Annotated in this window: 51 protein-coding genes and 1 riboswitch (2 of these 52 running past the window's edge); of the genes, 31 read left to right on the forward strand and 20 right to left on the reverse strand. The window is 64.3% G+C overall.

Annotated elements, in window-relative coordinates:
* From OGR47_RS01095 to OGR47_RS01120, 6 genes are all read left to right on the forward strand, one after another.
* A protein-coding gene (locus OGR47_RS01095; RefSeq protein WP_267270095.1) for a hypothetical protein crosses the window boundary here: on the forward strand, positions 1 to 741 show its 3' end. 1,455 nt of this gene lie to the left of the window's left edge; 741 of the gene's 2,196 nt are visible here — the last part of the coding sequence; the start codon falls outside the window, past its left edge; it ends in the stop codon at positions 739 to 741.
* Position 742: 1 nt separating this feature from the next.
* Positions 743 to 1,888, forward strand: coding sequence for a cellulose biosynthesis protein BcsN (bcsN, locus tag OGR47_RS01100; RefSeq protein WP_165054914.1), 1,146 nt, complete (start codon positions 743 to 745; stop codon positions 1,886 to 1,888).
* A gap of 194 nt (positions 1,889 to 2,082) precedes the next feature.
* Positions 2,083 to 3,246, forward strand: a complete 1,164-nt coding sequence (metX, locus tag OGR47_RS01105; protein WP_165054964.1) for a homoserine O-acetyltransferase MetX — start codon at positions 2,083 to 2,085, stop codon at positions 3,244 to 3,246.
* Positions 3,243 to 3,872 (forward strand): methionine biosynthesis protein MetW, encoded by a 630-nt coding sequence (metW, locus tag OGR47_RS01110; protein WP_165054913.1) that lies wholly within the window; start codon positions 3,243 to 3,245, stop codon positions 3,870 to 3,872. The genes metX and metW overlap by 4 nt, the downstream gene beginning before the upstream one ends.
* Positions 3,873 to 4,105: 233 nt before the next feature.
* Positions 4,106 to 4,798: a Crp/Fnr family transcriptional regulator gene (locus OGR47_RS01115; protein ID WP_246729800.1), complete on the forward strand. Its 693-nt coding sequence runs from the start codon at positions 4,106 to 4,108 to the stop codon at positions 4,796 to 4,798.
* Between the two features lie 117 nt (positions 4,799 to 4,915).
* The gene (locus OGR47_RS01120) at positions 4,916 to 5,287 is read left to right on the forward strand and encodes a DUF1636 family protein (protein WP_165054912.1); all 372 of its coding nucleotides are present in this window, start codon (positions 4,916 to 4,918) and stop codon (positions 5,285 to 5,287) included.
* Positions 5,288 to 5,437: 150 nt separating this feature from the next.
* Here the strand turns inward: OGR47_RS01120 and ppa are convergent, their stop codons facing one another.
* The 3 genes from ppa to OGR47_RS01135 form a co-directional block, all read right to left on the reverse strand.
* Positions 5,438 to 5,974 (reverse strand): inorganic diphosphatase, encoded by a 537-nt coding sequence (gene ppa, locus OGR47_RS01125; RefSeq protein WP_165054910.1) that lies wholly within the window; start codon positions 5,972 to 5,974, stop codon positions 5,438 to 5,440.
* Between the two features lie 126 nt (positions 5,975 to 6,100).
* Positions 6,101 to 6,988: an anti-sigma factor family protein gene (locus tag OGR47_RS01130; protein WP_165054909.1), complete on the reverse strand. Its 888-nt coding sequence runs from the start codon at positions 6,986 to 6,988 to the stop codon at positions 6,101 to 6,103.
* Positions 6,989 to 6,995: 7 nt separating this feature from the next.
* The gene (locus OGR47_RS01135) at positions 6,996 to 7,496 is read right to left on the reverse strand and encodes a sigma factor-like helix-turn-helix DNA-binding protein (protein ID WP_165054908.1); all 501 of its coding nucleotides are present in this window, start codon (positions 7,494 to 7,496) and stop codon (positions 6,996 to 6,998) included.
* 198 nt (positions 7,497 to 7,694) lie between these two features.
* Here OGR47_RS01135 and fabI point away from each other — a divergent pair, with 198 nt between their 5' ends.
* Positions 7,695 to 8,552, forward strand: coding sequence for an enoyl-ACP reductase FabI (fabI, locus tag OGR47_RS01140; RefSeq protein ID WP_165054907.1), 858 nt, complete (start codon positions 7,695 to 7,697; stop codon positions 8,550 to 8,552).
* 16 nt (positions 8,553 to 8,568) lie between these two features.
* Here fabI and OGR47_RS01145 read toward each other — a convergent pair whose 3' ends face one another.
* From OGR47_RS01145 to lspA, 5 genes are all read right to left on the reverse strand, one after another.
* The gene (locus tag OGR47_RS01145; RefSeq protein ID WP_165054906.1) at positions 8,569 to 10,017 is read right to left on the reverse strand and encodes a carbohydrate porin; all 1,449 of its coding nucleotides are present in this window, start codon (positions 10,015 to 10,017) and stop codon (positions 8,569 to 8,571) included.
* Between the two features lie 30 nt (positions 10,018 to 10,047).
* Positions 10,048 to 11,331, reverse strand: a complete 1,284-nt coding sequence (locus tag OGR47_RS01150; protein ID WP_165054905.1) for a M16 family metallopeptidase — start codon at positions 11,329 to 11,331, stop codon at positions 10,048 to 10,050.
* A gap of 54 nt (positions 11,332 to 11,385) precedes the next feature.
* Positions 11,386 to 12,735 (reverse strand): M16 family metallopeptidase, encoded by a 1,350-nt coding sequence (locus OGR47_RS01155; RefSeq protein WP_165054904.1) that lies wholly within the window; start codon positions 12,733 to 12,735, stop codon positions 11,386 to 11,388.
* An 84-nt stretch (positions 12,736 to 12,819) separates the two neighbouring features.
* On the reverse strand, positions 12,820 to 13,446 hold the full coding sequence (locus OGR47_RS01160) for a hypothetical protein (RefSeq protein ID WP_206527478.1): 627 nt from the start codon (positions 13,444 to 13,446) through the stop codon (positions 12,820 to 12,822).
* An 80-nt stretch (positions 13,447 to 13,526) separates the two neighbouring features.
* Complete coding sequence (gene lspA / locus OGR47_RS01165; protein ID WP_165054903.1) at positions 13,527 to 14,060, reverse strand: signal peptidase II; 534 nt, start codon at positions 14,058 to 14,060, stop codon at positions 13,527 to 13,529.
* Between the two features lie 306 nt (positions 14,061 to 14,366).
* Here lspA and groES point away from each other — a divergent pair, with 306 nt between their 5' ends.
* The 6 genes from groES to OGR47_RS01195 all read left to right on the forward strand — a co-directional run bounded on the left by groES (position 14,367) and on the right by OGR47_RS01195 (position 19,868).
* Positions 14,367 to 14,654, forward strand: coding sequence for a co-chaperone GroES (groES, locus tag OGR47_RS01170; protein ID WP_016919950.1), 288 nt, complete (start codon positions 14,367 to 14,369; stop codon positions 14,652 to 14,654).
* Positions 14,655 to 14,699: 45 nt separating this feature from the next.
* Positions 14,700 to 16,334 (forward strand): chaperonin GroEL, encoded by a 1,635-nt coding sequence (gene groL / locus OGR47_RS01175; protein WP_165054902.1) that lies wholly within the window; start codon positions 14,700 to 14,702, stop codon positions 16,332 to 16,334.
* Positions 16,335 to 16,627: 293 nt separating this feature from the next.
* Positions 16,628 to 16,774, forward strand: coding sequence for an aa3-type cytochrome c oxidase subunit IV (locus tag OGR47_RS01180; RefSeq protein ID WP_165054901.1), 147 nt, complete (start codon positions 16,628 to 16,630; stop codon positions 16,772 to 16,774).
* Positions 16,775 to 16,849: 75 nt separating this feature from the next.
* Positions 16,850 to 17,983, forward strand: coding sequence for a Re/Si-specific NAD(P)(+) transhydrogenase subunit alpha (locus OGR47_RS01185; RefSeq protein WP_165054900.1), 1,134 nt, complete (start codon positions 16,850 to 16,852; stop codon positions 17,981 to 17,983).
* A gap of 32 nt (positions 17,984 to 18,015) precedes the next feature.
* Complete coding sequence (locus tag OGR47_RS01190; RefSeq protein ID WP_165054899.1) at positions 18,016 to 18,465, forward strand: NAD(P) transhydrogenase subunit alpha; 450 nt, start codon at positions 18,016 to 18,018, stop codon at positions 18,463 to 18,465.
* 5 nt (positions 18,466 to 18,470) lie between these two features.
* Entirely contained in the window at positions 18,471 to 19,868 is a 1,398-nt protein-coding gene (locus tag OGR47_RS01195) for an NAD(P)(+) transhydrogenase (Re/Si-specific) subunit beta (RefSeq protein WP_165054898.1), read from the forward strand.
* A gap of 174 nt (positions 19,869 to 20,042) precedes the next feature.
* Here the strand turns inward: OGR47_RS01195 and OGR47_RS01200 are convergent, their stop codons facing one another.
* On the reverse strand, positions 20,043 to 22,676 hold the full coding sequence (locus tag OGR47_RS01200; protein ID WP_165054896.1) for a TonB-dependent receptor: 2,634 nt from the start codon (positions 22,674 to 22,676) through the stop codon (positions 20,043 to 20,045).
* A gap of 81 nt (positions 22,677 to 22,757) precedes the next feature.
* Positions 22,758 to 23,126 carry a hypothetical protein gene (locus OGR47_RS01205; RefSeq protein WP_165054895.1) on the reverse strand — a complete coding sequence of 123 codons (369 nt, stop codon included), beginning with the start codon at positions 23,124 to 23,126 and terminating at the stop codon, positions 22,758 to 22,760.
* Positions 23,127 to 23,310: 184 nt separating this feature from the next.
* Between OGR47_RS01205 and OGR47_RS01210 the strand changes: the two genes are divergently transcribed.
* The 7 genes from OGR47_RS01210 (at position 23,311) to OGR47_RS01240 (ending at position 28,111) form a co-directional block, all read left to right on the forward strand.
* Complete coding sequence (locus tag OGR47_RS01210) at positions 23,311 to 23,733, forward strand: hypothetical protein (protein ID WP_165054894.1); 423 nt, start codon at positions 23,311 to 23,313, stop codon at positions 23,731 to 23,733.
* 151 nt (positions 23,734 to 23,884) lie between these two features.
* Entirely contained in the window at positions 23,885 to 24,526 is a 642-nt protein-coding gene (locus OGR47_RS01215) for a MotA/TolQ/ExbB proton channel family protein (protein ID WP_165054892.1), read from the forward strand.
* A complete protein-coding gene (locus tag OGR47_RS01220; RefSeq protein WP_165054891.1) occupies positions 24,527 to 25,015 on the forward strand; it encodes an ExbD/TolR family protein in 489 nt (162 codons plus the stop codon).
* The gene (locus OGR47_RS01225; protein ID WP_165054890.1) at positions 25,012 to 25,725 is read left to right on the forward strand and encodes an energy transducer TonB; all 714 of its coding nucleotides are present in this window, start codon (positions 25,012 to 25,014) and stop codon (positions 25,723 to 25,725) included. The genes OGR47_RS01220 and OGR47_RS01225 overlap by 4 nt, the downstream gene beginning before the upstream one ends.
* 236 nt (positions 25,726 to 25,961) lie before the next feature.
* Positions 25,962 to 26,216 carry an energy transducer TonB gene (locus OGR47_RS01230; protein WP_246729798.1) on the forward strand — a complete coding sequence of 85 codons (255 nt, stop codon included), beginning with the start codon at positions 25,962 to 25,964 and terminating at the stop codon, positions 26,214 to 26,216.
* 30 nt (positions 26,217 to 26,246) lie between these two features.
* On the forward strand, positions 26,247 to 27,497 hold the full coding sequence (locus tag OGR47_RS01235; RefSeq protein WP_246729796.1) for a sialidase family protein: 1,251 nt from the start codon (positions 26,247 to 26,249) through the stop codon (positions 27,495 to 27,497).
* Positions 27,494 to 28,111, forward strand: coding sequence for a TlpA family protein disulfide reductase (locus OGR47_RS01240; RefSeq protein ID WP_246729795.1), 618 nt, complete (start codon positions 27,494 to 27,496; stop codon positions 28,109 to 28,111). Before OGR47_RS01235 ends, OGR47_RS01240 begins: the two co-directional genes overlap by 4 nt.
* Positions 28,112 to 28,386: 275 nt before the next feature.
* Here OGR47_RS01240 and OGR47_RS01245 read toward each other — a convergent pair whose 3' ends face one another.
* The 3 genes from OGR47_RS01245 to OGR47_RS01255 all read right to left on the reverse strand — a co-directional run bounded on the left by OGR47_RS01245 (position 28,387) and on the right by OGR47_RS01255 (position 31,846).
* A complete protein-coding gene (locus OGR47_RS01245; RefSeq protein WP_165054885.1) occupies positions 28,387 to 28,794 on the reverse strand; it encodes a bacteriohemerythrin in 408 nt (135 codons plus the stop codon).
* A gap of 191 nt (positions 28,795 to 28,985) precedes the next feature.
* On the reverse strand, positions 28,986 to 30,014 hold the full coding sequence (locus OGR47_RS01250) for an AMP-binding protein (RefSeq protein ID WP_165054884.1): 1,029 nt from the start codon (positions 30,012 to 30,014) through the stop codon (positions 28,986 to 28,988).
* The gene (locus tag OGR47_RS01255) at positions 30,011 to 31,846 is read right to left on the reverse strand and encodes an extracellular solute-binding protein (protein ID WP_165054883.1); all 1,836 of its coding nucleotides are present in this window, start codon (positions 31,844 to 31,846) and stop codon (positions 30,011 to 30,013) included. The genes OGR47_RS01250 and OGR47_RS01255 overlap by 4 nt, the downstream gene beginning before the upstream one ends.
* A 328-nt stretch (positions 31,847 to 32,174) precedes the next feature.
* Here OGR47_RS01255 and OGR47_RS01260 point away from each other — a divergent pair, with 328 nt between their 5' ends.
* Entirely contained in the window at positions 32,175 to 32,897 is a 723-nt protein-coding gene (locus OGR47_RS01260; RefSeq protein WP_165054881.1) for an invasion associated locus B family protein, read from the forward strand.
* 245 nt (positions 32,898 to 33,142) lie between these two features.
* Here the strand turns inward: OGR47_RS01260 and hspQ are convergent, their stop codons facing one another.
* The 3 genes from hspQ to gap all read right to left on the reverse strand — a co-directional run bounded on the left by hspQ (position 33,143) and on the right by gap (position 35,854).
* On the reverse strand, positions 33,143 to 33,475 hold the full coding sequence (gene hspQ, locus OGR47_RS01265) for a heat shock protein HspQ (protein ID WP_165054880.1): 333 nt from the start codon (positions 33,473 to 33,475) through the stop codon (positions 33,143 to 33,145).
* 102 nt (positions 33,476 to 33,577) lie between these two features.
* Positions 33,578 to 34,771 carry a phosphoglycerate kinase gene (locus OGR47_RS01270; RefSeq protein ID WP_165054879.1) on the reverse strand — a complete coding sequence of 398 codons (1,194 nt, stop codon included), beginning with the start codon at positions 34,769 to 34,771 and terminating at the stop codon, positions 33,578 to 33,580.
* A gap of 75 nt (positions 34,772 to 34,846) precedes the next feature.
* On the reverse strand, positions 34,847 to 35,854 hold the full coding sequence (gene gap, locus OGR47_RS01275; protein ID WP_165054877.1) for a type I glyceraldehyde-3-phosphate dehydrogenase: 1,008 nt from the start codon (positions 35,852 to 35,854) through the stop codon (positions 34,847 to 34,849).
* 261 nt (positions 35,855 to 36,115) lie between these two features.
* On the opposite strand from gap, the gene OGR47_RS01280 reads away from it, so the two are divergent.
* Both OGR47_RS01280 and OGR47_RS01285 read left to right on the forward strand, forming a co-directional pair.
* The gene (locus OGR47_RS01280) at positions 36,116 to 36,436 is read left to right on the forward strand and encodes a DUF4164 family protein (protein WP_165054875.1); all 321 of its coding nucleotides are present in this window, start codon (positions 36,116 to 36,118) and stop codon (positions 36,434 to 36,436) included.
* A 4-nt stretch (positions 36,437 to 36,440) separates the two neighbouring features.
* Positions 36,441 to 36,824, forward strand: a complete 384-nt coding sequence (locus tag OGR47_RS01285) for a cell division protein ZapA (RefSeq protein WP_165054873.1) — start codon at positions 36,441 to 36,443, stop codon at positions 36,822 to 36,824.
* A 205-nt stretch (positions 36,825 to 37,029) separates the two neighbouring features.
* Here the strand turns inward: OGR47_RS01285 and OGR47_RS01290 are convergent, their stop codons facing one another.
* Positions 37,030 to 37,611 carry a hypothetical protein gene (locus tag OGR47_RS01290; RefSeq protein ID WP_165054870.1) on the reverse strand — a complete coding sequence of 194 codons (582 nt, stop codon included), beginning with the start codon at positions 37,609 to 37,611 and terminating at the stop codon, positions 37,030 to 37,032.
* A gap of 163 nt (positions 37,612 to 37,774) precedes the next feature.
* A riboswitch (TPP riboswitch) is annotated at positions 37,775 to 37,931 on the forward strand.
* Between the two features lie 16 nt (positions 37,932 to 37,947).
* Between OGR47_RS01290 and OGR47_RS01295 the strand changes: the two genes are divergently transcribed.
* The 6 genes from OGR47_RS01295 (at position 37,948) to OGR47_RS01325 (ending at position 42,699) form a co-directional block, all read left to right on the forward strand.
* Complete coding sequence (locus OGR47_RS01295) at positions 37,948 to 38,958, forward strand: FAD-dependent oxidoreductase (RefSeq protein ID WP_165054868.1); 1,011 nt, start codon at positions 37,948 to 37,950, stop codon at positions 38,956 to 38,958.
* Positions 38,927 to 39,124 (forward strand): sulfur carrier protein ThiS, encoded by a 198-nt coding sequence (gene thiS / locus OGR47_RS01300; RefSeq protein ID WP_165054866.1) that lies wholly within the window; start codon positions 38,927 to 38,929, stop codon positions 39,122 to 39,124. Before OGR47_RS01295 ends, thiS begins: the two co-directional genes overlap by 32 nt.
* A 14-nt stretch (positions 39,125 to 39,138) precedes the next feature.
* Positions 39,139 to 39,933, forward strand: a complete 795-nt coding sequence (locus OGR47_RS01305; RefSeq protein WP_206527477.1) for a thiazole synthase — start codon at positions 39,139 to 39,141, stop codon at positions 39,931 to 39,933.
* 102 nt (positions 39,934 to 40,035) lie between these two features.
* Entirely contained in the window at positions 40,036 to 41,397 is a 1,362-nt protein-coding gene (locus tag OGR47_RS21770; RefSeq protein WP_165054863.1) for a thiamine phosphate synthase, read from the forward strand.
* Positions 41,398 to 41,408: 11 nt separating this feature from the next.
* On the forward strand, positions 41,409 to 42,320 hold the full coding sequence (locus OGR47_RS01320) for an SDR family oxidoreductase (protein ID WP_165054861.1): 912 nt from the start codon (positions 41,409 to 41,411) through the stop codon (positions 42,318 to 42,320).
* Positions 42,310 to 42,699 (forward strand): VOC family protein, encoded by a 390-nt coding sequence (locus tag OGR47_RS01325; protein WP_165054859.1) that lies wholly within the window; start codon positions 42,310 to 42,312, stop codon positions 42,697 to 42,699. The genes OGR47_RS01320 and OGR47_RS01325 overlap by 11 nt, the downstream gene beginning before the upstream one ends.
* Positions 42,700 to 42,714: 15 nt before the next feature.
* On the opposite strand, the gene OGR47_RS01330 is transcribed toward OGR47_RS01325, so the two are convergent.
* On the reverse strand, positions 42,715 to 43,323 hold the full coding sequence (locus OGR47_RS01330) for a PilZ domain-containing protein (protein ID WP_165054857.1): 609 nt from the start codon (positions 43,321 to 43,323) through the stop codon (positions 42,715 to 42,717).
* A gap of 448 nt (positions 43,324 to 43,771) precedes the next feature.
* On the opposite strand from OGR47_RS01330, the gene OGR47_RS01335 reads away from it, so the two are divergent.
* Positions 43,772 to 45,667, forward strand: a complete 1,896-nt coding sequence (locus tag OGR47_RS01335; RefSeq protein ID WP_165054855.1) for an autotransporter assembly complex protein TamA — start codon at positions 43,772 to 43,774, stop codon at positions 45,665 to 45,667.
* 1 nt (position 45,668) lies between these two features.
* Entirely contained in the window at positions 45,669 to 49,529 is a 3,861-nt protein-coding gene (locus OGR47_RS01340) for a translocation/assembly module TamB domain-containing protein (protein WP_165054853.1), read from the forward strand.
* Between the two features lie 21 nt (positions 49,530 to 49,550).
* Here the strand turns inward: OGR47_RS01340 and OGR47_RS01345 are convergent, their stop codons facing one another.
* Both OGR47_RS01345 and OGR47_RS01350 read right to left on the reverse strand, forming a co-directional pair.
* The gene (locus tag OGR47_RS01345) at positions 49,551 to 49,955 is read right to left on the reverse strand and encodes a surface-adhesin E family protein (RefSeq protein ID WP_165054851.1); all 405 of its coding nucleotides are present in this window, start codon (positions 49,953 to 49,955) and stop codon (positions 49,551 to 49,553) included.
* Between the two features lie 38 nt (positions 49,956 to 49,993).
* A protein-coding gene (locus tag OGR47_RS01350) for a beta-galactosidase (RefSeq protein WP_165054849.1) crosses the window boundary here: on the reverse strand, positions 49,994 to 51,449 show its 3' portion. Its footprint extends 512 nt past the window's final position; only the last 1,456 of its 1,968 coding nucleotides appear in the window; the start codon falls outside the window, past its right edge; its stop codon occupies positions 49,994 to 49,996.

Consider the following 51,449-nt stretch of genomic DNA (forward strand, 5'->3'; position numbering starts at 1 on the left):
GGCATGCTTTTCCCGGATGGCGGCTACCATCCGCCGACGCCCTGCGATCAGAAGGGAAACCAAAAGCTCCATGGGGCGGGTCTGCGCACGCCCGGCTTCCCGGCGCCCGGCCCGGCGATGATACCGGGCGCCGCGCCGAATTATGCGCGCCAGGAAATCGAGGCGTCGCCCAGGAACGCCAGCTATCCGGTCGGCTTTTTGTCGGGCCAGGAGGATGCCCGTCTCCAGGGAATAATGAGGGGCCTCAAGGGACGATTCCCGTCGCCCGTCGCGCTCGAAAATCCGCTGCGCTTTCGGCCGCTGCCGTTGCCTTCGCTCGTCGCTCAGCGCCCGCCCGCCATGGGGCTGCCGCCAGCGGCCGACAGCCCATTGCGCAAGGAGCCGGCTGCGCAGCCAGCCCCCCTCGTCGCGCGTCGCGTGCCGGGCGTTGGCCCTATGCCTTACGAGAAATACGGTTTCAACCTGCTTGCCGGCTGGAACGGCCAGGAAACGGCGAGCTGGCCGACCTATTCGCAGCAGATCGCGCCGCCTGGCACGCAATGGGCCGAGCAGGAGGCCGATCCCGCCAAGGCCGGCATTGCGCTCTTCGACGCCCGCAATCCGGCGAACGCCCGGGGACTTCCTCCGGGCGGGCCTCCAGCCGCGACTGGCTACGGCCAAATGCGGCCTCTCGGTTACGCCCTTCCCACACGACCGCCGGCCCCCGCCTACGGCCAATACCCATCGCCCGTGAGCCGCTGAGATGAGCCATTCCTTTCGTCTTCGCCCCCTCTCCGCGGCCCTCTGCGCCGCCTTGGCCTTTGCTCTCGCCGCCTGTGGCCAAAGCCAGCCCGAACGCGGATTCGCGAGCGACCCCAATGCCGCCGTCACGGGCCAATTCGTGGCGGGACAAACGCTGTCGGCGCCGATCAGCGCACGCGACCTCAAGGCGGAGACGGCAAGTTTCTCCGTCCTGGCCATGCCTGCCGAGGCGGTGCGCAATGGGCGCGTGACGGAAAAGCAGTTCATCAACGGCTGGCGCCAGAGCGTATCGCTCGACAAGACACGGGAAGCCGGTGACTGGAACGATCTCTCGATCGATATCCAAACGGCGCCAAGGGGCGGCGGGCGTGGTGAGATCGTGCTGTCCAAGCCGACCCAGGAGGGCGTGCGCCGCGAAATTCTGGCGCGCTTCAACGGCACCCCAATGCGGATCGTCAACCGATCGATGCACAATGCGCTCGGCCCCTATGGTCTCGCCGTCGGCGCGGGCCCCGGGGACATGCGCTGCGCCTTCGCCTGGCAATGGGTCGACAATCTGCAAGCGGCCGCCCGCGGCGAGAAAGGCGTGAGCTTCTTCAATAATGGCGAGATGGCGGCTTCGATTCGCATGCGCCTGTGCCGGCGCGGCGTGACGGCGGACGAGCTTGCCCAATGGTACGATCAGCTCCGCGTCTCCCAGGACAATCTGGCGCGGGTTGCCGACGCCATGCGCCAAAATACGGAGGGGCGGAGCGCGGCCGCCGTCGCCTCAGGCCCGCTCGGCCCTGTGGTGACGGGGCAATCGAGCGGCGGCCAATTGGCGTCGGCGGATCTGCTCGAATCGACGCTCGTCGGTGGCGGGACGGATGCTTCCGCCTCTCGGCGCGCGACGAGCCGCCGCCCCGCCGTTCGCCAGGCGGCTCACCGGATCGCGCCCACGGCGAGAGAAGATCAGGCGCCCGACTCTCTGGTTCCGGCAACGCCTGCAGACGGGCGGCGCTATCTCGGCCCAGTCTCAGAGACGGGCGGCTCGGGCTCTCAATATGCCGCGAGCGTCCCTGCTACTCCCGGGGGCGCGACATTTGAAGGACTGCCGGCCCGGGCCTACCGCGGGCCAACTGCGCCGCGCGCGATCGCGCCGAGATAAGAATCTCGGAGCGCATTCTTCTCGCAGCGGATGGGGTCTAACGCTGCGCGCAGCAGCAAGCGCTCATATTTCAGGCCTTGACAGTCCCGGCCCGCGCCTCGATGTTGCCGAACAATTCGTTCGGCATATCGAACGCGAGGATCGTTTTGAATCAATCTGAGCAGGCGCAAGGCGCTGACGGCGCGCCGCCGGTCTTGTCCCCTTGCGCAAATGGGGCGAACGGCAAGCCGCATGGCAAAAGCGTCGTTTTCCCTCTGGATCAGTCGCTCGTCACCGACGGCGGCCGCAACATTGCGCCGCTCGCCATCGGCTACGAGACCTTTGGCGAATTGAACGCCGACCGCAGCAACGCCATCCTGCTCTGCCATGCGCTCACCGGCGACCAATATGCGGCGGACGTTCATCCCGTAACAGGCAAGCCCGGCTGGTGGGACGCCTTGGTCGGCCCTGGCAAGCCCTTCGACACCGAGCGATATTTCATCATCTGCTCCAATGTGGTCGGCGGCTGCATGGGCACGACGGGGCCTTCCTCGACCAACCCGTCGACCGGCAAGCCCTATGGCCTCGATTTTCCCGTCGTCACCATCCGCGACATGGTCCGCGCCCAGGCGATGCTCGTCGATCATCTCGGCATCGATACGCTGTTCTGCGTGGCGGGCGGCTCGATGGGCGGCATGCAGGTGCTGCAATGGGCGGCGAGCTATCCTGAGCGCGTCTTTTCCGCAATGCCGATCGCGACCGCGGCAAAACATTCCGCGCAAAACATCGGCTTCAACGAGGTCGGCCGCCAGGCCGTGATGGCCGACCCCGATTGGCGCGCCGGCCGTTATCTCGAGCAGGGCGTGCGCCCCGAAAAGGGTCTCGCCGTGGCGCGCATGTCGGCGCATATCACTTATCTTTCGGAAACCGCGTTGCAGCGCAAATTCGGCCGCAAGCTGCAGGACCGCTCGGCGCCGACTTTCTCTTTCGACGCCGATTTCCAGGTCGAAAGCTATCTGCGCTACCAGGGCGTCGCCTTCGTCGAGCGCTTCGACGCCAATTCCTATCTTTTCGTGACGCGCGCCTGCGATTATTTCGATCTCGCGGCCGACTATGGCGGCTCACTGGCAAAAGCCTTCAAAGACACCAGGACGCGTTTCTGCGTCGTCTCTTTCACCTCCGACTGGCTTTATCCGACCTCGGACTCGCGCGCGATCGTTCATGCGCTGAACGCGGGCGGCGCTTCGGTTTCCTTCGTCGAGATCGAATCGGACAAAGGCCATGACGCCTTTTTGCTGCACGAGCCGATGTTCATCGCGACGACGCGCGGCTTCCTCGAATCGGCCGCCGTTGCGCGCGGGCTGAAGGCGCGGCCATGACCCTCGCTCAACATCCTCGCCTCGATCATCTGCTGATCGCTGACATGGTCGAACCGGGCGCCCGCGTGCTCGACGTCGGCTGCGGCGACGGCGCGCTTTTGCAGCTTCTCGCGCGGACGAGGAATATCGACGGGCGCGGCGTCGAACTCTCGCAACGCGGCGTGAACGAATGCGTCGCCAAGGGATTGTCCGTCATTCAGGGCGACGCGGATACGGATCTCGCGGATTACCCCGACGACGGATTCGACTATGTGATTCTGTCGCAGACATTGCAGGCGACGCGCCATCCGCGCGAAGCGCTTCGCAATATGCTGCGCATCGGTCGCCGCGCGATCGTCTCTTTCCCGAACTTCGGCTATTGGCGTGTGCGCGCCCAGCTCGTCCTTCGCGGCCGCATGCCGGTGACCGGCAATTTATCCTATAGCTGGCACGACACGCCAAATATTCATTTGTGTACAATCCGCGACTTCGTGGAGCTTGTTGACAATCTCGGCGCCCATATCGAACGCGGTTTTGCGCTCGATCACGCAGGCGCGCCCATTCGCGTCAATGCGCCGTGGTGGGTTTGGAATCTATTGGGCGAACAAGCGATTTTCCTTTTGGAGCGTGACGCTCCTTTTAAGTAATGCTGCGGTGCAATTCGTTTTTTCACAGTTGTGCGACGGTTTGTCCCGTGCGCTCGGCTCCAAATAGCGTTAGCCTGCCTTTGTCTGATTGGCCCCATTGCATTTGAGCTGGCGGCTCCGGAACAATCTTTGACAAACCGCCGGGACTGATTTTCGCGACGAGGGGAGACGTGGACGTGACAATACACACAGGAGATATTGCACTTGAATTCGCTGAATCCCGCAAGGCTCGCGTGAATCGACGGAATTCACGAGCGACTCTCGCCGAGCCGCCGGCGCTTCGGGATTTGCCGCTCTTTGCTTCCGTCGACAGCGAAACCCTCGCGCGTCTAGCGCTCGAGGCCAAGGTTGAGACCTTCGACGAAGGGGCCGCCATCTTCCGCCAAGGCGATCTCGTGAATGCGGTCGTCATCGTTCTGCACGGTTATGTCAAAGTATTGCGCATTGCTTCTTCCGGCGACGAGACGCTTGTCGGAATCTGCTCGGATGGCGAGACTGTGGGCGAACCGCCTTCGGGCGCGAATGAAACTTACCGCGTCTCGGCGGAAGCCATTGGTCCGACCTCGGTCCTCAAATTTCCTGCAGCGCGTTTCTCACGGCTGATGAAAGAATCGCCGTCTCTTTGCGCGGCTGTCGTGCAGGACGCCAAGGACAAGATCGTGGCGCTTGTCACGGAGATCGAAGCGCTCAAGGCTCAGAACGCCGATCAGCGGCTTGCAAGCTTCATCCTTTCACTCTGTCCGCCGGGCGAGGAACAGTGCCGCTTCCGCTTGCCCTATGACAAAAGGCTCATCGCTGCGCGGTTGGGCGTGAAGCAGGAAACGCTTTCGCGCGCCTTCGCCAAATTGCGCGAACATGGCGTGCGCACGGAGACGCGCGACGTGCTGGTCGAAAGCGTCTCGCGCCTTGCCGAGCAATGCGACTAGCTGGTCTTTCTGTCGCAGCTTCTTTCTGAGCGAGGCGAGCGCGTCTTATGGCGCTTGTCCTTGACCTTTGCGGAGTTCGCTACGAATACTTCTTCCGCCGAGACTGGGAGAAGCAGCGTGCCGATCAATGATGTAACAATTTTCGTCTGCGCGTCTTGCCGCGATAGCAACGATCCCGAGCGACGTCCCGGCGCGGCTTTCATCGACGCCTTGCGGTCCCGGCTGGCTGAGCGCGCGCTCCATTTCCGCGTGGAGCCGGTCGAATGTCTCGCGGTCTGCAAGCGGCCGGCGACAATCGCTCTGGCCAGCGCAAACAAGTGGACCTATGTGATTGGCGACCTCGATGCTGCGAGCAGCATCGACGAGGCTATCGACTCCGCGGCGCGTTTCGCCGAAAGCGAGAATGGCATCGTCGCCTGGAAGGACCGGCCCGCCTGCTTCAAGAAGGGCGTCATCTCGCGCACGCCGCCGCTTTCCAACGCCGAGTAATGCTTCGAAGAAGCTGCGCTGAGCGCTGAGGAGGCCGTGAGGCGATCGGTAAAATCGCCGCCCCGTCATTGCGAGGAGCGTCAACGACGAAGCAATCCAGAGTCGCGATTGCTGCTCTGGATTGCTTCGCTTCGCTCGCAATGATGCGTATTACTTCTTTTCCGCCTTCGCGCGCTCGATCCCCGCGCTGATCAGCGCGCGGGCCTCCGCGGCGTCTCCCCAGCCGGCGACCTTGGCCCATTTGCCGGGCTCGAGATCCTTATAGTGCACGAAGAAGTGCTCGATGCGCCGCCAGGTCATCTCCTGGAGGTCGGTGTAGTTGTGCACGTCGACGTAACGCTGGGTGAGGCGCGGCGACGGCACCGCGACGATCTTCTCGTCGCCGCCGGCTTCGTCGGTCATGCGCAACACGCCGATCGGACGCACGGAAATAACCGCGCCCGGCGCGACGGGACGCGTATTGGCGACAAGCACATCGCAGGGGTCGCCGTCATCGGAGAGCGTATGGGGGATGAAGCCATAGTTCCCCGGATAGCGCATGGCCGTATAGAGGAAGCGGTCGACGAAGAGCGTGCCCGACGCCTTGTCCAGCTCATATTTGATCGGCTCGCCGCCGAGCGGCACTTCGACCACGACATTGACTTCATGCGGGGGGTTCGCGCCGATCGGAATGGCGTCGAGACGCATACTTCTAGCTCCGGTTTTAGAGAATTCCGCTTTGCGCGCATATAGGCGCCCGAGCGATCATGGGAGATGAATCGCGGCTGGACCTAGCATTAATCCGAGGCGGACTCTAGGGCGCCACGCGCCAGGCTAGCGCTTTTCGTCCGGCGCGGCGGCGATCGCGGTGGCGGCGCTCTCCGCGGCGGCCTGCATCTCCTCCTGGGCGAGCGGCCCGACAAGGACGAAGGCGAAGCCCCCGGCGCGCCATTCGATCGCCGTGACCCCCTGCGCCGCGCGTGGCGCGAGCGGGGCGCCCGCCGCCTCGGCGCGCTCGAAATAGAGCCCGAGGCGGGCGCCGTCGGCGCGCTCATAGATCAGCAGGCCCGCGGGCGCGGCCACGCCCGGCGTGACGCGCCCGCCGATGAGGCGCAGGCCGAGCCCGGCGAGATTGGGCGGCCGGGAAAAGCCGACGCGCTCGGCCAGCCAGGCGACAAGCTCGCCTTTCCGGGAAACCTCGATCTCGACCGGGCGGGCGTCCGAGGCATAGGTCGCGTACGTCAGGCTGGCGCGACCGGCGTAGCTCTGCGTGAGAACAGCCGAAACCGGCGGACGCGGCGCCTCGTTGCGCCCGGCGAAGACGAGCGCGGCGAGGCCGGCCACCGCGGCGCCGGCGAGCAGGGTCAAAACAGTGGAGAGCGCCGCCTGCCGTCGGCGGCTGGCGCGGATTTCATCGAGCCGCTGGGAGGGGCGCGAGGCGCCCGGCCGTCCCCAATGGATGGCGCCCGTCTCGATCGGCCCTTGCTGGGGCGCGTTGGTGCGGGTCGCGGCGTCTTTTAGCGAGAGCGGCAGCATCTCCAGCGCCGCCGGCTCGAAGGCCGCGCGCAGTGCCGCGTTCTGGCGTCGCCACCCCTCGACAAGGGCGGCGTCCGCGGGATGCGTGAGGAGGTGGTCCTCGACCTTGCGACGGCGCTCGGCGTCGAGCTCGCCGTCGACCAAAGCGTGGAGGTCAGCCTCGCCAATGATGCTGGAAGCGGGCAAGAGGCGCCTATTTCACGATGCGCAGATGGGAGGCGGCGCGGCGCGCGCCGCTCTCGGCGTCCGCCGGCGGCAGGCCCACGACGCCGAGCGCCGTCCGGGCGCGCATGAGCCCGGAGAGCAGCGCCGCCCGTTGAATGCCGAGAACGCGCGCGGCGGCCTCGTAACCCATCCCTTCGAGAGAGACGAGCAGCAGCGCAGCGCGATCGTCGAGGGAAAGCTCTGCGAGCCCGTGGACGATCGGCGGATGGCGCGGGGTCGGACGCGACGCCTCGGTCAGACGTTTGGCGGCGGAAGCGGTGAGCGCGGCATAGGCTTCGAGCCGCGCCTCCTGGAGATCGGCGGGGCGCAGTTCCCTGGCGCGGATGCGCGCGCCGACGTTTTGCAGGGCGCTTTGCACGAGCTCGTCGGAAAGCGTATGGCCGGCGCCGGCGCAAAGCGCCCGCGAATATCGGCGCAGGGCAGGCGCTATGCCTCCCAGCCTCTCCAGGATCTCGGCTTTCTTCCCCATCCGTGGTCCAGTGTTAGGCTTGACCAGCGCCATTAGTGGCGTTTCCTATGGGATGATAGGTCAACGCGCTACAAATGGCTATGGGCGCATTATAGCATTTTTGCGGACCGAACGGCTGTCGCGCTCAGGGTTTCCTTTGTGGAAAATCCACGCTAAAGGGCGGCTTCACACTATTTGCACCTGAAATGGACGCCCCCGATGACCGACCAAGCCGCGCCCGCCCCTTTCGCTGGAATTCTCGCCGGAAAGAAAGGCCTTATCCTGGGCGTCGCCAATAATCGCTCGATCGCCTGGGGCATCGCCAAGGCCTGCGCGCAGGCCGGCGCCGAGCTCGCGCTGACCTTTCAGGTGGAAGCGTTGGAGAAGCGCGTGCGTCCGCTCGCCGCCGAGCTTGGCGCGCATGTCGTCGGACGCTGCGACGTCTCCGAGCCCGAGACCATCGACGCGATCTTCGCCGAGGTCGAGAAGCTGTGGGGCAAGATCGATTTCGTCGTCCACTGCCTCGCCTATTCCGACAAGGACCAGCTCGACGGCCGCTATGTCGACACCACGCTCGACAACTTCCTGATGTCGATGAACATCTCCTGCTACAGCTTCACGGCCATCGCCCAGCGCGCCGAAAAGCTGATGCCGGAAGGCGGCTCGCTGCTCACGCTTTCCTATTACGGCGCCGAGAAATGGATGCCGCATTACAATGTGATGGGCGTCGCCAAGGCGGGGCTGGAAGCGTCGGTGCGCTATCTCGCCGCCGATCTCGGCGCCAAGAACATCCGCGTCAACGCCATCTCCGCCGGCCCGATCAAGACCATGGCGGCCTCGGGCATCGGCGACTTCCGCTACATTCTGCGCTGGAACGAATATAACTCGCCGCTGCGCCGCGTCGTGACGATCGAGGAAGTCGGCGAGAGCGCGGTTTATCTGCTGTCGCCGATGTCGCGTGGCGTCTCCGGTGAAATCCTGCATGTCGACGCTGGCTATCATGTCGTAGGCATGATGAATCCCGCTGCCGCGCCGAAGATGGCGGATTTGTTGGCGCTGCTGCCGCAGGAGAAATGAGGCGGCGCGCCGCCTCTCAGAATTTCAGAATGGTGCGCGCGCCCATCACAAGCGCATTATGGATCGGCGTGAGCCCCGTGATGTCGCGCGGATTGGGCACGTGCCCTCCCGGATTCCAAATATATTGGATGTCCGGCTGTATCGACCATTTCTCCTGCAGCGCCCATTGATAGGTCGCTTCGAGCGTCGCTTCGAAGCGACGCGTCGGCGCGCGCGTTCCATTGTAGAAGTTTGCATCCCTGTCGTAGGCGATGGCGTTCGGTGAGACGCGGGTGAAGGCGAGCGCCAGGCCGGCGGTATCCTCTGGACGAGACGCAAAAGCCCCTTTGATCGTTAGACCGCCGTCCAAATAAAGATCGAGCGGATTTCGGTTGCTCGGCGCAAACATGGTGCGCGCAAATATGTTCAAGCCGCAGTTCTTGCAGGCGGCGAAGCGCCAAAGGCGCTGATCGACGACGGCGTAAACCCCGTAATCGCCATGATGCCGCATCGGCGGCGCGCCGGAGTAAGCTTGCGGCGCGCCGTTCCAATCGAGTCGTTCGTTGGAAAATGCGCCCGCATGCGCCCAGGCGCCGACCTTGATCCGCCCGGGCAGAGGTCCCGAACCCGGCTCTGCCCAGACGCGCGCGCCCGTTCCCTCTTGTAACGGCTGTTCTATTTCAGCGCCGTCCTCGCCATGGGCGTATCCAATCTCCGTCATGAACAGCGGCGGGTCCCGCAGCCGAAACGCGAGACCATGCGGATCGCGATAGACCGGGTTGCCGAGGCCCGGCCCGGCGGGATCGCCGTTGAAGACGGCGGCGAGCAGGGTGAGCGTTTCAAAAGGCTTGAGGAGCAGACGCGCGCCAGGCGTCGCCTCCGGATAGGAGGGGCCACCGCTGGGAAGATCTTGCGAGAGCAAAGCGGGCCAGCCGAATGTATTGTTCACGAACAGGCTGGCGTTCTCGCTGACAAGGAATTCCTGGGCGGCCGAAAACTGTCCCACACGCAGATTTGCGTTCTTGCCGAGCCGTTGCTCGATCCAGAGGTTGAAAAGCCGGAACGACGACGGCGCCTCCATCGCGCTGACCGTCATCAGATTGCCGAGGTTCGTCGCACCATATTGGGAGCCGTGAACGGCGTGAATGCTGGCGTGAACAACCGCGCCTTTCAGGCTCAGGAGCTTCTCGAGATCGCCGTCGATGATCGTGCCCTGGCGCGCGTCATAGCCCGGCCCTTTCCTTATGCCGCCGACAGGGTTCGAAAAACCGTCCCCATAATAGGTGAAGATGAAGGTCAAACCGGCGTCGGCCAGCATTTGCCGCAGCGAGACGGGCGTATCTGCGTGCTTATCGACCTTGGCGACAGCAACCGCATGGCGGCGGTCTTTCGGCGACGGCGGCGCGGCGTTGTCGCCCGCCGTAGCCAGGATCGGGTAAAACAGGAGAGCGGCGAAAGCGATCCAAATCTGCCGGGCGGCGCGCATCTTTCACCCCAACAGCCGGTCGGCCGGGCGTTATATTCCCTCCGGCCGCCCCACCATCGCCACCAGCAGCCCGCCGTCGCCAAAGAGCTGCTTCGCCGCGCGCTTGCACTCCTCCATCCCTACGGCGGCGATCTTGCCATTGCGCTCGTCGAGATAGCTCGGCTCGAAACCGTCCATCTGCAGATGCACGAGCTGGCTTGCGATCTTCGTCGAGGTGTCGAAGCGTAGCGCATAGGAGCCGATGAGGTATTTCTTCGCCTTGTCGAGCTCTTCCTCGGTCGGGCCCTCTTCCGCGAAACGGCGCACCTCCTCCTCGATGATCCGCAAAGCTTCGCCGGCGCGCTCGTTCTTGGTGGCCGCGGCGCCGATCAACATGGGGCAGCGGTCATATTCGTTGAGCTGGGAATAGACGCTATAGGCCATGCCGCGCTTCTCGCGCACTTCGCGGAAGAGCCGCGCGGTGAACGAGCCGCCGCCGAGGATGTGGTTCGCGACCACCGCAGCGAAATAATCGGGATCGTGCTTCGAGACGCCCGGCCGGCCGAAGCGGATCGTGGTTTGGGGAATGTCGAGCGTCACGACATGGCGCGCGCCGACGCCGGCGAGCGTGATCGGCGCGACTTCCGAGAGATCATTGTCGGTCGCCAGGGCGCCGAAGGTCGCGTCGAGATGCTCCGAGAGCGTCTGGGCGTCGATCGCGCCGACGACCGCGATCTTGAGATCCTTCTTCGCAAATAGCCTCTGCCGCAAGGCGAGAAGGTCCGGCCGCGACAGTGTTTCGATCGAGGAAAGCTCGCCGCGCGCCGGGCGGCCATAGGGATGCCCAGGAAAGGCCGCCTCGCGAAAGGCCTTGGCCGCCATAGAGTCCGGCTCATTGGCGTCGCGCTTCAACTCGGCGACAACCTGGCTTCGCACGCGCGCAACGTCGGCGTCGGCGAGATGCGCGTCGATGAGGGCCAGCTTGAAGAGCGCGAAAGCCTTGTCGGTATTCTTCGCGAGCGTCTGCAGATGGCCCGAGATCGAGTCGCGGTCAGCGCCGAAGCCCATGTGAATGGCGAGCTCGTCCACGGCGCGGTGGAAGCCGCGCGCGTCATAGGGGCCCGCGCCTTCGTCGAGCAGGCCCGAGAGCAATGTCGCGAGACCCGGCTTGTCGGCGGGGTCCTGGGCGGCTCCGCCGCGCAGTGAAAATTCCAAGGCGACGAGCGGAACGGCGTAGCTTTCGACGAGCCAGGCGGTGACGCCGCCGGGCGTGACGATGCGCTGCACATGCTCGGCGCGCGAGGCCATGGAGACGGCGGGGGCGTGGGCGGTCATGCGGAATCCTAAGATAAAGAGAACGGCCGGCGCCGGGCGCCGGCCTGAATGGGCTCAGGCGGCAGCTTCGCCTTCTTCCGCCGGCAGCAGGAAGCCCGTGACGGCGCGGCGCTTGTCGAGCCATTTCTTCGCTGCGGCGGTGACGTCGGCGGCGGTGACAGCCTCCATGCGATCCGGCCAGGCGGCGACGTCCTCGATCGTCAGCCCGGTGGCCAGCGCCTCGCCATACCAGCGGGCGAGCGAGGCCTGGCTGTCCTGCGCATAGATGGCGTCCGCGATGAGCCGCGTCTTGGCGCGGCGCAGATGTGCTTCGTCGATCGGCTTCTCGGTGAAGCGCTTGATCACCCGGTCGATCGCCTCGTCGAGCTCCTCGAGCGAAACGCCCGGCGCCGGCGTGGCGTAGACCCAAAGCCGCGTGTCGTCGACGGCCGAGCCGAGATAATAGGCGCCCGCACCGACCGCATATTTATCGTCGACGACGAGGGTCTCGTAGAGCGCGCTGGTGGCGCCGCCGCCGAGCATATGGGCGAGCGTCTCGATCGCCTCCGCTTCGCCGGGCCCGGCGGTCTTGTAGGAGGGCACGAGGAAGACGCGCTCATGCGTGGGCTGCTCGACCTTCTCGTCGGCGAGCGACACGAGACGGTGAGCGCGATGCGGCGGCTCCTTGGTGCGGTTGCGACGCGGCGGCTCGGCGCGGGCTGGAACCTTCCCGTAGGTTGCGGTTGCGAGCCGCGAGACCTCCTGCGCCTCTACGTCGCCTGCGACGATCAGGATGGCGTTCTCGGGCGTGTAGAAGCGGGTGTAATAGGCGAGCGCATCCTCGCGGTTCAGGCTCTCGATCTCGTGATTCCAGCCGATGATCGGCGTGCCGTAGGGGTGATGTGCGTAAAGCGCCGCCTGCACGGCCTCGTCGAGCTGGGAGGAGGGGTCGTTGTCGGTGCGCATGCGGCGCTCTTCCAGCACGACGTCGCGCTCAGGCGTCACCACCTCGTCGGTCAGGACGAGATTGCACATGCGGTCCGCCTCGAAGGCCATCAGCGCACCGAGGTGCTCCTTGCCGATGCGCTGGAAATAAGCGGTGTAATCATAGCTGGTGAAGGCGTTCTCCTGGCCGCCGAGCTCGGCGACGAGATCGGAGAACTCGCCCTGCGGATGGTTCTTGGTGCCCTTGAACATCAGATGTTCGAGGAAATGGGCGATGCCGGATTTGCCGAGCGGATCGTCGGCGGAGCCGTTCTTGTACCAGATCATGTGCGTCACGACGGGAGTGCGCACATCCGGAATGACGACGACCTCGAGACCATTATCGAGCTTGAAATTCGAAATATTGGAGCCGGCATGCGCCGAGTCGCCGGCCGCGCCCGGGGTGAGCGATGCGGTCGACGACGCAGAGGAAGACGACATCGAAGGGCCTTTCTGGCGGCGTGTGGCCGCCCGAAGCTGGAGAACATTCTCTCCTATATAGGCCCAAACGACCCTCGCCGGAACTCAATCCTTGGCGCCGACCTCCTTCGAGATGAACGGCAGGTAGAAATGGTGCTGGGATTGGGCTTGCTGTTGTTGTTGGCCAGGAGCGCCCTTTGCCGCCGGGGCGTTGTCTCCGCCGAAGTAAGACATCGGGTTCCACCAGGAGCCCTTCGTGGCCTCCGGGTCCGAGATCTGGCTCAAATCCTTGGTCGGGCGGCGGTAGCCGGAGGGCGGCTCGGTCAGCATGCGGCGCCCGGGCTCATCCTGCACGGGGGCGCTGGAGGTTTTGCCTGCGGAAAGGGCGCGTTCGAGCAAACCGGGCTGGCGCTCTTCGGGCTCTGCATTGTGGACCTTGGCGTAGCGGTCGGTGTTGCGCAGGCGCGCAGTGGCCGTGTCGACCGGCCAGCCGCCAGGGCGGCCGGCGTTCTCGCGCGGCGCCGGCAGATCGCCGGCGCGGGGCGGCAAGACGAGCTTGGGGCGCTCGCTATAGTCGATCTTGCTGGCGCTGGGGTCCGAGGAAACCCCGACGAGCTCCATGACCGCGCTGACGGTGGATTTATCGTCCGCGGCCTGGGCAGGCGCGCCATAGGCCGCTGCAAGACCAGCGAGCGCGAGGAGGGCGCGGCGCCGAAATCGTGCAAGCTTCATGATACCAACTCCTTGCCCGGAACGAAAAGCGCATGAAAAAACGCGCAATCCGCTAACAATACGCTCGCCTTATTGGCGAATTAGTGGCGCCCGCGCAAGTCGGTCGCGTCCTGGGCCGACGGCGCCGGCGCAAAAATGTTCTCGAAGAGAAGCAGCGCGACCCCCGCCGAAATGGCGACGTCGGCGACGTTGAAGACGTAATTGGCGAGCGGCCCCACCGGCAGCGTCGTATGGAAGTAGAAGAAATCAGCGACCGCGCCGCGCGTGAGGCGATCGACGGCGTTGCCCAGCGCCCCGCCGACGACAAGGCCGACCGCGAGCGTTGTCAGCCGGCTTTGCGAGCGCCACAGCCACCAGAGGAGGCCCGCGACGATGACGCTTTGCCCGGCAAGGAGCAGGGCGCGTCCAACGCCCTCATGCGTCTGAAAGAGCGAGTAGGAGACGCCGTAGTTCCAGGAAAGGACGACGTCGAGGAAGGGCGCGAGCGTAATCGGCTGTCGCGCTTGGATGCCGAAGATATCGAGCATCCAATATTTGTGGGCCTGATCGGCGAGCGCGGCCGCGAGGGCGGCGGCGAGGCCGAGGACGCGGGGGGGCGTGAGAAAGGGCGGCACTGCGACTCTGCGGATTCCGGGGACGCCGCTTGGCGACCGGCCTATCGATTTTGTCTTGATATCGTCCCGGCGCCGTGGCGGCTAGTCGTTATCCGTTCGACATCCTGATTTGTGAGACAGGGCCGACGCGCAGCGCGGCTCCCGGCGCCGGTTTGGTTGCGGCGCCGCAAAACCTTGACATCGGAGCGGCCCGATCTTATCTCCACGCGCGTTGGCACTCGTCGTAAGAGAGTGCCAATAATTTCGCTTATGGCTTGCGACGGGCGGACTTTCCTGCCCGACGCGCAGAATAAGGAAGACATTACAATGGCGTTCCGTCCCCTGCACGACCGCATCGTGGTCAAGCGCATCGAAGGCGAAGAGAAGACCAAAGGCGGCATCATTATTCCCGACACCGCCAAGGAGAAGCCCCAGGAAGGCAAGGTGGTTTCAGTTGGCCCGGGCGCCCGCGACGAGAGCGGCAAGCTCGTTCCCCTCGACGTGAAGGCTGGCGATCGCGTGCTGTTCGGCAAGTGGTCCGGCACCGAGGTCAAGATCGACGGCGACGACCTGTTGATCATGAAGGAAAGCGACATCCTGGGCATCGTCGAATAACTCGGCAAGGCCCGAACCGCTTCCAACCCATTCAGGAGTTTTAAAATGGCTGCCAAAGACGTCCGTTTCTCCACCGACGCGCGCGACCGCATTCTGCGCGGCGTCGACATTCTCGCCAACGCTGTCAAGGTCACGCTGGGCCCCAAGGGCCGCAACGTCGTGATCGAAAAGTCCTTCGGCGCGCCGCGCATCACCAAGGACGGCGTGACCGTCGCCAAGGAGATCGAGCTTTCTGACAAGTTCGAGAATCTCGGCGCTCAGCTCGTTCGTGAAGTCGCCTCCAAGCAGAACGACATTGCCGGCGACGGCACCACCACCGCCACCGTGCTCGCCGCTTCGATCGCCAAGGAAGGCGTCAAGGCCGTGGCCGCTGGCCTCAACCCGATGGATCTGAAGCGCGGCATCGACCTCGCGGTCGAAGCCATTGTCGGCGACCTCAAGAAGAACTCGAAGAAGGTCACCTCCAACGACGAGATCGCCCAGGTCGGCACCATTTCGGCGAACGGCGACCGCTTCATCGGCGAGGAAATCGCCAAGGCCATGCAGAAGGTCGGCAATGAAGGCGTGATCACGGTCGAGGAGGCCAAGAGCCTCGAGACCGAGACCGACATCGTCGAGGGCATGCAGTTCGACCGCGGCTATCTCTCGCCGTATTTCATCACTAACGCCGAGAAGATGATCGCCGAGCTCGACGACGCTTACATTCTCATCCACGAGAAGAAGCTGTCGACGCTGCAGCCGCTGCTGCCGATCCTCGAATCCGTCGTCCAGACCGGCAAGCCGCTCGTCATCGTCGCCGAGGACATCGAGGGCGAGGCGCTCGCCACGCTCGTCGTCAACAAGCTGCGCGGCGGCCTGAAGATTGCGGCCGTCAAGGCTCCGGGCTTCGGCGATCGCCGCAAGGCCATGCTCGAAGACATCGCCATCCTCACGGGCGGCCAGATGATCGCCGAGGACCTCGGCATCAAGCTCGAGAACGTGACGCTCCCCATGCTCGGCCGCGCCAAGCGCGTGCGCATCGAGAAGGAGAACACCACGATCATCGACGGCGCCGGCGAGAAGGCCGACATCGAGGCCCGCATCGGCCAGATCAAGGGCCAGATCGAGGAGACCAGCTCCGACTACGACCGTGAGAAGCTCCAGGAGCGTCTCGCCAAGCTCGCGGGCGGCGTCGCGGTGATCCGCGTCGGCGGCGCGACGGAAGTCGAGGTCAAGGAGAAGAAGGACCGCGTCGACGACGCCCTCAACGCGACCCGCGCGGCCGTCGAAGAAGGCGTCTCGCCTGGCGGCGGCGTCGCCCTGCTGCGCGCCATCAAGGCGCTCGACGGCGTGGCCACGGCCAACGGCGACCAGAAGACCGGCGTCGAGATCGTGCGCAAGGCCATCCAGGCCCCGGCGCGCCAGATCGTCGACAACGCCGGCGGCGACGGCGCCGTCGTGGTCGGCAAGCTGCTCGAGTCGGCCGACTACGCCTTCGGCTTCGACGCCCAGAAGGGCGAGTACGGCGATCTCGTGAAGCTCGGCATCATCGACCCGACCAAGGTCGTGCGCACCGCGCTGCAGGATGCCGCGTCGATCGCCGGCCTGATCATCACCACCGAGGCGACGATCACCGAGCAGCCGAAGAAGGAAACCGCGCCGGCGATGCCGGGCGGCGGCATGGGCGGCATGGACTTCTAAGTCCGGTCGGTCAGAGAGATTGGAGAGCCCCGGGGGAAACCTCGGGGCTTTTTCTTTTGGAACGATCTCCGCGCGTCAACGCGAGCGAAGCGAAGCAATCCAGAGCCACGGCGCCGCCCTGGATTGCTTCGTCGCAGCGCTCCTCGCAATGACGGCCAATCTGAGACGCCTGTGCGCCAGCGACGAAAGCGCGCGGCGGTGAGACGTTGCGGGATCGTCGAGGCTCGGTTAGCATCGCCTTCATGCGCGGCGGCTCTGTTCGCGCGGCAAACTTAAAATTTGGGAGCATTCTGATGGCGAGCAATCGCGGCTCGGCGTCCACCGACGCGGACTGGGCTGAACACGCAAAGACCTACAATGGTTTCCTTTGGCTGCTGAAATTTTCCGCGGCCGGATCGGCGATAACCCTCGTCCTTCTCTACGTGCTCTTCGCGCGATAAGATAAGCCCAAGCCCCTCGCGCCAGCCGTCAGGGGCCACCATGACGGCGACGGTTCGCAACAGCCGGAGGTCGTCATGCGCATTGCCGTATTGGCCGAGTCGGACAAAGCTGAGCCGCGCGTTGCGGCGACGCCCGAAACCGTCAAGAAATTCATCTCACTCGGCGCCGAGGTCGCGGTTCAGTCCGGGGCCGGCGCCGGGGCGGGCGTCTCCGACGCCGAATACGCCGCCGCAGGCGCCAAGATCGGCGCCGATCGGGCGACGACCCTCGCAGGCGCGGACATTGCGCTGCGCGTGCGACGTTCCTCGGCGGCCGAGCTTGCCGGCGCCAAGCAAAATCTCGCCCTCATCTGCATCATGGACCCGTTCGGGAACGAGGCGGCGCTGGCCGATCTCGCAAAGACGGGCGTGATCGCTTTCGCCATGGAGTTCATGCCGCGCATCACCCGCGCGCAATCCATGGATGTGCTGTCCTCACAGGCAAATCTCGCAGGCTATCGCGCGGTCATCGAGGCGGCGGCCGAATATGGCCGTTCCTTTCCAATGATGATGACGGCCGCCGGCACGGTGCCAGCCGCCAAGGTCTTCATCATGGGCGTCGGCGTCGCGGGGCTGCAGGCCATCGCCACCGCGCGCCGCCTCGGCGCCATTGTGACGGCGACGGACGTGCGGCCGGCGACGAAAGAGCAGGTCGAATCGCTCGGCGCCAAATTTCTGGCGGTCGAGAACGAGGAATTCCAGCAGGCGCAGACGGCCGGCGGCTACGCCAAGGAGATGTCGAAGGAATATCAGGCCGCGCAGGCGGAGCTCACCGCGAGCCACATCGCCAAGCAGGATGTGGTCATTACGACCGCGCTCGTCCCTGGCCGCCCGGCGCCGAAGCTTGTTTCGGCCGAAATGGTGCGGTCCATGCGCACAGGCTCGGTCATCGTCGATCTCGCCGCCGAGCGCGGGGGCAATTGCGAATTGACCAAGCCCGGCCAGACGACCGTGGAGAATGGCGTGAAGATCGTCGGCGCGCTCAATCTCGCGGGGCACATGGCTCCGACCGCCTCCAGCCTCTACGCAAAAAATCTGCTCGCCTTCGTCGAGACGCTGATCTCGAAGGAGACGAAGCAGCTCGCGATCAATTGGGACGACGAACTCGTGAAAGCCACCGCGCTCACGCGCGACGGCGCCGTCGTCGACACAAGATTCAAACAGGCCTGAACGCAGCATCCTTCCAACAAGGAGCGCAAATAATGACGGACTCAACGCAGCAATTGCTCGAAAAGGCGCGTGCGGCGGCAGAAGCCGCGCGTCAACTCGCGGATCAGGCGCAGCACTATTCCGACCAGCTGTCGCAAACGGCGGCGGCGATCAGCGCGCATGGGCTGGGAGGGGGCGCGGTCGATCCGGTCGTTTTCCGCCTCGCCATCTTCGTTATGGCGGTGTTCGTCGGCTACTACGTGGTCTGGTCGGTGACGCCCGCCTTGCATACGCCGCTGATGTCAGTGACAAACGCCATCTCCTCAGTGATCGTCGTCGGCGCGCTGCTCTCGGTCGGCGTCGAGCAGTCGGGTGCGAGCGACGACGGCTCCGGCGTCGCAAGATGGTTCGGCTTCATCGCGCTCATGCTCGCGAGCGTGAACATATTCGGCGGCTTCCTCGTCACCGAACGCATGCTCTCCATGTATAAAAAGAAGGGCTGACGCAAATGAGCGCCAATCTCTCAGCCCTTCTCTATCTCGCCGCCGGCGTGCTTTTCATTCTGGCGTTGCGGGGGCTTTCCTCGCCAGCGACGTCGCGCCAAGGCAATCGCTACGGCATGATCGGCATGGCGGTCGCGGTTGCGACGACATTGCTTTTCCATTTGCCGCCCCTCTTCGGCTTGGTGCTGATCGTCGTCGGCGCAGCGGCCGGTGGCGGCGTGGGCGCCTATGTGGCGCAACGCATCCCGATGACGGCGATGCCGGAGCTTGTCGCCTTCTTCCATTCGCTCGTCGGACTTGCCGCCGTGCTGGTCGCCGGCAGCGCCTTTTTCGCGCCGCAGGCGTTCGGCATCGGCCAGCCAGGGCATATCGAAGGCGGCAGCCTGTTTGAGATGTCGCTCGGCGCGGCGATCGGCGCGGTTACTTTCACCGGCTCTATCATAGCCTTTTTGAAGCTTTCCGAGCGCATGAGCGGTAAGCCCATCCTGCTGCCCGAGCGTCACACGATCAATATTATGCTGGGCGCGGCGCTGGCGGCGCTGATCCTGCTTTTCGTGACGACAGAGTCGGGCCTCTGGTTCTTTCTGCTGATCCTCGTCTCGCTAGCGCTGGGCGTCACGCTCATCATTCCGATCGGCGGCGCCGATATGCCGGTCGTCGTCTCCATGCTCAACTCCTATTCGGGATGGGCGGCGGCGGGCATCGGCTTCACGCTCGGCAATCTCGCGCTCATCGTCACGGGCGCGCTCGTCGGCTCGTCGGGCGCCATCCTCTCCTACATCATGTGCAAGGGGATGAACCGCAGCTTCATCTCGGTGATTCTCGGCGGCTTTGGCGGCGAGACGGCGGGGCCGAGCGGCGCCAAGGAGACGCGCAACGTCAAGCAGGGCTCGCCCGAGGACGCCGCCTATATCATGCAGAACTCCGGAAAGATCATCATCGTGCCGGGCTACGGCATGGCGGTGGCGCAGGCCCAGCATGCGCTGCGCGAGATGGCGGATTTGCTGAAGAAGGAAGGTGTGGACATCAGCTACGCTATCCATCCCGTCGCAGGCCGCATGCCGGGCCATATGAATGTGCTGCTTGCGGAAGCCAATGTGCCTTACGACGAAGTCTTCGAGCTCGACGACATCAACTCACAATTCGCCCAGGCGGACGTCGCATTCGTGATCGGCGCCAATGACGTGACGAACCCTGCGGCGAAGACGGACAAAACCTCGCCCATCTATGGGATGCCGATCCTCGACGTCGAACGGGCGAAGACGGTGCTGTTCCTGAAGCGCGGTATGGGCTCGGGCTATGCGGGGGTGGAGAACGAGCTGTTCTTCCGGCCCAATACGATGATGCTGTTCGGGGACGCGAAAAAGACCGTGGAGGCCATCGTCAAGGCGCTGGCGCATTAAGACAGAAGCGTCATTCCCGACGCTCGCGAAGCGAGCGATCAGGAATCCAGAGTCTCAGGCGCGTGCGTTTGCTCTGGATTCCCGGTCAGGCCTTTGGCCTGCCGGGAATGACAGGTTTTGCGTCGCAGGGATTAAAAACGAAAACGCCGGGGAGCGATCCCCGGCGTTTCCGCATCAATTGATCGAGAAGGTCGCTGGCTGGAACCAGTTCGTCATATCCGGCAACCCGCCCTCGTTGTCGACATAGAAAACGCCGCGCTCGGGATGCTTATCCGCGCCGTAGTCATATTTGGCGGAGACATAGAAAGTCCGCTGCGGGAAGGGATGATAGAGGTAATATTTGTAGTTGCCGACATTGTCGATGCCGAAGTCGAACGACCAGCGGTTGTTCCATTTGTAGTTGATCTTTGTATCGACAATGAAGAAGCGGTCGAAGGCTCCGAAGACGCCATGCGCAATGTCGTTGTTGGAGAGCGTCGACCACATGCGGTCCTGCCAGCGTGCGGCGACAGTGAAGGCCCAATTGTCGTCTGGGCGATAGGTCGCCACGCCCGTCCAACGCCATTTGGGCACATAGGGAACATTCTTGCCGGCGACCGACAGAATGGCGTTGTCGAGATTGTTGCCGCCTGACGGCGACCAGTTTGGATCGGAGATGATGCGCGAATTGACGTAGGTGACGCTGCCCATCAGCTCGAGACCCTTGATGAGCACATTGTCCTTGCTCGCCGCCAATTCGACGCCGCTGTTTCGAATGCGCGAGACATTTACATTGCTCGAGGTCAGCGTCGCCAGCGGCCCCTGCGTCACATAGATGCTCTGGGAAATGATCGCGTCGCGCACTTCTTCGTCGAAGAGCGACACGCGCGCCGTTCCATCCGGGCCGATCTTGCGTTCCACCGTGAGCTCCTTGGTGAGAGCGACCTCAGGGCGCAAATTCGGGTTCGGATTGGCGGCCAGGGCGGAGCCTGTGAGCGAGGTGATGTTGTAGAGTTCCTTGGCCGTCGGGAAGCGGTTCGCCATGCCGACGGACGCCGTCACGGTCCATTTGTCGTCAGGAGTCCACTGGAACGAACCCTTGGGCGAGAAGCGGGTGGAGTAAAGGTTGGGTTGGTAGAGTGGCAGCTGGCTCGCGAAGCTGGCCGTGGAGCCGAGGCCGACCGCATTTATGTTGTTGAGCTGCTGATTATAGCCATTCGAAGCGACCCAGTGCTCGCCGCGCAGGCCCACGGTGAATTTGTAATTGTCGGTGATCTTCCAGGCGTCCTGCACCCACAGAGCCTGCGTGCGGGTGGTGCCGTTGCCGATCGAGGCGACCGCCCCCAAGGACGACGCCGTGCCAGCGGTCCAATTGGTCGTGAGCCAGGTCGGGTTGTTGAGATGGAACTGGTCGCCATGCAGGCCGAAGCTAATGTCGTGGCCGGCGAGGGCGCCCTCCGGGCGAAGAATGCCCTTCATATCGAAGAGCGTCCAATAGGTGCCCGTATAGACGGCGTTTTTGCCGGTCTGCGTGTAGCCGCCGAAGGGAACCGCCGCGCTATAGGGCGCGACCTGATCCGATTGCAGATAGGTGAAGTTGGACGCGGAGATTTCCCAGTCGAAAAGGCCGCCGGTGTTGCTCCGCACCGCCGCGGCGTTGGTCAGGATCTTCTCCTGAACCCGGTAGTAGCCGGCGCCGAAGCTCTGCAGAACCGCGTTTGTGAGCGCTAGCGGGCTGGTTTTGCTCTGCACCCCGCCGCCGAAGTAGGGCCCGTATCCGGAAACGAGATAATTCTCTGGGGTCGACGTCCCGTCATTGGACCAGAAGCCCAGAGTATAGGTCGCACGGATGGTCGGCGAGAAGTCGTAGGCGAGTTTGAGCTTGGCGTTGACTTGGTCGTTTGCGAGATTTCCGGCGGTGCCGAGCACGGCCGCCGGCGCGCCGAATTTGGTCGTCGCGAAATAGGTTCCTGGGTAATTATAGAAATTCGCCGCTACGCCGGGCGCCTGGGTGATGTAGGTCAGCGGCTGCTGCGAGCCGCGCTGCCAATTGCCGGACAGCGACCAGGAGAGGTCGCCGATTTTATCGCCCATGAAGGCGCTGGTGACATTGTTGACGAAGCCCTTCGACGTCCCGTACTGCGAGAAATCCTGAACGGCGAGCGTGTCCTTGATCGACACTTCCAGCTTCTCGGGCATCCGCGTCGTGATCTTCAGCACGCCGCCCATCGAGTTGCCGGGATATTGCGCCGAATAGGGGCCATAGAGGAAGTCGACGCGTTCGATCTCTTCGGGCGCGACGAGGCCCCAGCGCGGCGCGCCGATCGTGTTGTCGTTGCCAACCAGCGCCGTGAGCAGAAGATCGTCGGCGTAAACCAGGCTACGGGCGGAAGAATTAATGCCCCAGGTGCGGGTCTGCAGCACGGCCTGCGTGTCGCCGTTATTGCGTTTGCGCACGAAAAGGCCCGGCATGTATTTCACCGCGTCTTCCGTGTCGACGATGTTTACCTGCCGTTCGATCTGTTTGCGCGTGACGCTCGCGACCGTGTTCGGCAATTGCCATTTTTCGACGAAGGCGGGACGGCCGTCCGGCAGGGTCGGCGACCAGCGCGAGACGATCGGCGACGGCGCGGGGGCTGGCGCGCTCACGACGCCGGGCCGCACGGCGACTGGTCCGGCGGCGCGAGCAGGCGCGGAGCTCCGCGCGGGCGCATGATGCTGGCCGCTGACGTCGATAGTCGGGAGCGTGTGGGTTGCCTGCGCAGGCGACAGAGCGGCGAAAGTTAAAGCGCAGGCGGAAACGCCGCGCAGAAGGTGGTGGCGGTACATTGTCGTTGTTCCCTCTTCGCGCCGGACAAAGCGGCGCGTCTGATCCCGGCGCAGCGCGCCGTTACGCGAATTCGGAGCGGATCAGACCCGGGCGGGCGACGCTCGGGCGGGCGCGTTTCGATTGAAGATCTTTCCCAGCGGGGAGGCGGCCGATTCCGCAGCCTCGATCCGCCAGTAGGGCTCGAGACGCCGCGCGGGCAGGGACGGCGCATCGCTGTCGATCGCCGTGAGGCCAAGCTGGCAGAGAGAGCAGGAGGCGTGGTCATGCGGCGTCGGAGCGCCGAAAGGAGCGCCCCTGCCGCCACGCGCGTCGGTTGCCGCGACGATCGCCGCCTGCCTATGACAACCGGCATAGCCTTCGCGCGCCGCGGCGGCGCCCCATAGGGACGCGCCGAGCTGTGTCAGCAATGCGACACAGACGATCAGCGATGCGAGTAGCCTTTGACGCATGGGCCGCCGGTTGGTTGTTCGAAACCATGCGGCGATTGCGAAAGAGGCGCCCCACGGCGTCATCGCAATTTTGATTGGTGACGTTAACCTTGATTGCGCGACGCGGGAAACTCTGCCGTTGCTCGCGAGGCATTCCAAGATTGCTTGCGTTGTCAGAAATCAAAAAATCCATTAAGAGACTTTTATGTCACACATGCGCGACATGGGCGAAAGAATACGCGTGGCGATAGTAATCGCCGCGGTATGGGCGTTGATGTTCGGCGTGTCCGCGTCAGGCGCGGCGGCTGCAAGCGCCGCTGACATCATCTTAAAAAACAATGATAAGGCGGGCGTCGGCCTTTTCGCTTGCTTCAAGCGTCATATGACGCAGCGCGCCGACGCCGCGAGCGACAAGGCGCCCGGGACCGATCACGCCGGCAAGCATCTTTGCCCGTGTTGTCTTGCGGCGAGCGTGGCGGCGGCCGTCCTGCCAGAGCGGCTCGCGCCGGTTTTGCGGCCGCTGCAGGCGCAGACGCCGGTTTCCTATTGCTTGGTCGCGCCATCCGCCCCGGACGGTTACTCCTCGCCGTCCATCAACGGGGCCCGAGCGCCACCTTCTGTAATTTAGAAACTTTCCGATCGGCGGACCGTAGCGCTGGCTCATGCGCTGCATGCGGGTAAGATCGCCGATCACAGACGCTTCACGCGTCCAGATCACAATAAAACAATGTCAGACGCCGCTGCTGCTTCGCGCACGCCGTCGAGAATGAGTGAGTTCTATGGATCATACCTCGCTTTCCCCGCTCGCCATGTTTCTCAACGCCGGCCCCGTCGGCAAGGTCGTCATGGCGGCTCTGCTTCTCGCCTCTGTCTGGACCTGGGTCCTGATCGTCGAAGGCGCCGTAGCGGTCGTCCGCATCGCCAAGGCGACCAAGGAGGCGCGTGCGGGCGGGCCGGTCGGCCTTCTCGAGCCGATCGCCGCCGCTGGCCGCGAAGCTTTCGCGCTCGATCTTCCCGATGAGACGACCGGCGACAAACGTGAGCGAATTGCTGAAAATATGAGCCGCGCCGCTCGCGAATTCCTCACCAAAGCCGAGGGCGGCCTGCCCAATCTCGCCGTGATCTCCTCGGTCGCGCCCTTCGTCGGCCTCTTCGGCACGGTTTGGGGCATTATGACGAGCTTCGCCGGCATTGCGCAGTCTCAGGACACCAGCCTCGCGGTCGTCGCGCCCGGCATCGCGGAAGCGCTCGCCGCCACCGCCTATGGCCTCGCGGCCGCCATTCCGGCTTCGGTCGGCTATAACCGGATCGGCTCCTCCTTCTCGCGCCTCGGCCAGCAGGTCGCGCATTACATCGAAGACGAGGCGCTGCGCATGACCAGCGCGCCGAACGCCCGCCGTTCGCAGAAGGAGGCCGCATAAATGGCGCTCCCGACCCGCTTCAAGAACAACAACGATCTTTATCAGCCGCTTGCCGACATCAATGTCACGCCGCTCGTCGACGTGATGCTGGTGCTGCTCATCATCTTCATGGTGACCGCGCCGCTGCTCGCCAAGGGCGTGAAGGTCAATCTGCCTCAGGCCAGCGCCGCGCAGCCGATCAATCAGAAAGACCCGATCGTGGTCACGGTCGGCAAGGACGGCAAGGTGTCGCTCGGCGCCGATCTCGTGTCCGAGGACGCGCTCATCGACGGCATCCGCGCGATGATGGGCGACGACGCCACCCGCGTGGTGCATGTGCGCGGCGATACCGAGGCGGTCTACGGCGAAGTTGTCGCGGTGATGGACAGGCTCGCGACGAATGGCATCACGCATATCGCCATCATGACGAATTCGCGCAGCAAGACCGGCGGGGCCGCAAAAGCCGCGGCGCCAGCAGCGCCGGCGCCGGCGGGAGGGGCGGCGAAATGACCGACTTCGCCCTCAGCCCCGATTACGCGGGCGAGCCCGACGAGCCGCAAGGCGCGCCGCCGGTCAACCCGCCCTGGCTGCGCCCCGTCGCCGTCACGGCGATCGTGGCCGCGCATCTCGCCGTCTTCGCCGCCTTCCTGTTCGCGCCGGCGCCCAAGACGATCTCGCTCGACTCGCTCAGCATGGATCTCGTCCAGGAAGGCGACTTTATCGAGCAGCAGGAAGTGAGCGCTGCGGAAGACACGCCTCCGCCAGTCGCCGTCGAGCAGCCGGAGCTCGCTTTGCCGCCGCCGGTGGTGATGGCGCCGGACGCCATCCCGCTCGCGATGAAGAAGGACGACGCCGAGAAGCTGGAGAAAAAGCAGGAGGAGCGCAAGGAAATCGAGCGCGCCGAGCAGCGCCGCGAGGCGCAGGCCCGCCGTCACGCCGGCGCCCCGAACGGTGGCGCCGCCGCTAGCGGCGCGTCGCAGGCGAGCTGCCTTGCCCATGTGGCCGCTTCGCTGCGCCAGCATACTCCGGGGGCCACCAGCCTCGGTTCCGGCACGGCCCAGGTGACTTTCCATGTGAATGTCGGCGGCGGCATTTCGGGCGTCTCGGCGTCGGGCTCGACCCCGGCGCATGCGGCGCTGGCGCGGCGGATCGTGGCCTCTGCGCGGGGCCCGGGCAGCTGCGCCTCCGCTTTTGTGAGCCAGGCTTTCGCCTTCCATTGACGTTTGTCGGCGGACTCGCAAGGGCCCGCCGCTTCTCTTATTGGAAGCTTGCCATGAACGTACTCCTCAGCGGGCGCGTCGCATTTTTATGCGCGCTCGCCCTTGCCAGCGCGGCGCGGGCAGAGGCGCCCAAGCCGTCCCCCACCCCAGCTCCCGCCACCGCGCCAAAACCAGTCGCGCCTGCGCCGGCCGCTCCTAAGCCGGCGCCCCAAACGGCGCCGGCATCCGCGTCGGGCATGTCGGAAAGCAAATATCTCAGTCTGCTCTACGCCGAGATCGCCAAGCATACGCCGGAAGAAAACGCCGCCGGGCCGGGCGAGGTGACGGCCAGCTTCATCGTCGGGGCCTCGGGCAAGATCGAGAAGGTGACGATCGACAAGACGACGAGCCCGGCCCACGCCGAGGTCGTGAAAAAAATACTGGCGACGGTCGTCGCGCCTCCGCCACCGGGCGGCGCAATGGATGTCGGCCAGACGTTCAAGTTCCGCTGACGAATTAATTCGAGCGAAGGGATGGAGCCGATGGCCATTTTGCGCCTCATGATCGTATCGGCGGCCGCGTTCGCCTTGACTGGCGCCGCCGCCGCCGAGCAAGCCGCGCCACCGCCGCCCGCCGCCGCGGGTCATCAACATGTCGCCTGCGCCGAGCCGAAGCCTCATTGCGCCATGACGGTCAATCCGGCGTTCGACGCCAAAGGGAGGCTCTGGGTCGCTTACGCGGTCGGAAAGACGGTCTATGTCGCCTCGTCCGCGGATGGGGCCAAAAGCTTTTCGGCGCCTGTCGAGATCGCATCGGCCGTCGACGGCGTCATCGACGCCCATGGCGACGCGCGGCCGAAGATTGTCGCCCTCGACGATGGATCGCTGCTCGCGAGCTATACCACGCGGCCCGACAAGCAGATGATCGGCACGATCTTCACGGCGCATTCGACCGATGGCGGCAAAAGCTTCTCGACGCCGCAGGCGATGCTCACAGCCGGCGGGCAGCGTTTCGAGACTTTCGTCGTCACGCCCAAAGGGCGGATCTATGCCGGCTGGCTCGACAAGACCAACGCTCTGAAGGCCAAGGCCGAGGGCAAGGAATTCGAGGGCAGCGGCGTCGCCTTCGCCTGGTCGGACGATAAAGGCCAGACCTTCGCCGGCAAGAAAATCCTGATGGATCACGCCTGCGAATGTTGCCGCATGTCCGCGGCGCTCGATCGCGACGGCCTGCCGGTGTTTCTGTGGCGGCAGGTTTTCGACGGCAATATTCGCGACCACTACGCCGCGAAGCTCTCCGCCGATGGCGCGTCTCTCTCGGGTGGTCGCGTTTCCGACGATAATTGGGCGATCAATTCCTGCCCGCATCACGGCCCTGGCCTTGCCGTCGACGCCCGTGGCGGATGGCATGCGGTCTGGTTCACCAAGGGGCAGAACCGGCAGGGGCTTTTCTACGGGCGTAGCGACGACGGCGGAAAGAGCTTCTCCAGTCCGGAGAAGTTCGGCGACGACGCCAAGGCGCCGGGCCATCCGGTCGTGCTCGCGGCGAAAGACCGTCTCTACCGGGTCTGGAAGGAGTTCGACGGGACGACGACAACTCTCCCGATGCAGCTCTCGCGAGATGGCGGCAGGAGCTGGAGCGTGCCAAAGATACTCGCGCAGACGGACGACGCTTCGGACCACCCGGAGCTCGTCGCTTACAAGGGGGCGGCTTATCTCTCTTGGGTCACCCATAAGGAAGGCTACCGCTTGCTGCCGCTTCCCCGCGACGAGAAGAGCGCAGCAGTGCGATGAGAATGATGTTCGTCACTTTGCTTGCAGCCTGTCATTCCCGACGCGCGCAACGCGATCGGGAATCTAGGAGCGACTTTCGCGTCGCTGCTCTCGATTCCCGGTCGAGCCTTCGGCTCGGCGGGAATGACAGACGAAATAATCTCGCAGTTCGCCTGTCCATCTCGGCCTTCATCGCGTTCGCCGCTCCGAGCGCCCTCGCGCTCGACTTCAAGCCCTATGGCCGCGGCGCCTTTTCGCAGATCGCCAAGGCGCATGCCGGGCGGCCGCTAATGATTCACTTCTGGTCCGTCACTTGCCCCCCTTGCCTCGCCGAGCTGGCGCAGTGGGCGAAGATCGAGGCCGAGCGCAAAGATGTCGACATCGTCTTCGTCAATGTCGATAGCGAGGAGGATCGCGCGCGGGCGGCGACGCGCGCCGAAAAAGCTGGGCTCGGCAAGGCGGTTCATTATGGTTTTGCCGATGATTTCGTCGAGAAGCTCTATTTCGAGGCCGAAACAACATGGCGCGGGGAACTGCCTTTTACCGCGTTGGTGGCGCCCGGTGGCGGCGTCGTCGCGGTGACGGGCGCCATTGACGATCCACTCGTTCTACAGTGGCTGGAAAAACATAGATAAGCGCTGCCAGAAAATCCGGCGTCGGCGAAAGCAAACCTTTCCCGCGTAATCGGGCCAGACTTCTGACAAAGTAGCGGTGACGCCCCTCGTGCTTCGAGACGCCTGCTGCGCAGGCTCCTCAGCATGAGGAGCTTCTGTAAATTCGTAAAACGCTTAGGCCTCATCCTGAGGAGCGAGCGAAGCTCGCGTCTCGAAGGACGAGGCCGCCTGGGAGGTTCGTCAACCAACTGACCTTTCCCGCCTAAGCGGGAAAGGCGCTCTTTAGTATGGGCCTTTCAGGCGACGCCCTTTGCGTTCAGATAAGGGCCGTAAAGCTTGTCGATGTTCGGGATGTGGTCCGTTAGCCAACCGACCACGAAGGCGGCCGTCTCTCCGGTTACTTCAGTTTCGCCTGCATGAAATTTCTTCTGCAGATCCGCGCATGTTTCGACCAGCTTGTCATGTTCGGCTTTGTGGCCGGCGGCCGCCGGGTAGCCATATTGCGCAAAATTCGCTTCCTCCGCAGCGAAATGCTTCACAACGTAATCGATGAGCGCATCGAGCTCCTTGCCGATCGCCGTTCTGTCGCCGCTGGCGACGGCGTCGCCCAGCACATTGACTAGCCTGAATATTTCTTGATGCTCCGCATCATGCGCGCTGACGTTGGTCGCAAACTGTTCCTTAGTCCAGGTGATAAGCGACATGCAGTTTCCTCCACACCAACGCCCCTTGCGCCCCTGTTTCTCGACGAGCGCGCTTTAGTGAAAGCTGCATGCGCAATCTCGTCGCGCGCGCACTTTGACGCGATGAGACGAGGCTGTAATTGACGGGCGTCAATACGAGACAATGTGACGCGCCATGCGCACTCGTCTCGAAGAAAATCCACGAACCGCTGTCAGATTCTGCGCATAACAAGCGTGCTGCCTTCGGCGCGCAGCTCGATAATTGGACAGCGTTCCTGCGGGTCGATGACGCAGGCGGCGCCCGCACCCAAGGCGATGACGGCGGTGATCGCGCCATTGTCGAGCAGTCTGGCGCGCGCGAGATCGCCAAGGACGGAGACCGGCGCGATCAACCGCGCCGGCCCGAGCGCATCGAGCGTTTCGAGAAAATGCGCGGCCGTGAAAGGCGCAAGAAAATGTAGCGGCGCGCCTGATAGCAACGCCGCGAGCGGGCCCGCGATAAGAGCGGAGAGCGAGCTTGGCGCATAGAGCGAAAGAATAGGAGCCTCTCCCGCCGCGCGAGTCGCGCGCACGAGATCGAGCGCCGCGCCGAGCAGCGCGCTTTGTGAGACGAAGTGAACATTCCCGCCCTCGTCGAGCGCGCCGATATCGTGGCGTTCGTCGTCGCTCCAATCATCGGAGAGCGGCACGCGCGGCGAAATTTGAGCGGCGAGCGCTTGCGCCGAAAAATCGGCGGCGCCGTCCAGCGCGCCGTGAAGCGCGCCGATGACGCACAACGAGGGCGTATCAGCGGCGATCTCGAGCAGCGCCTCTTCGAAATCGAGGCCGCAAATTTGCGCCGGCGCGAAAAGCGCTCCGATCTGCAATGTCTTCGCCGCGCGAGCAATGGCGCTAAGCGAGTGGGGGAGAGGCATGGGCGCGAGGGTCGGCGCGAGACCCGCTGCGAGCGCGCCGACGAGCGCCACAAAGGCCTGGGAGCCGGGCGGACAGCAGATAAGAATCTTCTCGCCGCGCGCTAGATCGAGACTACGCAGCTTCGAGAGGCAGGCGCCGACGCGCTGGTATAGATCGGCGTAGGTCACATCGTCTCTGACGCCCTCTATATGATCCAGAAAAGCAAGCCCGCCGGGACGCGGCCTTGCGGCGCCGGCGACGAGCGCGTCGAAGCCGAACTGCGTCAACGGATGGGCGCGTACGAGCGCCGCTTCCTCTTCTTCGGAAACGGCGGCGCGGACGATCATGGGGTTTTCCTCCACCAGCTCTCGAGCGTCGGACCAAAGAGCGGCGCCGCGTAACGCGGCAAGCGCCCGGGACGCGCAATGTCGGTCGAATGTGCGATCCATTGTTCGGAGGCGTGAAACAAAGGCACGACATAAAAGCCCGAGAGCAGCACGCGGTCATAGGCGCGCACCGCCGCGACGAAATCCTCCTGGCTTTGCGCCGAGAGTAGCGCGGCGATCAGCGCGTCGATCGCGGGCGAGGCGGCGCCGGCGAGATTGAAAGAGGATTCCTGCTTCGCGCTTGCCGAGCCCCACCGCATGCGCTGCTCATTGCCGGGCGAGGCGGACGCCAGATACTGCCCGATCATCATGTCGAAATCGAACTTCTGGCGCCGGCGCTGATATTGCACTTCGTCGACGAGCCTGACGCGCGCCTCGACGCCGATGCGCGCGAGAGACGCTGCATAATTGAGCGCGAGACGCTCCTGATTGCGGTCCTTGACCATGATTTCGAAGGAAACGGGCTCGCCATCCTTAGCGAGCTTGTCGCCGTCGACGCGGTAGCCGGCGCTTGCCAGCAATTCGAGTGCGCGCTTGGCCATTTCGCGGTCGCGGCCCGAACCGTCGTTGATCGGCGGACGCCATTTTCCGTCGAGAATATCCGCGCGCACCGCGTCGGGGTAGCGCACCAGAAGAGCGCGCTCTTTCTCGCTCGCCGGACGGCCGGAGGAGGAAAGCTCCGATTCGTCGAAGAAGCTTTTCGTGCGCGTGTAGAGGTTCGAGTAGAGGTTGGCGTTGACCCACTCGAAATCGAACATCATGCCGAGCGCCTCGCGCAACCGGATGTCGGTGAAGATCGGGCGTCGCGTATTGAAGACGAAGCCTTCGAGCCCCTTGGGGTTCTCGTTCTTCAGCGTCTCCGTCGCAACGCGGCCCTCGCGCAGCGCGGGGAAGTCGTAACCGGTGGACCAACGCGTCGTGCTGGTTTCCTCGCGATAGTCGAGCAGGCCGGCCTTGAAGGCCTCGAACAGCGAATTTCCGTCGCGGAAATATTGGATGTCGATCTCGTCGAAATTGTAGAAACCGCGCTGGCTCGGGACGTCCGCGCCCCAATAATTCGGAGCGCGCTTCAAAAGCAGCCGCGCGCCGGCCTGAGCGTCCGCGACGATATAAGGGCCGGAGCCAACAGGCTTGGCGAGCGTCGCGTCGGAGAAGCGCTCGAGGTCGGTCGCATGTTTCGGCAGCACCGGCATGATGGCGAGAATGAGCGGCAGCTCGCGATCGCCGACGCCGGTCAGATCATAAGAGACGGTCTGCGCATCGGGCGCCGTGATGGCTTTGACGAGCCCATAGGCGATGCGCTGCTGCGGGCGGCCCTTCGATTTGAGGAGGTCGAAGGAGAACAGCACGTCTTCCGAGGTGATGGGCTTGCCGTCCGAGAAATGCGCGCGCGGGTCGAGATGGAAGGTCACGCGCGCGCGGGCGGCGTCGATGTCGAGCGATTGGGCGATGAGCGGATAGAGCGTGAAGGGCTCGTCCTGCGACCGCGCCATCATTCCTTGAAAGACATTGCCGACGAGGCCCTGGGCTGTGGAGCCGGATTTCAGATTGAAGGGGTTGAGGCTGTCGAATGTCCCCGCAAGGCCGACGCGCAGCTTGCCGCCCTTCTTCGCCTGTGGGTCGGCGTAAGGGAAATGATCGAAGTCTGGCGGCAGCGCCGGCGCGCCATGCGTCGCCAGGCCGTGCGTAGGTTCGTCCGCGGCGAGCGGACCGATGGCCGCGAAAAGCGCCGCAAGGACGAGGCAGGGGAGGCGGCGCCTCTTCTGGCGGCCGCGAATCGCGGAAGAGATCATGCCTCGACAATAGTCGAACCTATGGCGGCAAGAAGCCAAGAGCAGGCCTCATTCCGCCGCATTTATGAAATTTTAACGTTATCGGCGCGCGTCGGGCTGTCCGCGCGCCCAGGACCCGCTGGAATTTGCCGCGGCGACACGGTAAGAGCTTTGCCGTCGATCCGGCGCGGCGGCTGCGCCGGGGGAGAACCGCGATCGGGGCATGCGTTCCAGGCCGTTCCATCTTTTCGCCCGCGCAGGTGGGCGGCGCCCGCGAGGCGCGGCAACAACAGCTGTTTACGAAGCCGGAAAGGCGCCGGCTGGAGAACAATCGAAAGGGACTTCGGAAATGTCGAACCTCTTCTCGCGGTCCGCCGCGGTCGCGCTGGCAGGCGCTTTCCTGCTCGCTGGCGTTTCGGCGCATGCCCAGCAGGCTCCGGCCGCAGGCGGCGCGCCGGCCGCTGCCGGACAGCAACCTGCCGCTGGCGGCCCCATCACCGCCACGCTGCAGGCGGTGCAGGCCGACTGGACCAAGGTCTGCGGCAACGACCCGACGACCAAGAAGGAAGTCTGCTACACGACCCGCGATTTCGGCGCCGCCGCCAAGGAAGGCGACGCTCCGCAGCCGCTGCTCGCGCTGGCGGTCTACGACCCCAAGGGCGACGACACCAAGATCATCCGCCTGCTCCTGCCGCCGGGCCTCATGCTGAAGCCGGGCTTCCGGTTTGCGATCGACAAGGGGGCCATGGAGGCCGGCGCCTTTGAGATCTGCTTCCCGAACGGCTGCTTTGCCGAGGCGAAGGTCAAGAAGGCCTCGGTCGACAGCATGAAGAAGGCCCAGCAGATGACGGTCATCGTCAAGAACCAGGCCAATACCGAGGTCACTTTCTATTTGCCCCTGAACGACTTCGGCAAAGCCTTCGACGGCCCGGCGATCGATCCCAAGGTGCTTGAGGAGCAGCAGAAGAAGCTGCAGGAAGAGCTGCAGAAGAAGGCCGAGGAAGAGCGCAAGAAGCTCGAAGCCAAGAGCGCCGCGCCGTCTGCGGCTCCTGCGCCGGCTGGGAAGAAGTAAGCGCTTTCTCTCTAACGGATAAAGAAACGCCCGCATCACGCATGCGGGCGTTTTCTTTTGGGGCTGGGGAAGAAGGCCGGGGATTGCGAGAAGTTGATCCTGCGCGCGTCCCGAAGCATGGCGACGGCAGCGTGCGCCGTACCCGTCATTGCGAGGAGCAAAGCGACGAAGCAATCCATACAGCCAGGCGGCTCTGGATTGCTTCGTCGCTTGCGCTCCTCGCAATGTGACGATGGCGGGGAAATTTAGTGCCGCTTCGCCTCGCGTATGCGATAGACGCCGTCTTCATCGCGAGCGAAAGTCTCTTCGACCTGCGGGTGGCGGACGGGCTCGCCGGATGTGTCGGGCATGAGATTCTGCTCCGATACATAGGCGACATATTCGGTTTCGGCGTTTTCCGCGAAGAGGTGGTAGAAAGGCTGGTCCTTGCTCGGACGCAAATCCTCTGGAATCGACAGCCACCATTCCTCGGTGTTGGCGAACACCGGGTCGACGTCATAGATGACGCCCCGGAACGGATAGCGACGGTGTTTCACGACCTGACCGATCGCAAATTTGGCAATGCTCTCTCGCGGCATTCTTACGACGCCTTTAACGCAGATTTTACTGCAGCATTTGGTAGCGCAGCGCCCTCGGCGCCGTCAACGGCGTCGAGAGGGAGCAATCATAGTGATGTTGAATCAGGCCTTTAGTGCGGCGACGCCGGGGAGAGTCTTGCCCTCGAGCCATTCGAGGAAGGCGCCGCCAGCCGTCGACACGTAAGAGAACTCCTGGGCGGCGTGGGCCTGATTGAGCGCCGCGACCGTGTCGCCACCGCCTGCGACCGATAGGAGCTTCCCTTCCACCGTCAGGCGCGCTGCCGTCTGCGCGACGGCGTTGGTGCCCTCCTCGAAGGGCGGCAGTTCGAAGGCGCCGAAGGGGCCGTTCCAGACGAGCGTCTTGCATTGGACAAGAAGAGTTTCGACCTGCGCCACGGATTTGGGGCCAACGTCGAGGATCATATCGTCCGCGCCGACATGGTCCACCGAGACGATATGCGACGGCGCATGGGCCTTGAATTTCTGCGCGACAGTGGCGTCGACTGGCAGAACGATCGTGCAATTGGCTGCTTTCGCCTTTTCGAGAATCTCGCGCGCCGTTTCGGCGAGGTCGTGCTCGCAAAGCGACTTGCCGACCGCCTTGCCCTGCGCGGCGAGAAAGGTATTCGCCATGCCGCCGCCTATGACCAGGAAATCGACCTTATCGACGAGATTGCCGAGCAATTCCAGCTTGGTGGAAACCTTGGCGCCGCCGACGACCGCCATCACCGGCCGCGCCGGATTGGCGAGCGCCGATTCGAGCGCCTCCAGCTCCGCCTGCATGGTGCGTCCCGCGATGGCGGGGAGCTTATGGGCGAGGCCTTCCGTGGTGGCGTGGGCGCGATGCGCGGCGGAGAAGGCGTCATTGACGAAGACGTCGCCGAGCGCCGCGACTTCCTCGACGAAGGCGGGGTCGTTCTTCTCCTCGCCCTTATGAAAGCGGGTGTTTTCGAGGAGGACGACGTCGCCGTCCTTCATCGCCGAAACGACCGCTTCGGCCGCTTCGCCAATGCAGTCTACCGCGAAGGGAATCTGGCGCTTGAGATAATGTTCGAGGGTCGGGAGCACCTGGCGCAGCGAGTCCTCGTCGACGCGCTGGCCCTTCGGGCGGCCGAAATGCGAAAGCAGAATGACCTTGCCGCCCTTGCCGGCGATCTCATTGATCGTCGGCAGAATGCGCTCGATGCGGGTCGCGTCGGTGACGCGCCCCTCCTCCATCGGCACGTTGAGATCGACGCGCAGCAGAACGCGTTTGCCTTTGACGTCGACGCTGTCGAGGGTGCGGAAGGAGGTCATCTTGCGCGGCTCCAATGGTCGTCAGAAAAGAGAACGCGGACCCTCGGGTCCGCGTCACGATGTAATGAACCGAGGTTAGATCAGCTTCCCCATCGCCGCCGCCGTATCCGTCATGCGGCCCGAGAAGCCCCATTCATTGTCGTACCAGCTCAAGATGGAGACAAGGTTTCCGTCCATCACCTTGGTCTGGTCGAGATGGAAGGTCGAGGAGGCCGGGCAATGGTTGAAATCGCAGGAGACGAGCTTCTCCGACGTGTAAGCAAGCACGCCCTTCATCGGACCGTCGGCCGCCGCCTTGATGGCCGCGTGGATTTCGTCCTTGGTCGTCGGCCGCTTGGCGACGAACTTCAGATCCACGGCGGAAACGTTCGGCGTCGGCACGCGGATCGCATAGCCGTCGAGCTTGCCGTTGAGCTCCGGCAGCACGAGACCCACGGCCTTGGCGGCGCCCGTCGAGGTCGGGATCATCGAGAGAGCCGCGGCTCGGGCGCGATAGAGGTCCTTGTGGAAGGTGTCGAGCGTCGGCTGGTCGCCGGTATAGGAGTGGATCGTCGTCATGATCCCCTTCTCGATGCCGATGGCGTCGTTGAGGACCTTGGCGACCGGCGCGAGGCAGTTGGTCGTGCAGGAGGCGTTGGAGACGACCAGATGATCCTTGGTCAGTCTGTCATGATTGACGCCATAGACGACCGTGAGGTCTGCGCCGTCGCCGGGAGCGGAAACGAGCACGCGCTTGGCGCCCGCTTCGAGCAACATCTTCGCCTTGTCGCGCGCGGTGAAGAGGCCGGTGCACTCCATCGCGACGTCAACGCCGAGCGCCTTGTAGGGCAGCTCCGCCGGGTTCTTGATGGCGGTGACCTTGATGGGGCCGCGACCAACGTCGATCGTGTCGCCCTCGACCTTCACCTGATGGGGGAAACGGCCATGGACCGAGTCGTAGCGCAACAGATGGGCGTTGGTTTCGACCGGGCCCAGATCGTTGATGCTCACGACCTCGAGATCGGTGCGGCCAGATTCGACGATGTAGCGAAGGACGTTGCGGCCGATGCGCCCGAAGCCGTTGATGGCCACTCTCACGGTCATTTGGAAAATCTCCTTCTCGCCGCTTGCTTCAAGAGGAAAGCGGCTGTCACCCGGCTGCGTCTCTCGCGCTGCGCGCCGGGCCTGGTGCGAGGCGAGGGTGTGATAGCACCTCGCGCCCCCCTGTCAACGCGTCGCCCCGCCGCGCGGCATGGTTCGTGCTGTCGATTGGCTTTTGCCCGTTTCATGCTACCAACCTGTTACGACGAATCGGCGTAGGCCAGCCGCAACCTTTTCCCCGCAAAAATAGGGCGCCGCCCGGCGATGACGCACTCCGAACAGCCTGCCGAAAAAACCGCCGAAAGGCTCGATCAGGCGCTCGGTCGCCTCGGAGCCGCTCTCGACCGGCTGGAACGAAGCATGGCTGTGAAGCTGGAGGACGATGTTTCCGCTGCGGAGCTGGAGGAGGAGCTGGATATCATGCAGGATGATCGCGGCCGTCTCGCCCTCGAGCTCGACGCGGCGCTTGCGCATGTGAGCGCTCTTGAGAAAGCGCGCGACGAAGTCCTGCGCCGGTTGGATGAGGCCGGGGCCGACGTCGTCGCCGCGCTGGGGCAGGCCAGCGGCGCGCCGGACGGGGAATAGATCGATGGCCGCCGTCATCGTCACCATCGCCGGGCGCACATACCGTCTCTCCTGCGACGACGGCGAGGAGCCGCGCCTCCAGAAACTCGCCCGTTATATCGAGAGCAAGATCCTCTCGATGAAGGACAGTTTTCGTGACGTCGGCGAACAGCGCATCGTGGTGATGGCGGCGCTGAGCGTTGCGGATGAAGCGGCCGATTCGCGCAGCAAGGCTGAGGCCTTGGAAGCGGACGTCGTCGCCCTGCGCGCCGAGCTCGACGCGGTAAGAAAAGCCGCCGCAGCGCTGGAAGAACGCGCGACGGCGGCGGTGGAAGACGCGGCGCAGCGACTGGAACGGCTCGAGGCCGATCTGCGGAAGCCTGCGGTCAGCGACGATTTTCCGTTCTGAGGAAGGACGGCGCGCCGTAAGCGGGAAGGCTTCGCGGGCGTTCCCGATGCTCGCGCAGCGAGCGATCCGGGATTCAGAACAAAAACGTTTCATGCCGTTTGCGAGCGAAGCGAAGCAATCCAGGGCCGCCGTGGCTGCCCCGGATTGCTTCGTCGCTCCGCTCCTCGCAATGACGAGAGAATGGGAGCCGCTTATCAGCAGTCGATCACTTGCCCCAGTTTTCCATGCTCACATCGTGCTTTGCCTGCTCGAGATCGTCGGCATTCTGCGAATACTGGTGATTGAGCTTTTCCGCGGTCATGGCGACCGCGCCGTCCGACATGATGGCGATCTTCATCTGCTCGGTCGCCATGCGGTTCAGTTCGTTGATCCACTGATTGAGATTGAGAAGGAGCTTGTTCTTGCGGTCCTTCTGAATTGCCTGCGAGGCGCTCGAGTCGGTCGCAACGGCGATCTCGGCCTTTGTGTCGTCGATCAGCTTGTCGAGGTCCTTGGCCTTTGCTTCCAGCGCCGCGACCTGGTCCTGCGCGCCGCCCTTGGCCTTTTCCAGCGCGGCTTCCGTCTCTTTCTTCGCCTTCTCCAGATTGTCGAGGCCGTTCTTCAGCCAGCTCGCCTGGATGTTCAGCAGCGCGTCGCGGGCGACGCCGGTAAGGTTGAAGCCGTTCGGAATCGGGAAATAGGGGCCGAGCTTGGCCGCCTCGGCAGGGGCGGCGAGGCCGAGGACGCCGGCGACGAGAATGGCGGCTGCAGCCGCACGGAGACCAGCCGGCATAGAGACGAGGCGCATATGGTTTCACTCCCGATTAAGCGCGCCGAGTTGTTCCTTGACGCGAATTCTTATGCACGGAGCTTGGGCGATCCGAGCCTGTCTTGCAAGCCCGCTTCCTGCCACACAAACGTCATGCGCCGGCGCCGCGCCGCTTGACGTGGATGGCTGTTTTGCGCGAGTCTTCACGCGCCGGGGGAGCCCCGCCCGGCGGCGGAAGGATCGCGCCGCCATGGGGCTGAGAGGCTGCGAAGCGCGTTTATGACGAACGTGGGGCGCGGCGACCCTTTGAACCTGATCCAGTTCAAATGCTGGCGGAGGGATGGTGTACAACTCCCGTAACCTTGCAGGCGCGCTATGCTAGCGCGCGTCATCGGCGCCGGCGTCGCCGGGCTTTGCGCGACCTATGCCTTGGCGCGGGCCGGGGCGCAGGTGGAGCTCGTCGAGCGTCAGACGGCGCCCGGCCAGGGCTGCTCGCGCTTTGCGGGCGGCATGATCGCGCCTTGGTGCGAACTGGAGAGCGCCGAGCCGCTCGTGGCCGAGCTTGGGCAGGAGGCGCTCGCGTTCTGGACCTCGGACATTCCAGTCGCCACGATCGCCGGAACCCTCGTCGTCGCCGCGCCGCGCGAGCGCGCGGAGCTTTTGGATTTCGCCCGGCGCACGGATCATTTCGAGCGGCTCGACGGCGCGGGCGTCGCGGCGTTCGAGCCGGATTTGGCGAATCGTTTCGACGCCGCGCTCTTCTTTGCGCGGGAGGCGCATCTCGATCCGCGCGCCGCCATGCAAGCGCTCGCGGACAGGCTCGCTGCGATGCCCAACGTCGTGCGGCATTATGGCGCGGAGGCGGATGCGCTTGCGACCCATCCCGACTGGACCATCGACTGCCGGGGGTTCGCCGCGCGCGACGCGCTCCCTCGGCTGCGCGGCGTGAAGGGCGAGATGCTGGTTTTGCGCAGCGACGAGATTGTTCTCTCCCGCCCAATTCGCATGCTGCATCCGCGCCGGCCGGTCTATGTCGTGCCGCGCGGGGAGGGTCTATTCATGGTCGGGGCGACCATGATCGAAAATGAGGAGCGCGCGCGGGTGACAGCGCGCTCCGTTGTGGAGCTTGTCAATTCCGCCTTCGCCATTCACCCGGCCTTCGCCGAGGCGGAGATCGTCGAAATGGGCTCGGACGTGCGGCCGGCCTATCCGGATAATCTTCCGCGCCTGACGCAAAGTGGAAAGACGATCTATATCAATGGGCTCTACAGGCACGGTTTCCTGCTTGCCCCCGCGCTCGCGCGCCGCGCTGCCGAGGTTGTTCTCCGCGGCGCCTATTTTCCGGAGGTGATGGATGCAGATTCGGGTGAACGGGCGTCCGCGTGAGGTGGACTCCACCACTTTGGAGGCCCTGCTGCGCGAATTGGGCTACGAGGATCAGAAGGTCGGCACGGCGCTGAACCAGGAATTCGTGCGCGACAGGGACCGTGAAAAGACCATGCTTCATGAGGGCGACGCGGTGGAGATCGTCACGCCGCGGCAGGGCGGATGAGTGCAAAGCGTCCAATGAACGCCGCTGATACGCTCACCTTCTACGACGTTGCGCTACGATCGCGGCTGCTGCTGGGGACGGCGCGCTATCCCTCGCCCGCGATTCTCACCGAGGCCATCCGCGCCTCGGGCTGCGAGATCGTCACGGTTTCGTTGCGGCGGGAGGCAGGCGGCTCGCGCGCGGGCGAGAGCTTTTGGACCCTCGTTCGGGACCTCGGCGCGCGCGTGCTTCCCAATACGGCGGGCTGCCGCACGGCCAAGGAGGCGATTGCGACGGCGCAAATGGCCCGCGAGGTATTCGAGACCGATTGGATCAAGCTCGAAGTGATCGGCGAGGAAGATACGCTGCAGCCCGACGTTTTCGGCCTCGTGGAAGCGGCGAAGGCGCTCGTCGGGGATGGTTTCAAGGTTTTTCCCTATACGACCGACGATCTCGTGGTCGCCGAAAAGCTCCTCGACGCAGGCTGCAAGGTTTTGATGCCCTGGGCGGCGCCGATCGGTTCGGGGCGCGGCGTCAACAATACGTTCGCCTTGCGGGCTTTGCGGGCGCATTTCCCGGGTACGCCGCTCGTCGTCGACGCAGGGCTCGGCGCGCCCTCTCATGCCGCGACCGTGATGGAGATGGGCTATGACGCCGTGCTGCTGAATACGGCGGTCTCGCGGGCGGGCGATCCCGTCGCCATGGCGCGCGCTTTCGGCCTCGCTGTCGAGGCCGGGCGGCTCGCCTTTCTAGCCAAGCCGATGACGCCCCGCGACATGGCCGAGCCCTCGACGCCGGTGATCGGGCGGCCGTTCAAGGACATGCTCTGACAATCTTTTCTTTGCGCGGTCCATTAGAGCGCATCGGCCCGCGCGCCTTCCGGCGCGCAACATCGTCGCAAACAGCTTCGAAAAGATGATAAACCGCCGCCTATGCAGACAGTGAGCCTCGACCCATTTTATCTTATCGTCGATAACGCCGACTGGCTGGCGCGTCTGCTGCCGCTCGGCGTTCGACTCGTGCAATTGCGCGTGAAGGATCGCCTCGAGTCCGAGGTTCGCGATGAAATCCTCCGTGCGCGCGATCTCTGCCGCGCGGCGGGGGCGCAGCTCATCGTCAATGACTACTGGAAGCTCGCGATCGAGGCCGGCTGCGATTTCGTGCATCTGGGACAGGACGATCTCGACGACGCCGATCTCGACGCGCTGCGCCGCCATGAGGTGCGAATCGGCGTTTCTACTCATGACGACGTCGAGCTTGATCGCGCATTGTCGATTTCCCCCGACTATGTGGCGCTCGGGCCCGTATGGCCGACCTTGCTCAAGGAAATGAAATTTGCGCCGCAGGGGCTCGAAAAGCTTGGCGCGTGGAAAAAGCGCATGGGCGATATCCCGCTTGTCGCCATTGGCGGCCTTACGCCATCACGCGCCTGCCTCGCGCTGGCGGCGGGCGCCGACAGCGCCTGCGTCGTCACCGACGTTTTGCGCGCGCCCGACCCGGAATCGCGGACGGTCGAATGGGTTGCGACGACGGCGCCCTGGCGTGATTCCCCCGAGCTAACGCGCGCGTTTTCGCCCGATTTCGCCGGCGCGAAAGTTTTTCCCTCGCCCAACCACGGCCCCCGCGCGCGCGCGATCTCTGCGCTGGTGTTGCATTATACCGGCATGCCGACGGCGGAGAGCGCGCTCGAGCTTCTATGCTCGCCGATCCGGGAGGTCTCGGCGCATTATTTCGTCGAGGAAGACGGCCGCATCCTTCAGCTCGTGCCCGAGACGCGCCGCGCCTGGCACGCGGGCGCCAGCTATTGGGCGGGGGAAACCGACATGAATTCGGCTTCCATCGGCGTCGAGATCGTCCATCCCGGCCACATCGACCCGCATGACTTCCCTTCCGCCCAGATCGAGGCTGTCATCGCTCTGTCGCGGGATATATGCGCGCGTCACAAGATCGCGCCCGAGCGGGTGCTCGCCCATTCCGACATTGCGCCGCGCCGCAAGACGGACCCGGGCGAGTTTTTTCCCTGGGCGCGTCTCGCCGCCGTCGGCGTCGGCCGTTACGTCGAACCCTTGCCGCCCGACGACGGCCCGGCGCTGGAATGTGACTCCGCCGGCGAGGCGGTCGCGCGGCTGCAAAGGCAGCTCGCGGCCTTCGGCTATAAAGTCAATGAGACGGGCGTCTATGATGAAGATACGGCGTCGGCTGTCGTCGCGTTTCAACGGCATTGGCGGCCAGCGCGCGTGGATGGGCGCGCCGACGCCTCGACCATAAACATTTTGACGCGCCTTTTGGCCTGAAGGAGTTTTACGTGACGATTGGAAAACGCGCGATCGTCGTTACCGGCGCTTCGACGGGCATCGGTTTCGCCTGTGTGGAAATTCTTACACAAAAGGGTTTCTTCGTCTTCGGGTCCGTCCGCAAAAGTGTGGACGCCGAGCGCTTGCAAACCCAATTTGGCGATGATTTCGCGCCGCTTCTCTTCGATGTCACGGATGCGGACGCTGTTGCGCTGGCTGCGCAAGAGGTCGAGACCCGGCTCGGCGGCGCGACGCTCGCGGGGCTCGTCAATAATGCAGGCGTCGCGGTGCCCGGCCCGCTGCTGCATCTCTCCATCGCCGATCTACGCCATCAGCTCGAAACAAATCTCATCGGCCAACTGCAGGTAACGCAGGCGTTTGCGCCGCTGCTGGGCGCGCGCAAGCCGCAGGGCGGCGCGCCGGGACGCATTGTCAATATGAGCTCGGTGGCCGGCCGTTTCGCCTCGCCGTTTCTGGGTGCGTACAATGCGTCGAAATTCGCGCTCGAGGGCATGTCCGACGCGCTGCGGCGCGAGCTGATGATCTACGGGATCGATCTCATCGTGATCCAGCCCGGCGTGATCGCGACGCCGATTTGGGACAAGGCTGACAACAGCGATTTCAGCCATTTCGACGCGACCATCTACGGACCCGCGGCGCGGCGCGTGCAGAAATGGGCCGTCGAAGCCGGGCGCGCCGCGCCGGGGCCCGAGCTTGTGGCGAAAGCCGTGCTGAGGGCCCTGACTGCGCCGCGCCCACCGGCTCGTATTCCTGTCATCCCCAACGGGGCCCTCGGTCACACCTTGCCAAGCCTGCTGCCGGCGCGATTTGTAGATTGGCTCGTGGCGCGTCGTTTGGGCTTCATCGAGGCGCGCGATAAGCTCCGCGTCCATCATTCTGACGGAGATGGCAATGGCGAATGAAATGACTGTTCCGCACGGCGTCGTTTGCTGGAGCGAACTCGCCGTCCGCGACGTCGCGCGCGCGCAGAAATTTTACGCCGAGACGCTCGGCTGGCGCTTCGAGGCCATGGCTGCGCCGGACATGACCTATTGGATCGTCTTCTCCGGCGAGGCGCGGGTCGGCGGCATGTTCGAGATGAAGGGCGCGCAATTCGACGGCGTGCCGGAGCATTGGCTCACCTATATCGCTGTCGACGACATAGATGAGCGTTTGAAGAAGGCGGTCGAGGCCGGCGCAAAAATCTACAAGCAGCCCTTCGATATTCCAGACGTTGGCCGCATGGCGGTGCTGTCGGAGCCAGGGGGCGCAGTTGTCGCCTGGATGACGCTAGAGGGATAGACACGCCGCCGCGCCTCAAAGGCGCGTCGTCTCGTCGATCTCCCCTGGACGGAAATGCCTGGCGAATTCGCAGGCGACGCCGTCATCGAGAATACGAACCACTTTTGCCGGCGTATTCCCGACCGCGACCTCGGCGCCGATGGGAATCACGCGATCGGTTTCCAGCACGACATCCGAGTGCGAGAGGCTCTTGATGCGCACGATTTGCTCGTCGCCGCGGGCCAGCCGTAGAACGGTGAGATCCATGAATGGGATGAAGATGCGATCGTGACGCCGGCTTTCTTCATAGCCCGTTGAACGATCGGCGTACCATGCCAATTGGCGTGCCAGCCTCTCGCGTTTTTTCGGCATGAGATGAAAACACATGTCGAATCCGTTTTGCGTCGGTCCCAGGACAATGCCCGCGAAACGACCCAATTCATTGAGGCAAAGCGCGACCTTCTCGCCCGGCAGGGCCGCGACAGGCGCGAAAAGCCGCGCGGAATAAGGGGAGATCTCGCAGGTCTGACAAGGATATTCCTCGTTGGACTCCAGCAGTGTGTAGCGGCCTTCGAAATTGATTTGCAGTCGGGGCTGCGGCTCCGTCTCAAAATGAGAAGTTTTAGGCTGAAAATTAATGCCCATTGTTGCCTCGAAAAGTTAATGGTCGGGTGGAAGCGCGCTTCCACCGTCTAGTGGCTGCCACCTTAGCGCCGGCTCGTGCCATAAAAGTTAAGCTGGACCGTTGGCCGCGGCATAAACGGGGCGCTGTATGAAAGCAGTTTCCAAATTGTTTACAATTTTAACGGCGTCGGCTGGCTCGTGCTTTTTTCCTGAGGCCCCGCTGGCAAGTAAAGCGGCGGCGGCGCTCGATTTTTGCCAACCGACACCAGCGTAAAACCTGACAGCAGATTGGGCAGCTATTTTTATTTCAACTGGTTATTAACCAAGAAGGGGTTGCTAAGCTTAACGGAATGGACGTTCCGACCGTTTAATTTTATAGTTTAGTTCAAGGATTTCCGCGGGATTCATCGTGACGCCGATGCGGCTTTTGGTAACTGCGCTTATTTGTTGCAGTATTGTGTGTGGCGGGATGACGCCTGCGCGCGCTTTCGACTTTTTTGGCCTGCTCGGCGCGCCAGAAAACGCCGAGCCTACCGCAGACGCAATCGCTTACGAGGTGACTTTCAAGGGGCTCGACGACGACAAGCTCGAGCAGGCCCTCAAGGACGCATCGAACAGCTGGCGACTGCGCCTGGAGGCGCCTTCGGCGGGCGTCGGCTTGGCGCGTCGGGTCGTCGCCGACTATCCGCGCCTTGCCGAGGCGCTATGGGCGAGCGGCTATTTCAACGCGCGTGTGCATGCGAGCGTCGCCGGCGCGCCCATCTCGCCGGAAGGCGATGGGGCCGACGCGGCGGCGGCGGCCGCCGAGCGGCATCGCGGCGTGTCTCTCGTTCCTGTCGTCTTCGAGATCGATCCAGGCCCGCTCTTCAAGCTGCGCCACGTCGTCGTCTATGACGCGCGCACCAATGCGCCGATCGATCCGGCGCTTTTCCCGCGCAAGGCCCTCGATCAGAACCCCGACGATCCCGCCCGCGCCGCGGCTCTGCGCGCGCGCGAGGCCGAGTGGATCGATGATTTGCGCGGCAAATCCTATCCGATGGCCAAGGTCGTCTCTGCGCGGCCCGTGATCCTGCATGATCTGAACGTGATGGACGTCGCGGTCACGATTGACCCAGGACCGAAGGCAGGCGTCGGCGAGGTTAGTCTTTCCGGCGCGCCGGGCGTCGATCCGGAGGTTATCCGCTCCTTCATTTATCTGGAGGAGGGCGAGCCTTACAGCCCCAAAAAAATCGCCGACACGCGCAAATCCATCGCCCGCATCGAGGCGATCGGCGGCGTGAAGATCGAAGAAGGGGCTCATCTCGATAAGAATGGCAATTTGCCGCTTCTCATCGAGACGACCGAACGCAAGCGCCATGCGATCGGCGCTTCTGCGATGTTCTCCAATATCAACGGCCCGACGTTGCGCACCTATTGGGTCGACCGCAATCTCTTCGGCGGCGGCGAGCGCCTGCGTTTCGATCTCGACGGCGGCCTCGCCTATTACAATAATTCGTCCGCGTTCCTGTCCTTTCCGGAGCTCAAGGCGAGCAATCTGGTCGGCTCCGCGCGCGCGAGCTTCTTGAAGCCTGCGCTCTTCGGCACGCGCAACGATCTTCTGCTCGACGCCGCGGCGGTGCGCGAGCGCACCGTTTACTACTGGGCGTCCTATGGCAATTTCAACGGCGCGATCCGCCATCGTTTCAGCGACACGGCGTCGATCCAGGCCGGCATCGAAGTCGAGGGCGGGCAGTTCAACGACGTCTTCGGCCTGCACAATTACTCGCTGCTCGGGTTCCCGGTCTCGGGGACCTATGACAGCACCGACAATGCGCTCGCGCCGACGCGCGGCATACGCGCCACGGCCCGCGTCGCGCCTTATGTGAAGGCGCTTTCCAACGGCGTCAGCATGCTGGAGTCGAAGGGGCAGTTGTCGGCCTATCACGCGCTCGACGAAGACGCCTGGTATGTTCTCGCAGGGAGAGTCGCCGCCGGCTCTATCGTCGGGTCGTCGATTGAACACGTCCCGGCAAACCGACGTTTTTTTGCAGGCGGCGGTGGTTCCGTGCGCGGCTATCGCTATCGCTCGATCACCCCCGACAATGGCTTCGGCTTTCCGACCGGCGGACTGAGCCTTTTCGAAGCCTCCGCCGAAGCGCGCCTGAAAGTGACGCAGGAAATCGGCATCGTCCCCTTCCTCGACGCCGGCGCCGCCTATTCGTCGTCCGTGCCGAATTTCAGTTCGACGATGCGCTTCGCGGCAGGCGTGGGTCTTCGCTACTATACTGGCATTGGTCCGATTCGTTTCGATGTCGCGACGCCTCTCAACCCGAGGCCGCAGGACAGCCGGCTCGCCATCTTCCTCGGCATCGGAGAGAGCTTCTGATATGCGCAAGCCTTCTCGCGGCCTTGTGATCGTCGGCGGTATCGCGGCCTTCGTAATTCTCGCCGCCGGCGCCAGCGTCTATTCCATCAATAGCGCCTCGGGCGGGCGTTCGCTGGCGCGCGTCATCTCCGAGGCTGCGTCTACGCCCGATATGAAGGTCGAGATTGGCGCGATCGACGGCGTTCTGTCCCCGACGCCCGCCGTGCGCGATATCGTGGTCTCAGACCGGGACGGTCCATGGCTGAGGATCGACCGCGTCGCCGCCAAATGGTCGCCACTCGCGGCTCTGGGCATGAAGCTCGATATCGATCGCATAGACGTCGGCGAGATCGACGTGTTGCGCGCGCCGGTTGCCGAAAAGAAAAAGGCCGAACAGAAAAACGGCAACGGATCTTTCCCTCCGAAACTGCCCATCGGCGTCCGGGTGGGAGAGCTGGCTTTGGCGAAGCTCATTCTCGCCGAGCCCGTGTTGGATGCGGCGGCCACGCTCTCTGTCCACGCCGGGGCCGAACTTACCGGGGCGGCGGCGGGTATATGGGTCAATGTCCTACGGCTCGACGCGCCAGGGTCGGCTGGCGTCGACGCGGTTTATGCAGGCGACAAGCTGCGCGTCAAATTCGCCGCCTCGGAGCCCGGCGACGGCCTCATCGCGCGCCGCGCAAAAATCCCCGGCCTCCCGCCGGTCGAAGCCTCCGTCGCGGGGGAAGGCCCGCTCGACGCCTTCGCAGCCAAGATTTCGGCAAAGGCGGGCAAGGCGGGCGTCGATGGCGAGGTCCACGTTACCCGTGAAGGCGCGGCACGGCGTTTCGACCTCGCTCTTGCGGGGCGGCTGGCCGATCTCTTGCCGCAAGACCTTGCGGCGATTTTTGCCGACGTCACGAAGGTCGAGGCGACGTCTCATCTTGCCGATAACGGTGCCAAGACCCTCGACCGCTTTGCGCTCGCCGCTTCGGCTTTCAAGGTTGATGGCGCCGGCCGTATGAGCGCCGATGGCAAAGCGGTCGGCAAGGTCAATCTTTCCGTCGCCGCCCTCGACCCGTTCTCGCGAATTGCCGGACGCCAGTTACATGGCGTTCTCGATCTCTCCGCCGATATCGCCGGGGCGCCGCTCGATGGCGTCTTGGAGGCGTCGCTGGACGGCGCCGTGACGTCGCTCGGCTCCGGCGTTGCGGCTGTTGACGGGCTTGCGGGCGGACGTGTGCGCCTGACGGGAAAGGTCGCAACGCTTCCCGGCGGCGGATTTGCTTTCGATCGGCTGGCGCTCGCGGGAGAACATCTCTCCGCGCTTGTCGATGGCAAGGCGAGCAAGGAAAAAGCCGCGATCGAGGCCAAGCTCGACTTGCCGGAGCTACGCTACGCGGGCTTGCCGCTCTCCGGTCGAGCCAATGTTGCGGCCTCTGTGACGGGAAGTCTGGAGAAGCCCGACGCGACGCTTTTGGCGACGCTCGAAGACGCTACCGCGAATGGGCGCCCGATCCCGCAGCTCGCGCTGCAGGGCGAGGCCCATGATCTGCTCGGCCGTCTCGCCGCTGCTGCGAAGCTCGACGGCGTTGTCGATCGCAAACCGGCGCGCGGGCGTTTCTCTCTTGCCCGGACGGACGCCGGCTGGACGCTCGACGACGTTGATCTCGCCATTGGCGGCGCGACGGCGAAGGGCGCGCTCGCGATCGACGGCGCTGGTCTCGCAAACGGGCGTCTGCGCCTCGCCGCGCCCAACCTCGACGATCTCTCGGCGCTCGCGCTGCAAAAGCTCGGCGGACGTCTCGAGGCAGATATTTCGCTAGACGCTCCGAATGGCGAGCAGAGCGTTTCGATCGATGCAGAGGGCGCCGGCATAGAGGCGGCAGGAGCGGCGGTCGGCAGGTTCGCGGCGACGTTGTCGGCCCGTGATCTCCTGCGTAAGCCCGCTCTGGAGGGCGAGGTCTCCGTTGACAACGCTCGCTTTGGCAAGGAGGCGATCGGCAAGGCGCGCCTGCTCGCGCGCCCCGCCGGCGACGGGGCGGCGATGCTCGATCTGACGCTCGACGCCCGCGGTTTCAATGTCGCCAGCAGGGCGACCCTCACGCCGGGCGAAACGACTCGGCTCGACATCGCGCAATTCTCCGCGCAACGCGCCGGCAAGAAAATCGCGCTGGCGCAGCCGGCCGCGGTCACTTTGCAGCATGGCGCGGTGGCGCTCAGAGGCCTGGCTCTTTCACTCGGCTCCGGTCGTCTCGATATTGACGGCGTCGCCGGGGAGAGCCTCGACATCGCCGCCAAGGCGCGCGCCGTGCCGCTCTCCATCGCTTCGATGATCGATCCGACCATCGGCCTCGACGGTCTGCTCGACGCCGAGGCGCGCATTACCGGGACAAAAGCCGCGCCGGCGGGCGAGTGGCGCGTGAAGCTGGCCAAGATCAGCGCGCCCCAGTTGCGCGCCAACGGACTGCCGGCCGTCGACGTCGCCGCCAATGGCCGCCTCGCCAATAAGCGCACGACCGTCGACGCCGATGTTGCGGTCGGCCCATCGAGCAAGCTGAAGATTACGGGCTCGGCGCCGCTGGGCGAAGGCGCGCTCGACCTCGCGGTCAAGGGCGCGCTCGACGCGGCGCTTGCCAATACGATGCTCGCGGCGAACGGCCAGACGGCCGCCGGCAAGGCCAATGTCGATTTGCGCCTGACGGGCCCGGCGGCGAGCCCGATCATCGGCGGGTCGGTCGTTATCGCCGACGCCGCCTTCAACGATCCGCTCAACGGCGTGAGCCTCGCGAAGATCAGCGGCAGGATCGAAGGGCGCGGCCGCGATCTCACCATCGACGGCCTCACCGCGCAGACGAAAAATGGCGGGCGGATCGCCGTCGCCGGCAAAGTGACCGTTGCGCCCGACGCTGGCATGCCCGGCTCCATCCGCATCGGCGCCAATAATGCGCAGCTCGCCGCGACCGACATCGTTTCCTCGACCGGCGATCTCGATCTCACGATCAGCGGCGCGCTGGCGCGCAACCCTAAAATTTCAGGCAAGGTCAATCTCGACTCGATGGACGTCAGCATTCCTGACCGCCTGCCGGCCAATCTGAAGCCGCTTCCGGGCTCGACTCACATCGACGCCAAAGGTTTCGCGGCTCAAATGCTGGCGCTCGAGAAGAAGCAGCAGGAAAAGGCGTCGCGCAAATCGGGATTCGACGCGGCGCTCGATCTCGCGCTTTCGGCTCCCAACAAGATTTTCGTGCGCGGGCGCGGCATCGACGCCGAGTTCGGCGGGGATTTGAAAATCTCGGGCACGATCCAGAAGCCCAATGCGCAGGGCGGCTTCGAGTTGCGGCGCGGCAAGATGCAGCTCCTCACGCAGCGCATCGATCTCACGCGCGGCAAGCTCACTTTCGCTGGCGGGCTGACGCCGGCGCTCGACTTCGAGGCGGAAACCACGGCATCCGACATCACGGCGAAGATCGATGTCACCGGGCCGGCGGCGTCGCCCTCCTTCGCTTTCTCATCGACGCCGGAGCTCCCGCAGGACGAAGTGCTCTCGCGCCTGCTTTTCGCCAAGGCCTCCGGTTCGCTCACGCCCTTTCAGGCGGTGCAGCTCGCCGCGGCGCTCGCGCAACTTTCCGGCGCCGGCGCGGGCGTCGACGCTTTCGAGAAAATGCGCAAGGCGCTCGGCGTGGATTCGCTCGACCTCGACGCGGGCGGGGGCAAGGGACCCACGGTCGGCGCGTCGCGCTATATCGCCAATGGCGTGAGCGTCGGCGTGAAGACGGGCGCGAACCCGCAGCAGACGTCGGTCAATGTGGGCGTCGACGTGACGCGCGGCCTGCGCTTGCAGAGCGAGACGGGCATGAGCGGCGCCACATCGCTCGGCGTCGGCATAGAGCACGAATATTGAGAAGAGGCGCGCCGCCGCGCCTCATTCCTTCCCGCAGAGCTTTGTCGAGAGATCCAGGTAGTAAGGCGGGACCTTGGACCACGTCGAGCCCGCCGGATATCCGCTGCGACGGGCTCCCGTCGCCATATGCCCCACGAACCAGCTTCCGCCCTCCGAGCGATAGGCGGGTTTTTCGCAGTCGATCATGACGCGCTCTACTTCGGACAGTCCCTTTTCGGAGAGTTTGAAAGCCGCCGCCTCGGGAGACTGCGGATCATAATCGGTGAGGGCGCGCGCGAAGATGGCGCCGTCCGGCGTTCTCTTGCGCGACGCAGGGTCGAGATAGATCTTGGAAAAGCCGTCCTGTGAGACGAGCAGCCATTCGGCCGAAGCAACCGGCGCATGCAGCAGGCAAGCAAGAAGGACGGGCAAAGCGATCTTTCTCATGGCCAATTCCGTAACGGGCTACCGTCGCTGTTTCCGACTCATATCTCGTCACGTCGAAAAGCCGCGACGCCGCAAGGCGCCAGCATTACATCGCCAAGCAGAAGCCGCGCCTCGCCAACGAGCGACGATACATCCACCGACTCCGGGCCGTAGTTGAAAATATAGCGCAAGCCGCCATTATCCCGAACCCGTATGTCCTGCGGCAATCTCAGCGCGTCGATCCCAGCTTCGGCGAGGAGGCGAGAGACGATAGCGTCGGCAAGCGTTTCATCCGGCCATCCCGCGAGGTAGTAACGTTTGCCGCATTGCGCGAGGGCGCATTCGCCGTCGCGCGAGGCGATGGCGACCGCGGCCTCCCCGCCCAGCGCCAGAAACTCCCGCCAGCGCTCGAAATAACCCGGATTTCCGTCGTTCATCGGAATAATAGCCCCTGGTCGTAGGCTCTCGACGCGCCGCACCTGCAAGTCGATTAAGCTCTGGAGAGCGCCGGGCGGTAAAGCAACGGGAATGGTAAAATGCTCGGTTTTGGAGCCCGCGCGCGGCCCGGCGAGGAGCACGGCCGAGCTATTCGCTAGTCCGTCGACCAATGACTCGCAGGCCGTGAAGAGCCCCGGCAGCAGAATAAGCTTGCGGTCGGCGACGGTCTCCCCCGTTGGCGGGCCGATGTCGATCGACAGCCCGGCGCGCCGCAGAGCGCGATAGAAGCGCATGATAAGTTCCCAATAGGAGAAATCCTGCCCCTGCGGCTGAATTTTCCAGGCCCATGCGCTTTCGTAATCGAAGATGAGCGCGACCTCCGCGCGTCGCGTCTCGACATGAGCCGAGAGCGCCGCCAGCTCTTGCGCGACGCGCGCAGCATCGTGAAAGGCTTCGTTGGGTTTCGAATTCGGCAAAAGCAGCGCCTCATGCATCTGCTCCTGCGCGAAAGGCGCCTGCCGCCAGCGGAAGTAGCAAACGGTTTCGGCGCCGGCGGCGAAGGCCTCATGCGCCCAGAGGCGAACCGCGCCTTTCGCGGGGGCCGGATTCCACGGCGCCCAGTTTACGGGACCCGGTTGTTGCTCCATCACCCACCAGCGCCCGCGCCCGCAGCCTCGATAGAGGTCGTGGTGGAAGGCCTGAAAATCGGGGTCGCCGACGCGCATATAGCGCGACTTGAAAGCCTCGCTATTGGGGCTGCGTTCGAGAAAGCCGAGCGGGTAGCTGTCCCAGGCGGCGGCGTCGAGGTCGCGAGAGAGCGCAAAATGATCAAAGGCTGTGAAGGCGCCCATGAAATTGTGCAGGATCGGGCGGCCGGGCGAATGACCGCGGATGATCTCCGCCTGGCGTTTGTTGAAGGCGACGACCTGATCCGATGAGAAGCGCTGGAAATCGAGAAGATGAGAGGGGTTGGCTTCCGTCACCGTGAGATTGGGGAGCTCGATTTCCTCGAAGGACATGAACTCCATTGACCAGAAGACATTGCCCCAGGCCTCGTTGAGCGCCTCGATCGTCTCA

This window comes from Methylocystis sp. MJC1 (assembly GCF_026427715.1).
Lineage (GTDB): Bacteria > Pseudomonadota > Alphaproteobacteria > Rhizobiales > Beijerinckiaceae > Methylocystis.

Bases quoted from the DNA above. Each gene is read 5' to 3' on its own strand.
- metW (WP_165054913.1), top strand. From the start codon at position 3,243: ATGACCCTCGCTCAACATCCTCGCCTCGATCATCTGCTGATCGCTGAC.
- OGR47_RS01230 (WP_246729798.1), top strand. From the start codon at position 25,962: ATGTCGGAAAGCAAATATCTCAGTCTGCTCTACGCCGAGATCGCCAAG.
- OGR47_RS01250 (WP_165054884.1), bottom strand. From the start codon at position 30,014: ATGATCGTCCGCGCCGCCGTTTCCGAAGAAGAGGAAGCGGCGCTCGTA.
- OGR47_RS01285 (WP_165054873.1), top strand. From the start codon at position 36,441: ATGGCCGCCGTCATCGTCACCATCGCCGGGCGCACATACCGTCTCTCC.
- OGR47_RS01225 (WP_165054890.1), top strand. From the start codon at position 25,012: ATGACCGACTTCGCCCTCAGCCCCGATTACGCGGGCGAGCCCGACGAG.
- groL (WP_165054902.1), top strand. From the start codon at position 14,700: ATGGCTGCCAAAGACGTCCGTTTCTCCACCGACGCGCGCGACCGCATT.
- OGR47_RS01155 (WP_165054904.1), bottom strand. From the start codon at position 12,735: ATGTCGTCTTCCTCTGCGTCGTCGACCGCATCGCTCACCCCGGGCGCG.
- OGR47_RS01185 (WP_165054900.1), top strand. From the start codon at position 16,850: ATGCGCATTGCCGTATTGGCCGAGTCGGACAAAGCTGAGCCGCGCGTT.
- OGR47_RS01325 (WP_165054859.1), top strand. From the start codon at position 42,310: ATGGCGAATGAAATGACTGTTCCGCACGGCGTCGTTTGCTGGAGCGAA.
- OGR47_RS01280 (WP_165054875.1), top strand. From the start codon at position 36,116: ATGACGCACTCCGAACAGCCTGCCGAAAAAACCGCCGAAAGGCTCGAT.
- OGR47_RS21770 (WP_165054863.1), top strand. From the start codon at position 40,036: ATGCAGACAGTGAGCCTCGACCCATTTTATCTTATCGTCGATAACGCC.
- OGR47_RS01195 (WP_165054898.1), top strand. From the start codon at position 18,471: ATGAGCGCCAATCTCTCAGCCCTTCTCTATCTCGCCGCCGGCGTGCTT.
- OGR47_RS01305 (WP_206527477.1), top strand. From the start codon at position 39,139: ATGAACGCCGCTGATACGCTCACCTTCTACGACGTTGCGCTACGATCG.
- gap (WP_165054877.1), bottom strand. From the start codon at position 35,854: ATGACCGTGAGAGTGGCCATCAACGGCTTCGGGCGCATCGGCCGCAAC.
- OGR47_RS01245 (WP_165054885.1), bottom strand. From the start codon at position 28,794: ATGTCGCTTATCACCTGGACTAAGGAACAGTTTGCGACCAACGTCAGC.
- OGR47_RS01205 (WP_165054895.1), bottom strand. From the start codon at position 23,126: ATGCGTCAAAGGCTACTCGCATCGCTGATCGTCTGTGTCGCATTGCTG.
- OGR47_RS01235 (WP_246729796.1), top strand. From the start codon at position 26,247: ATGGCCATTTTGCGCCTCATGATCGTATCGGCGGCCGCGTTCGCCTTG.
- fabI (WP_165054907.1), top strand. From the start codon at position 7,695: ATGACCGACCAAGCCGCGCCCGCCCCTTTCGCTGGAATTCTCGCCGGA.
- OGR47_RS01290 (WP_165054870.1), bottom strand. From the start codon at position 37,611: ATGCGCCTCGTCTCTATGCCGGCTGGTCTCCGTGCGGCTGCAGCCGCC.
- OGR47_RS01330 (WP_165054857.1), bottom strand. From the start codon at position 43,323: ATGGGCATTAATTTTCAGCCTAAAACTTCTCATTTTGAGACGGAGCCG.
- OGR47_RS01200 (WP_165054896.1), bottom strand. From the start codon at position 22,676: ATGTACCGCCACCACCTTCTGCGCGGCGTTTCCGCCTGCGCTTTAACT.
- OGR47_RS01180 (WP_165054901.1), top strand. From the start codon at position 16,628: ATGGCGAGCAATCGCGGCTCGGCGTCCACCGACGCGGACTGGGCTGAA.
- OGR47_RS01340 (WP_165054853.1), top strand. From the start codon at position 45,669: ATGCGCAAGCCTTCTCGCGGCCTTGTGATCGTCGGCGGTATCGCGGCC.
- OGR47_RS01335 (WP_165054855.1), top strand. From the start codon at position 43,772: ATGACGCCTGCGCGCGCTTTCGACTTTTTTGGCCTGCTCGGCGCGCCA.
- groES (WP_016919950.1), top strand. From the start codon at position 14,367: ATGGCGTTCCGTCCCCTGCACGACCGCATCGTGGTCAAGCGCATCGAA.
- OGR47_RS01145 (WP_165054906.1), bottom strand. From the start codon at position 10,017: ATGCGCGCCGCCCGGCAGATTTGGATCGCTTTCGCCGCTCTCCTGTTT.
- OGR47_RS01210 (WP_165054894.1), top strand. From the start codon at position 23,311: ATGTCACACATGCGCGACATGGGCGAAAGAATACGCGTGGCGATAGTA.
- OGR47_RS01215 (WP_165054892.1), top strand. From the start codon at position 23,885: ATGGATCATACCTCGCTTTCCCCGCTCGCCATGTTTCTCAACGCCGGC.
- OGR47_RS01220 (WP_165054891.1), top strand. From the start codon at position 24,527: ATGGCGCTCCCGACCCGCTTCAAGAACAACAACGATCTTTATCAGCCG.
- OGR47_RS01260 (WP_165054881.1), top strand. From the start codon at position 32,175: ATGTCGAACCTCTTCTCGCGGTCCGCCGCGGTCGCGCTGGCAGGCGCT.
- OGR47_RS01135 (WP_165054908.1), bottom strand. From the start codon at position 7,496: ATGGGGAAGAAAGCCGAGATCCTGGAGAGGCTGGGAGGCATAGCGCCT.
- bcsN (WP_165054914.1), top strand. From the start codon at position 743: ATGAGCCATTCCTTTCGTCTTCGCCCCCTCTCCGCGGCCCTCTGCGCC.
- OGR47_RS01255 (WP_165054883.1), bottom strand. From the start codon at position 31,846: ATGATCTCTTCCGCGATTCGCGGCCGCCAGAAGAGGCGCCGCCTCCCC.
- OGR47_RS01270 (WP_165054879.1), bottom strand. From the start codon at position 34,771: ATGACCTCCTTCCGCACCCTCGACAGCGTCGACGTCAAAGGCAAACGC.
- OGR47_RS01345 (WP_165054851.1), bottom strand. From the start codon at position 49,955: ATGAGAAAGATCGCTTTGCCCGTCCTTCTTGCTTGCCTGCTGCATGCG.
- ppa (WP_165054910.1), bottom strand. From the start codon at position 5,974: ATGCGTCTCGACGCCATTCCGATCGGCGCGAACCCCCCGCATGAAGTC.
- OGR47_RS01190 (WP_165054899.1), top strand. From the start codon at position 18,016: ATGACGGACTCAACGCAGCAATTGCTCGAAAAGGCGCGTGCGGCGGCA.
- OGR47_RS01150 (WP_165054905.1), bottom strand. From the start codon at position 11,331: ATGACCGCCCACGCCCCCGCCGTCTCCATGGCCTCGCGCGCCGAGCAT.
- thiS (WP_165054866.1), top strand. From the start codon at position 38,927: ATGCAGATTCGGGTGAACGGGCGTCCGCGTGAGGTGGACTCCACCACT.
- OGR47_RS01240 (WP_246729795.1), top strand. From the start codon at position 27,494: ATGAGAATGATGTTCGTCACTTTGCTTGCAGCCTGTCATTCCCGACGC.
- hspQ (WP_165054880.1), bottom strand. From the start codon at position 33,475: ATGCCGCGAGAGAGCATTGCCAAATTTGCGATCGGTCAGGTCGTGAAA.
- OGR47_RS01295 (WP_165054868.1), top strand. From the start codon at position 37,948: ATGCTAGCGCGCGTCATCGGCGCCGGCGTCGCCGGGCTTTGCGCGACC.
- OGR47_RS01160 (WP_206527478.1), bottom strand. From the start codon at position 13,446: ATGAAGCTTGCACGATTTCGGCGCCGCGCCCTCCTCGCGCTCGCTGGT.